This is a genomic window from Telluria aromaticivorans (assembly GCF_013003915.1).
GTDB lineage: Bacteria > Pseudomonadota > Gammaproteobacteria > Burkholderiales > Burkholderiaceae_D > Telluria > Telluria aromaticivorans.
This window is the reverse complement of the sequence record NZ_JABAIV010000005.1, coordinates 1-57,671: the sequence shown is the minus strand read 5'-3', so window position 1 is coordinate 57,671 and position 57,671 is coordinate 1. Positions and strand designations below refer to the sequence as shown.

Here is a 57,671-nt window from a genome sequence, read left to right as displayed (position 1 = left end):
ACGCTGTCGTGGAACAGGATGCCGAGCACGATGCCGGTGCCGCTCCACAGCATGGCGCCGGTCACCGCAAAGGCAAGGAAGGGGCGCGCGTGGGTGCCGATGGCTCCCGACAGCGGCGCCGCGATGGTATTGAAGCCGGGGACGAATTTCGACACCAGAAGTGATTTGACGCCGAAACGGCGGAAGCGGTCTTCAGTCTGGTTGACGCAGGAATCGGGGGACAGCGAGATTTTGCAGAGCAGCCGCAGGATGCGCTTGCCGTAGAAGCGCCCGGCGCGGAACCAGAACACGTCGCAGATCAGGCAGGCAAACATTGCCGCCAGCAGGCACAGCGGCCAGCTGACGTTGCCGTCGACCGACAGCGCGCCGGCCACCACCAGCACCGGAAAGGCAGGAATCGGCAGGCCGAACTGCTCGACAAGGACGATGCCGAACACGATCAGCACACCATAAGTCTGGAGCAGGTCGACTAGCTGGGGCATCGCATTAGTTTATCTGAATTCCCTTGCTGTCGCCCGGGCGCCTTTCGCCGTTGTAGGGTGGGCGGCTTGTAATCCGGGCCACTGGCCCGGATTACCCCGCGCGTTCAACATGCGGTTGAATGGACGCGACGCATAAATGCACATGTGATTTGAACGCGCGGGCGGGAAACCCGCCCGCCCTACGACAATCACCGGCGGCGATCGTGGTCATGCACCCCGCGGTATCGCCGCCAGCAAGGCCCGCGTGTATTCATGCTGCGGATTACGGTACAACTCGTCCGAATCCGCCATCTCCACCACGCTCCCGTGGTGCATCACCATCACCTGGTCGGCGATGTATTTCACCACCGACAAATCGTGCGAAATGAAGATATAGCTCATCTTGTATTCGTCCTGCAGGTCCTGCAGCAGATTCAGCACCTGGGCCTGCACCGACACGTCCAGCGCCGATACCGATTCGTCGCAGACCAGGATCTCGGGCTTCATGGTCAGGCAGCGCGCGATCGCGATGCGCTGGCGCTGGCCGCCGGAGAACTCGTGCGGATAGCGATGGAAAGCCTGCTCGGGCAGGCCGACGCGCTTCAATAATTCATAGGCCATCGCCACGCGCTCGCCATCGTTGGCGCCGATGCGGTGGATGCGCATCGGCTCCACCAGGATCTGCCCGACTGTGAAGCGCGGGTTCAGCGAGGCGTACGGGTTCTGGAAGATGATCTGGATGCGCCGCTTGTAGCTTTGATAGTCGCGGTCGGACATCGCCAGCAGGTCGCGGCCCTCGAACAGCGCGCTGCCGCCGGTGGCGCGGTGCAGGCGCAGCAGGGTCAATCCGACGGTGGTCTTGCCCGAGCCGGACTCCCCCACCACGCCCAGGGTCTTGCCGCGCGCCAGCGTGAACGACACGTCCTTCACCGCCCTGAACTCGCGCTTCTTGAACAACCCCTCGCGCAGGTAGAAACTCTTGGCGAGGTTCTGCACCACCAGCAGCGGCTCGTCGCCCGGCGCGCTGCCGCGCGTACGCTGCGGCAGGATCAGTCCAGCCTGGACGTGCTCGCCGAGATAATCGTCGATGACCGGCAGGCGCACAGGACGTTCATCCAGCTTCGGGCGGCAGTGCAGCAGCGCGCGGGTGTAGGCATCTTGCGGCGCGCCGAAGACCTGGGCGGCGGCGCCCTCCTCCCGCACTTCGCCATGGCGCATCACGATCACGCGGTCGGCGATCTCGCCCACCAGCCCGAGGTCGTGGGTAATGAAGAGCACCGACATCTGGTGCTTTTTTTGCAGGCCGGCGATCAGCTCCATGATCTGCTTCTGGATCGTCACGTCGAGCGCCGTGGTCGGCTCGTCGGCAATCAGCAGCTTGGGTTCGCAGGCGATCGCCATCGCGATCATCACCCGCTGCTGCTGGCCGCCGGACATCTGGCCGGGATAGGCGTCGATTTTTGCCAGAGGGTCAGGAATCCCGACCTCGGCCAGCAGCGCCAGCGTGCGCTCCCGCGCCTGCTTCGCGTTCATTCCCATGTGCCGGCGCAGCACCTCGCCTATCTGAAAACCCACGGTGAACACCGGGTTCAGCGAAGACATCGGCTCCTGGAAGATCATGGCGATCTCCTTGCCGCACAGCCTGCGCCGCTCGCTGCGCGGCAAGTCGAACAGTTCGCGGCCATCGAAGCGTACGCTCGATCCGGGATGGATGATGGTCGTTTCTTCCGGCAGCAGGCCCATCACGGCCAGCGAGCTGACCGACTTGCCGCTGCCCGATTCGCCCACCAGCGCCACGGTGCTATTCCTCGGCACGTCGAAGGAGATGCCCTTGACCGCTTCGACGCTGTTCTTCTTGTCGGTGCGGAAGGAGATGCGCAGCTCGCGTACCTGCAGCAACAGCTTGGGGTCGTGGGCGGTCATTTGAGTTTCGGATCGAGTGCGTCGCGCAAGGCATCCGCGAACAGCGAGAAGGCCGTCACCAGCAGCGCCATTGCGCTGGCCGCCGCCGCCAGTTGCCACCACTTGCCCAGGATGAGTTCATTCTGCGCCTCGTTCAGCATGCTGCCCCAGGACACGGTGCCGACCGGCACCCCGAAGCCGAGGAAAGACAGGATCACCTCGGCCTTGATGAAGCCCACCACCAGGATCGACATCTGCACCAGCGCCACGTGCGAGACGTTCGGCAGGATGTGGCTGAACATCCTGCGCAAGCTCGACGCCCCGATGGCGTCGGCCGCCATCACGTATTCGCGCGCCTTGTGCTTGATGTATTCGGCGCGCATCAGGCGGTAAGGCCCGGTCCAGCCGGTCAGGCCCAGGATCAGCACGATGGTCATGACCCCTTTCTGCTGCAGCACCGCGGCCACGGTCAGGATCATCAGGATCGACGGGATCGAGGTGAAGATGCTGTAGAACCAGTTGAACAGATCGTCCACGATCCCGCCGTAAAAGCCCGACAGCGCGCCGAACAGCGTGCCCAGTGTCACCGCCACCAGCGCCGCCACCAGGCCGACCACGATCGAGGTCTCGCCACCCTTGATGGTCTTCTTGATGACGTCATGGCCCCACTTGTCGGCCCCAAAAGGCAGCGTCAGGGCTTTTTCGCGCGGCGGGTGTGTCGCGCGGACCTGCGCCTTGAGTTCCGCCAGCTCGGCGGCCAGCGGATCGAAGGCATTCGGCGGCGTCTCGCGCGGCAGCTGGGCCGCGGCGAGGGCGCGGGTACCGGCATCGGCGCCGATAAAGGACGGCGGCGCGTAGTTGACCGCGACCTCGTCTTCCCAGTCGCCCGCGACCAGGCCCGCCGCGGACAGCAGCAGCATCAGCAGGAAGGCTGCCACCACTGCCAGCGCGGCCATGGCGATGCGGTCGGCGCGCAGGCGGCGCCAGGCCAGCGCCCACAGTCCGGGCGAACTGCGGGCCGCCACCCCGATCTTGCTGGTCATCGCAGTCATGTGAGGCGCACCCGTGGATCGACCGCCTGGTACAGCAGGTCGGCCAGCAGGTTGAACACCATGGTGGCCACGGCCACATAGACCGTGATCGCCTTGATCACCGGGAAGTCGCTGCGCTCGACGGCCAGGATGACTTCGCGCCCGATGCCGGGAATGCCGAAGAAGCGCTCGAGCAGGAAGGCGCCGATCAGCAGCGCCGGCAGGTTGGCCATGACGTGGGTGATGATCGGGATCGCCGCGTTGCGCAGCACGTGGACCCAGACGATGCGCCGCTCGCTCAATCCCTTGGCGCGCGCGGTGCGCACGTAGTCCTGCCCCACTTCGTCCAGCACGAAGCTGCGGTACAGGCGCAGGGTCGGGGCGATCGACACCGCCAGGCCGATGATGATCGGCAGCAGCGCATAGCGCAGCAGGTTCTCGCCCAGGCTACTCCCCCAGCCCTGCACCGGGAACATCCCCAGCTGGTAGGCGAAGACATACTGGAACACGATGATGTAGACCAGGATCGAGACCGACATGCCGATCGTGCACGCGACCATCACGGCGCGGTCGGTCAGCGAGCCGCGGACAAACGCGATGGCCAGCGCCAGCGCGATGCCGAACAGGGTTTCGAGGATGGTCAGCGGCACCAGCACCGTGAGCGACGGTCCAAGGCGGCTCGCAATGATCTGCGACACCGGTTCGCCGGTGCTCCAGGCATTGCCGAAATCAAAGGTCAGGATCTGCTGGATGAAGATCCACAGCTGCACGGTATAGGGCTGGTCGGTGCCGAGCTGGCGCCGGATATTCTCGATCGCGGCGGTATCGGCCATCTTCCCTGCCAGCAGGTAGGCCGGATCGCCGCCGACCCAGTTGAACAGCACGAACACCAGCACCACGACCCCGAGCATGGTCGGCAGCATCTGCCACAGCCGCCGCAGGATAAAACTCAGCATAGGTTTCCTGAAGGTCCAGAAAGATCGGCACCGGTTGCGCGCGTCTGGCGCCGCGTGAAGGCGGTCGAAGAGGCGGGCCGAAGAGGCGTAACGATAGCGCATATTCCGCCGGGTTGACAGGTGGCCAGGATGCCATCAGCCCATTCCTTTTTGTTTCCCGCGTATAAGGCCAAATCGATTTTTTGTAAATACTTTTCGACAATAGTTGTATTTATATCTTGTACAGACATTCCAATTGACAACGTATGCACACGAATGTTTTTATTGCCAGGTAGTAAAAGATGCCGTTTTTGTATTTTGTGCGGCAACGTGATCGATGCACCTCTGCGGACGTCGTCAAAAAAAGAGCCGCAGGGCTTACCTGGGAATTTTCGACATGATGGTTGAAACAGTAATATCTCGTTCGGTTCGATTGATGTTCGCAGGCGGCATGGCATTTGCCGCTACCGCCTATGCGCAGGAAGCGCAACAGGCTCCAGCTGGCGAAGGCCAGAACCTGCAACGCGTGGAAGTGACCGGTTCGCGTATCGCAACCGCCAACCTCGAAAGCGTGAGCCCGGTGACCGTGGTGGGCGCCAAGGACATCAAGCTGGAAGGCACGCGTTCGGTGGAAAACCTGCTGAACAACCTGCCCCAGGTCTTCGCCGACCAGGGTGGTTCGATCTCGAACGGCTCGTCCGGCACCGCAACCGTCAACCTGCGCAACTTCGGCGCCGACCGCACCCTGGTGCTGGTCAACGGCCGCCGCTTGCCGGCAGGTTCGCCGCGCAACACCGCAGCCGACTTGAACCAGATTCCGGCAGCGCTGATCAAGCGCGTCGAAGTGCTGACCGGCGGCGCCTCGGCCATCTACGGCTCGGACGCGGTCGCAGGTGTCGTCAACTTCATCATGAACGACAATTTCCAGGGCGTGCAACTGGAAACCAACTACGCGTTCTACAATCACCAGCAGAACGGTGGCATGGCTGCCGACGCCGCACGCCGCCGTAATTTCCCGGTCGCAGGCGACAAGGGCGCCGACGGCAAGATCAAGGACGCCAACCTGCTGCTGGGCGGTAACTTCGCCGATGGCCGCGGTAACGCCGTCGCTTTCTTCGGCTACAAGAAAGAAGACGCGCTGCTGCAGTCCGAGCGCGACTTCACCGCCTGCTCGCTGGATGGCTTCAGCTCGGGCAACACCTTCAATTGCGGCGGTTCGGGCACCAGCTTCCCAGGCCGCTTCTTCACCGACGCCGGCCAGCGCACCGTCGCCGATGCGGCCGGCAACACCCGTCCGTACGTGGCTGCCACCGACCAGTACAACTACGGCCCGCTGAACTATTTCCGCCGTCCGTCGGAGCGCTACACCTTTAGCAGCTTCACGCACTTCGACATCAACGAGCAGATGCGCCTGTACACGGAAGCCAGCTTCCACGATGACAGCACCGTCGCCCAGATCGCTCCATCGGGCCTGTTCGGCTTCGACGCCTCGGGCTCGAACGCGATCCGCTTCGAGAACCCGTTCCTGTCGCCGGCATGGCGCCGCGACCTGGGCCTGACCGGCCCTGGCGATACCGCCGACGCACTGATCTTCCGCCGCAACGTGGAAGGCGGCGGCCGCCGCGACGACCAGCGCCACACCTCCTACCGCGGCGTGATCGGCATGAAGGGCGACGTCGGCAACTGGACCTACGACGCCTTCCTGCAAGCCGGCAAGGTGCTGTACTCGGAAACCTATTTCAACGACTTCTCGAACCAGCGCATCGGCCGCGCACTGAACGTGGTCGCGGGCCCGAACGGCGTGCCGACCTGCCAGAGCGTGATCGACGGCACCGACACCAACTGCGTCCCGTACAACATCTGGTCGCTGGGCGGCGTCACGCCTGAAGCACTGAAATACCTGCAGACCCCTGGCTTCCAGAAGGGCAGCACCTCGCAGACCGTGCAGGGCATCAACCTGTCGAGCGACCTGGGCGAATACGGCATCAAGCTGCCGACCACCAACCGCGGCATCGGCGTTGCATTCGGCTGGGAACACCGCACCGAAAAGCTCGACCTGGCAACCGACACCGCCTTCGAAACCGGCGACCTCGCCGGCCAGGGCGGCCCGACCCTGGGCGTGGCCGGCCAGTTCAGCGTACGCGACTACTACGCCGAAGCCCGTATCCCGGTGCTGGAAAAAATGCCGTTCGCCGAGTCGCTGACCCTGAACGCGTCCTACCGCAAGTCGGACTACTCGACCGGCCAGAAGACCAGCTCCTACGGCGCCGGCGCCGAATGGTCGCCGATTGCAGCCGCCAAGCTGCGCTTCAGCTACCAGCGCGCTGCCCGCGCCGCCAACGTGGTCGAACTGTTCACGCCGCAAGGCCTGAGCCTGTTCGGCATGTCGTCCGACCCATGCGCCGGCGCCACCCCGTCGGCTACCCTGGCACAGTGCGCGCTGACCGGCGTCACCGCGGCCCAGTACGGCCGTATCGAAGACAGCCCGGCACAGCAGTACAACCAGATCACCGGCGGCAACACCGGCCTGGCGCCGGAGGAGTCGGATTCGTACACCCTGGGCCTGGTGCTGACCCCGATGCGCAACCTGAGCATGACAATCGATGCATTCGACATGCGTGTCGAAGGCGCGATCGGCGGCTTGCCAGCATCGACCACCCTGACCCAGTGCTTGCAGACCGGCGATGCGAAGTTCTGCGGCCTGATCCAGCGTGACCGCCTCGGTACCCTGTGGGCACTGAACGCCGGCCGTATCGTCGCGACCAACCAGAACCTGGGTTCGATTTCGACCAAGGGCATCGACCTGGGCGCGAACTACGGCTACAAGATGGGCGGCTACGGCAACCTGGACCTGTCGTACATCGGCACCTTCCTGAAGGAGTTCAAGCAGGAAGACTTCCCGGGTTCGGGCGAGTATGACTGCGCGGGACTGCACGGCACCACCTGCGGCACCCCGCTGCCGAAGTACCGCCACAAGATCCGCGCCGTGTGGGGCACCCCATGGCAGGGCCTGGAAGTGGGCGTGACCTGGCGCTACATCCGCGGCGTGAAGCTCGACGCTACCAGCGACAACCCGCTGATCAGCACCGAGTTTGAGCCGGCCGACGAACGCCTTGCCGCGCGCAGCTACCTGGACCTGGTGGGCTCGTGGGCCATCAACAAGAACCTGACCCTGCGCGTTGGCGTGAACAACTCGCTGGACAAGGATCCGCCAGTCACCGGTGTCGTCGCCGCAGTCCTGGGTAACGGTAACACCTACCCGCAGGTGTATGACGCCATGGGCCGTCATGTGTTCCTGAACCTGACCGCCAAGTTCTAATCCGGCGAGTCACATGAAAACGGCGCACCCAGGTTGAACTGGGTGCGCCGTTTTTTTATGCCGCCAAACCTGCTGTTCCCACGCCGGCCTTATTCGCGGCGCAGCCGGCGCTGTACAACCGCCGCCGCCAGCCCCTCCAGCACCCCGATGCTGGTGTCCCAGTCGATGCAGCCATCGGTCACCGATTGCCCGTAGACCAGTTCCTTGCCTGGCACCAGGTCCTGCCGCCCCGCTACCAGGTGCGATTCGATCATCACGCCCACGATGCGGTCGTCCCCGCCCGCGATCTGGGCCGCGATGTCGGCGCATACCGGTACCTGGTTCTGCGGGTTCTTGCTGCTGTTTGCATGCGAAGCGTCGATCATCAGGCGGCTTGCCAGCCCGTTGGCGGCCAGCTGTTTGCAGGCGTCCTCGACGCTGGCCGCATCGTAGTTCGGCGCCTTGCCGCCGCGCAGGATGATGTGGCAATCCTCGTTGCCCGCGGTCGACACGATCGCCGAATGCCCGCCCTTGGTCACCGACAGGAAATGGTGCGGCTGCGAAGCCGCCTTCATCGCGTCGGCCGCAATCTTGATGTTGCCGTCGGTGCCGTTCTTGAAGCCGACCGGACAGGACAGGCCCGAGGCCAGCTCGCGGTGCACCTGCGACTCGGTGGTCCGCGCCCCGATCGCGCCCCAGCTGATCAAATCGGCGATGTACTGCGGGCTGATCACGTCGAGGAATTCGGTGCCGGCCGGCAGGCCCAGCTCGTTAATGCTACGCAGCAGCTCGCGCGCCATGCGCAGGCCGTCATTGATGCGGAAGCTGTTGTCCATGTACGGATCGTTGATCATGCCCTTCCAGCCGACCGTGGTGCGCGGCTTCTCGAAATACACCCGCATCACGATCTCAAGCTCGCCGGCCAGGCGCTGGCGCAGCGGCGCCAGGCGGCGCGCGTACTCGAGCGCGGCCTGCGGGTCGTGGATCGAGCAGGGGCCGACCACGACCATCACGCGGTCGTCCTGGCCGTGCAGGATGCGGTGCAGCGCCACGCGCGCGCCGGCCGCGGTCTGCTCGGCCGCCGGGGTGACCGGGAACTCGCGGATCAGGTGCGAGGGCGGCGTCAGTTCCTTCATTTCGCGGATGCGTAGGTCGTCGGTGCGAGGCATGCTGTACTCCGTGGTGTGTGTGTCTGGGCTAAGAGCCGGGGGGCTGAAAACAAAAAACCGCCATCGCTGGCGGTTTGTCTGGATTGCGTCGGACTGTTCTGCTGTCGCGTGAACCTGCCGCTACTCCACCGCCAAGGGGCTGGAATGGCTAAAGTAAAAATAGCAGGTAAAGAAAACGTGCTGGCGCATGGGAGTCGATCTGGCCCGGTTGGCTATGTCTGGTTTGACTATAACAATATAGCATGAAGATTGGCAAGCTACTTCTCGGTCGCCTGCGGCCACCGGGTTTGGCAAGCGGTTGCGCGAATCCTACAGCATCTTGCGCGCCACAACCTGCTGTTCTCGCTGAGCCGCGGCGACTGGACGGTCAACCTGGCCAAGCGCTACATGTCGCACTACACCGACCAGAATTCGGCGGTGGAGCCCGAGTTCTTCAACACGGTCGGCCATCACTCGACCTGGTCGCTCTCCGGCACCTATACCGGCGACCAAGCGGGCGGAGTTCACTGCGGACATCAAGAACCTGTTCGACAAGGAGCCGCCCTTTACCAACTAGCTCACCAACTTCCAGCTTGACTACGATCCGCGCGACACGGACCCGCTCGGCCTGACGGTGTACATGCGGGAGACCTATAAATTCAGTTAGGCACCAAACCGTAGGGTGGGCGTAAAACAGTCCACTGGACTGTTTTACCTGCCCATGCGTTCAAGCAGCTGACGCGTAGCCGCGCGGCTATTCGTTAGCAACTAAACGCGTGCGCGAATCTTAGCTTTACTAGAGAGTGTGGACCTCGAGACCTTCCCATTCGATCAGTCCTGATCGCTCTTGGAAACAACAACGCCCGGAAAACCGGGCGTTGTGTTAAAGCTGGCCAGACAAGACCTCAGCCCGTCCCGCCCACGGTCACGCCATCGATGCGCAAGGTCGGCTGTCCAACGCCCACCGGCACGCTCTGGCCTTCCTTGCCGCATACGCCCACGCCAGAATCCAGGCGCATGTCGTTGCCGATCATCGAGATGTTGTTCATCACTTCCGGACCATTGCCGATCAGGGTCGCGCCCTTGACCGGGTAGCTGATCTTGCCGTTCTCGATCATGTAGGCTTCGCTGGCCGAGAACACGAACTTGCCGTTGGTGATGTCGACCTGGCCGCCACCGAAATTGACCGCATACAGGCCGTTCTTGACCGAGGCCAGGATTTCTTCCGGATCCTTGTCACCGGCCAGCATGTAGGTATTCGTCATACGCGGCATCGGCAGGTGGGCGAAGGATTCGCGGCGCGCGTTACCGGTGACCGGCATCTTCATCAGGCGCGCGTTCATCGTGTCCTGGATATAGCCTTTCAGGATGCCGTCTTCGATCAGCGTGGTGCACTGGGTCGGGTTGCCTTCGTCGTCCATGTTGAGCGAACCACGGCGGTCCTGCAGGGTGCCGTCATCGACCACAGTCACGCCCTTGGCCGCGACGCGTTCGCCGATACGGCCGGCGTAGGCCGACGAGCCCTTGCGGTTGAAGTCGCCTTCCAGGCCGTGGCCCACCGCCTCGTGCAGCAACACGCCGGGCCAGCCCGGGCCGAGCACGATGGTCATCGGGCCGGCCGGCGCCGGACGCGCCTCCAGGTTGACGCAAGCCGATTTCACCGCCTCGGTCGCATACTGGTCGAGCAGCTCGTCGCTGAAATAGCCGTAGTCGTAGCGCCCGCCGCCGCCGGACGAACCGACTTCGCGCCGGCCATTCTGCTCCGCGATAACGGTGACCGACACGCGCACCAGCGGACGGATATCGGCCGCCAGCACGCCATCGCTGCGCACCACCAGCACCACGTCGTATTCACCGGCCAGGCCGGCCATCACCTGCACCACGCGCGGATCCTTGGCACGGGCCATCTTCTCGACGCGCTCAAGCAGCTTCACTTTCGCGGTCGCATCGAGCGAAGCCAGCGGATCGTGCGGCAGGTAAAGCGAGCGGCCGCCGGTCGGGCGTGCCGCGGTAGCGATCTTGATCTTGCCGGAACCGGCGCGGGCGATCGTGCGGGTCGCCGCTGCCGCATCGAGCAGCGCCGCTTCCGAAATATCGTCTGAATACGAGAACGCCGTGCGGTCGCCGGAAATGGCGCGCACGCCGACGCCCTGGTCGATCGAGAAGCTGCCGGTCTTGACGATGCCCTCTTCCAGGCTCCAGCCCTCGCTCTTGGTGAACTGGAAATAGAGGTCGGCGTAATCGACCTTGTGCGTGAACATCGACCCCAGCGCGCTCAGCAGCTTGCCCTCGTCGAGGCCGAATGGTGTCAGCAGCACGTCGCGCGCAACCGCCAGGGAGGAAAGGTTCGGTTCGAATGGTTTCATTTTGCGTTCGGTCGTTCAGATAGAGAAAGCATTGTGCCATATCCCCGCGCTTCGTAGCGGTACGCAGCCCGCCCGCCGCACTTCCCAAACAATGAGGGTCAGAGTCAAATTGTTTGCCAAGATCTCAGGATCTATTGCAGCAAATTACGAAAAATGGTTTTAGACCACTTGATGTCCATCTCTTGGCAAATAATTCAACTCTGACCCTATTTATTTTTGGCCTCGGTTGACACATAACGGCGCCCAAGTACCAGCCAAAGCCGCTCGATGCCATGACTCGTTTCCAGGAAGACGCGTTTGAGACGATTTCGTCGCCATTGAGCGGCCATTCGAACTGAGAACGGGCGCCAATTAATTAGGGTCAGAGTCGAATTGTTGACCAAGATTTCAGGTTCCGTTGCACCTACTTACGAAAAATGGCGGAAAGCCAGTTGATATCAGGCTCTTGGCAAATAATTCTACTCTGACCCTAATTATTCACAGAGGCAGGAGGGACCGCACAGGACGGGATGTGCAAAGCGATATGGGCAGCTCCCCTACAGCTTGCGATGCTTCAGCGCCGGCAAACTCTCGCGCACGCCGGCCAGGAAGGCAGCATCCAGCGTGCCGGTGATGACGCCCTCGCCTTCGCGCAGCACCGCTTTCACTTCGCCCCAGGGATCGACCAGCATGCTGTGGCCGAAGGTGCGGCGGCCGTTGGCATGCAGGCCGCCCTGGGCCGAGGCCAGCACGTAGCACTGGTTCTCGATCGCGCGGGCGCGCAGCAGCACTTCCCAGTGCGCCAGGCCGGTGGTGTGGGTGAAGGCTGCCGGGACCACGATCAGGGCGCACTCGCCCATCGCGCGGTACAGCTCGGGAAAGCGCAGGTCGTAGCAGACCGACAGGCCGACGCGGCCGAAGGGCGCCTCGAACGCCCCAACGGCTTCCCCCGGCACGATGGTGCGCGCCTCGTCGTAGGACTCGTCGCCCTTGTTGAAGCCGAACAGGTGGATCTTGTCGTAGCGGCTGACCGCCTGCCCATGCGGGTCGTAGACCAGGGTGGTGTTGAGCACCTTGCCGGCGTCCGGCGACACCAGCGGCAGCGTGCCGCCGACCAGCCAGATGCCATGTTCGCGCGCCAGCCCTGCCATGCAGTCCTGGATCGGTCCCGCACCCTGCTGCTCGGCGTGCGCCACCTTGTCGCGGTCGCTCATGCCCATGATCGGCCAGTATTCCGGCAGCCCGACGAAGCCCGCGCCCTCGCCCGCTGCCTGCGCCACCAGGCGGCGCGCGGTGGCCAGGTTCTCGCCGACATCGGGGGTCGACACCATCTGCACTGCGGCTACCTTCGTCATGTCAATCCTTCCTTGCGTTGGCGCGCGCCGTCGGGGAAAGGGGCACCGGCGGCGGGTTGTCGAGCTTGGTGATGACCGGGGATTTCCACGGTCCCGAAATCTGCATCTGGTAGGTCAGCGCCTTCATCACCGGTGCGCGCAGGAACAGCTGCGCCAGGAAGCTGCCCAGGCCGATCACCGGGTTGACCGCCAGGCCGTAGACCAGCGGCCCGGTGCCGAGGTTGAATTCCGGGATCACGACCACGCGCAGGTTGGTGGTTTCGTTGGCGATGTCGGCGCTGCCGTCCATCAGGATGGTGGCCGCCACCCCGTGCATCTTGAGGTTGTCGGTGCGCAGCACGCCGCGCTGGATCATGGCGTTGGCGCTGATGCCATCAAACGCCAGGCCTTGCGAGAACACGTCGTGGAAGTCGAGCTTGAGCAGGCGCGGCAGCGCCTGCAGGCTCAGTACGCCCAGCAGCTTGGCCGCGCCCGGGTCCTGCTTCAGGAACTGGCCGGATTCGACATTCAGCTCGACCTGGCCCGACAGGCTCGGGATGTCCATCGCATACGGCAGCCCGCTCCACGAAATATCGCCGGACAGCTTGCCCTTGCCGCGGCGCAGGGTCTCGGGGAAGCCGAGGCGGTCGAGCAGCTTGCCCGCATCATCGATGTCGAGCATGAAATTCAGGCTGGTATTGCTCTTGCCATCCTTGGTCAGCCAGCGCCCGTTGGCCTTGAGCTGGCCCTCCGGACTGTCGAGGGCGAGACGGTTGATGCGCCATTCGCGCCCCGCCAGCGCCTGCACGTTGCTCGCTTGCAGTTCGAGGCGGCCGAGCCGTTTGTCGAACAGCTGGAAGTTCTCGGCCACGATGTCGAGCGAGGGGATGGTCGCGGAGACACCCTGGTTCGATTCCAGCAGGTTCTTCACCTCGGCCTCGTCCGATTCGGGAATCACGAGCGAAGCCAGGCGCGCGGTGACCTTGCCCAGGCCCTGGCCGCTGCCCGATTCGGCCCAGGTCACATAGCCGCTGACCTGGCGCGAATTCAGGTTGGCCTGCCAGGTGTCCTTCAGGTGGGTCGCGCCCAGCACTACGTCGGCCAGGCGCCGCTCTCCGACCGTCAGTTCGGACACGCGCCCCGCGATCACGTCCGGCACCACGTATTGCGCGAATTCGCCACCGGTCGCAGGAGTACCGGCACCTGCTCCGCCACTCGCTTCGCCACCCGTGCCCGCAATCGCCTTGCCCGCCGCAATCCATCCATCCACGTTCAGCGCGCGCATGTTCACATGGATCATGGTGCCGCTGTCCGGTTCCGGCGCCGGCACGTTCACGCCGATGCCGCCGCGCTGCACCAGCCACGGGCCGCGCCCCTGCTTCTCGCGCAGGTAGCGCGCCGCCAAATCATCTCCCAGCGCCACGCGGATTTCGTCGCGTGCCACGCCGTTGACGGTCGGCTCGCCGGCCAGCGTGAAACGCAGCGGCAGCGCATTCGCCTGCGGCTTGTTTAACGGCGCCGGCAGCTCCAGGCCCAGGCCCGCCAGGTTCGATTCGAGCGTCACGGTTCGCCGCCCTTCGCGCACTACCACTGCGCCGGTATAAGGCGTGCTGCCGGACAGGCGCGCGCCCAGGCGCTGCAGCGCCGGCACCGGCGCGGTGCGGCGCATGCCGTCGGCCGACAGGGTGCCGCCGAGGCGGATCGCGATGCTGCCGTCCTTCTGGGTGCCGCCCGACAGCGCCAGCGGCCCGCCGAGGAAACTGGCGCCTACGCCGTTCAGGTTGACGCCGCGCTCCCAGAAATCGATCCGGCCCAGTGCCGCCTGCAGCGGCGGCAGTTCCGGGAACAGGCTGATGTCGTTACCCAGCAGTTGCAGGCTGCCCAGCACCTTGGTGTCCCCTAGGTGTGCAAGCGGCATGCGCAGCTTCAGGCCAAGGCGCGCATTGCCGCCGGCATGGGTTTCATCGGTGAAGTGGCCGATCCATCCAGGCACCGGGCTGGCTGCCACGTAGTGCAGGAATTCCTGCAGCGGGCCGGCGGCGGTGCCGTCGATCTCCAGCATTTTGAGGTCGTGCGCACCGAGGTCGGGAATCACCGCCTTCACGTTCGATAGCGCCACTCCCATCGTGCGCAGGGTGTCGCCGCGGATTTCCATGCGGGCGCGGTCGAACTCGATGCGGCCGTTGATGTTTTCGGCCAGCGGCCACAGGGGAGTACCGTCGGGGTGGCGGTGGCCCGGTGCGTATTCAAGGCGCGCATCCTCGAGGCGGCCGGCGGCGCGGAACTCGCCGCGCGCGCGCTCCAGTACCTTATTTGTCAAACCCGTGGCACGGAAGGGGAAGTCGGCCAGGTCGCCGCGCAGGCGCAGCGTGGCGTCGCGAAGCAGGCCACCCTGCAGCGCACCGGTCAGCCAGCCGCGCAGGCCTTCGGGCGTGGCCAGCGGCAGGAAGCGCCCAACCTGGCCGATCGCGAAGCCGTCGATCTTGCCGGTAAAATCGGCGACGCCCGGGCCGCGCCCCGGCTGGAGCGGCAGCGTGTGGCGCCCGGAGAGCGAGCCATTCAGGGCGCCCTGCGCGAACTGCAGGTTCTCCACTTCGACCAGCAGCTGCTGGCCCGGGTCATAGGTCCATCGTGCTTTCAGCCCCAGCCGGTCGAGCGGCATCATCGGCTCGGCGAACCAGGCCGGCAGCAGCAGCACCGCGGCCTGGGAATCGACCGTCACGCTGCCGCTGCGTTCGCTGGCATCGATGCTGCCGCTCAGGTTCTGGAAACCGGGGGTGGCCGGGCGCGCCGGCAGCGCAGGCTGGCCGGCGCGGGCCGGCTGGGCGGGACGCTCCGCGCGCGCATTGACTGCCAGCCCGGCCACGTCGCCGCGCACCCGGAACGAGCGCAGCGACGGATAGCGTCCTTCCCAGTTGGCCGACAGGTCGAGCACGCGCCCGCGCGGCGCGTAGTCGGCCAGCATCTGGCGCTGCTGCGGCGGCAGCGGCAAATACCCGGCCAGCGCAGACAGCGCTCCGATATCGAGCTGGCGCGCTTTCAGCTCGCCGTGCTCGGGACGGCCGCCACGGGCCGGACGCCAGCTCTGTTCGAGCGTAGCCGGCGGCAGCGTGCGCCCGTCGCGGGTCGTCACCGAGAAGCCGGTCAGGCTGACCGTGTGGCCGTGGGCGCCAAAGGTCGGCTTGCCGTCCTCGGTCCCGGGCAGCATTTCTTCGCGCGCCGCCAGCCGTCCCCGCACTTGCGCCAGCTGGAGTGGCGCCAGCGCCGCGCCCAGGCGGGCGTTGACGTCGGCCAACGCCAGGTCGGCGGTGAAACCGGCTACCCGGGCGTGATCGAAGCTGAGCCAGGCGCGCACCGAACCGCGCCCGCTGGCCAGTTCGAAAGGCATGTCCACGTGGCGCTTCCACGCTGCCAGGTCGGCGCCGCGCAGGTCGGCGTACAGCTCGCCCTTCCAGCGCTTGACATCCGACGGACGCGCGCCGAAACGGTGGCGGAAGCGCGCGCGCAGGTCGAGCGGGCGGCCGAGCGCACGCGGCGGGGTGGCGCGCAGGGCGAACTGGTGGCCGCCGCCGAAGCGGTTCAGCAGCGCCATCGTGACCTCGGTCAGGGCCAGGGTCGGCCGGCCGCGCAGCTCGTCGGTCCAGTCGACCCGCCCGTCGCGGATCACGATCTCGCGCTGGCGCAGCAGCCAGTCGGCGCCGCGGCCGTCGTCTTTTTTATTCGGGTCGAGCCGCACGCCGGCCACCGTCAGCACGCCATCCAGGCCGCGCCGCACATCCAGCTGCGGACGGTGGACCTCGAGCGCATGCAGGCGCGGCTCGAAGGCGGCCAGGCTCCACCACGACAGCGTGGCCGACACCTGCGGCAGCGCCAGCACCTGGCGGCCCCTGGCATCGATCAGGCGCACGTCGGCCAGGCTCAGGGCCGGATGGATGCCCTGCCACGAGGCCGACAATTGCGAAATGGTGACCCGGTTGCCGAGCACACGGCCGGCGGCGGCTTCGATGTCGCCTTTATATAGACCGATGTTCGGGAGGATGGCGTAGCGCAGCACCAGGAACAGCACGGCCAGCGCAAAATAGATGAACAGCACCAGCTTGATGGTGAAGCCGAGGACGTGGTGCGAGGCCAGGTTCGCATAGCGATAGGCCGCGCGCATGCGCTGCCAGCGCACGGCCAGCGGCAGGTGTCCGCCCTGTGCGTGCGCCGCCTGCGGTTCCGGATTGTCCATCAAGGTGCTCAACAAAGGCCGCCGTAAATTAAAACTTTGATAACAGATCGCTTGCAAGGGTTGCGGCGTCTACCTTACCATCATGCTGACCGGGGCAGCACGGCGGGCAATTCTACCGCACGAACGCCTGCCGGACGGCAAAACCGGGCGGCGCGGGCGGACGGTGCTACCCGACGGTACAACAACTATTGGATCGCACACCATGACCCCAGCTGCACCCGCCCCCGGAACGCCGGCCGCCTCCGGAGCGCCGGACGGCTCGCGCTTCCTCCAGCGCTGGCTCGATGCCGATCCGGCCCGCCCCGCCCTGCTCGAGGACTTTGCCCGATTATCGCTGGCCGACGCCGACCTCGGCGCGGCATTGGCGCGCGAGCTCGACGCCGGCCTGCCGCTGCCGCGGGCGATGCGCCGCCTGCGCAACTTGCTGGTCTCCGCCATCATCCGGCGCGACCTCGACGGCCGGGCCACCCTGGACGAGGTGGTCACCGCCATGACGACCTTTGCCGACTTCGCCATCCGCACCCATGTCGCGGCCCTGACCGGGGAACTGGTCGCCATCCACGGCATGCCGACCGGGGACGATTCCGGCCGGCCCCAGCACCTGATAGTGTTGTCCATGGGCAAGGGCGGCGGCGGCGAACTGAATGTCTCGTCCGACATCGACCTGATCTTCGTCTATCCGGAAGATGGCGATACCGCCGCCGGCCCAGGGCAGCGCCAGCTGTCCAACCACGAATTCTTCGTGCGTCTGGGGCGCAAGCTGATTGCCGCCCTGTCGGAAGTCATCGAGGACGGCTTCACGTTCCGGGTCGACATGGCGCTGCGCCCCAACGGCAACTCCGGGCCGCTCGCCGCCAGCCTCAACATGGTCGAGGAATACCTCATTGTGCAGGGCCGGGAATGGGAGCGCTATGCCTGGGTCAAGGCGCGCGCAGTCACCGGCGAGCTTGACGACATCGCGGCGCTGGACGCGATCGTGCGCCCCTTCGTGTACCGCCGCTACCTCGATTTCGGCGTGATCGATGCGATCCGCAACATGCATGCCCAGATCCGCACCGAGGTCAAGCGCCAGGAACGCCTGCACCCCGAGCGCAGCCATAACGTCAAGCTCGGGCGCGGCGGGATCCGCGAGATCGAATTCCTGGCCCAGGTCTTCCAGCTGATCCGCGGCGGGCGCGACCCGGCGCTGCGCGAGCGCTCGACGCGGGCGACCCTGCGCCTGCTTGCCGAACGCGAGCTGCTGCCGCAGGACGCCGTCGAGCGCCTGCTGGAGGCCTATGCTTTCCTGCGCAACCTCGAACACCGCCTGCAATACCTGGAAGACGCCCAGACCCATACCTTGCCCGCCAGCGAGGAAGACCGCGCGATTGTCGCCCGCATGATGGGCCTGCCCGACGTCGCCACGCTCCTGGTGCGCCTCGACGAGCAGCGCAGCTATGTCGCCGCCCAGTTCGACGCGATCTTCGCCGACAAGGTAGAGACCGCTGCCCCGGACGTGCCGCTGCTGGCCGACGACCCCGAGAACCGCGACGCCATTGCCGCCCGCCTGCTCGAGCTCGGCTACGACGACCCGGTGGGGGCGGCCACCCGCCTGGTGGCCACCCTGCAGGGGCCACGCCTGGCCGCCCTGCCCGATGCCAGCCGCGCCCGCCTGCTGGCCCTGGGTGACGCCGCGCTCGGCCAAATCGCCACCGTGGTGCAGGAAGCCGGCATCGGCAGCCACGCCGCCACCCTCGGGCGCCTGCTCGACTTCTTCGAAGCCATCGCGCGCCGCTCGGCCTACCTCTCGCTGCTGACCGAATACCCGCATACGCTCGAGCGTGTGATCCGGATGATCAATGCCAGCGGCTGGGCCGCCACCTTCCTCACCGGCCACCCGATCCTGCTCGACGAACTGCTCGACGACCGCAACGAGGGCGCCGGCGACCCCGGCCAGCTGGCCCAGCTGGCCCTGGGGCTCGACGCCCAGCTGCTGGAGGCGGCCGGCGACACCGAGCGCCAGCTCGACATCCTGCGCGAGACCCACCACGCCCAGCTGTTCCGCCTGCTGGCGCTGGACCTTGCCGGCGAACTCTCGGTCGAGCGCCTGGCCGACCACTTGTCGGCGCTGGCCGACACCATGGTCGGCGCGACCGTCAAGCACGCCTGGCGCGCGGTCGCCACCCGCCACCGCGAAGAACCGCGCTTTGCCGTCATCGCCTATGGCAAGCTGGGGGGCAAGGAACTCGGCTACGTATCCGACCTGGACGTGATCTTCCTGTTCGACGACGACGACGACATGGCGCCGTCCAACTACGCGAAGCTGGCGCAGCGCTTCATCACCTGGAACACGGCGCACACGGCGGCCGGCATCCTGTTCGACATCGACACCGCCCTGCGCCCCGACGGCGCCAGCGGCATGCTGGTGTCATCAAGCGCCGCGTTCGAACGCTACCAGGCAAGCAGTGCCTGGATCTGGGAACACCAGGCGCTCACGCGGGCACGCTTCTGCGCCGGCGACGCCGCCATCGGCGCGCGCTTCGAAGCAATCCGCGAAGAAGTGCTGCGCAAGGACAGGAGCGCCGACGAGGACCGGCTCAAGGACGAGGTGCGGGCCATGCGCAAGCGCATGCGCGACGCAGGCAGCAGCCGCGGCGAGCTGTTCGACCTGAAGGGCGCCCCCGGCGGCATGATCGACATCGAGTTCATCGTCCAGTACCTGGTGCTGCGCCATGCGGCCAGCTACCCGCAGCTGACCGCCAACGTCGGCAATATCGCCCTGCTGCGCTTGTGCGGCGAGCTCGGTCTGATCGACCCGGACCTCGCCGCTGCGGTGGCGGGGGCCTATCGCGCGATGCGCAAGCTGCAGCACCAGGTGCGCCTGCAGGGCCAGGAACAAGCCCGGGTCGATCCCGCCCTGCTCGGTGGCCACCCGGACAGCGTACTGCTCCTGTGGCAGGCCTGCTTCGGCGACCCTTCCAGCGACTGACCCCAGCCTTCGGGGGCGCCAGGCGCCACCCGATCCCGTCCGCACCGCCGTGGTGCATACGCACCACGGCCACCCATCTCTCCTCCCGCACGCTCCCTGATCGCGCATGCATACCCTGCTGACTTTTCAGTCAGAAATTTCTTTTTATTAACTGTTGTTTTTCGGACAGATATTACTCTTGGGCATATTGACACATATCAATCCTGAATGATCTGATAGGGATGTGTATGTACCTCGGCAACACCGTTATCCGCGGTGTGCTGGTCGCACAGGTTGCCACTTTTTAAAACAAGCCCGCCGCCCCACCCCGGGTTGGCGCGAGATGGAGAACACATGCAACAACGTACCAAGATCGCACTGGCAGTCGCCTTTGCCGTTCACTCGATGGCCGCCGTCGCGCAAGAAGCAGCAGCACCGCTGCAGCGCGTGGAAGTCACCGGTTCGCGTATTCGCCAGGTCGATCTGGAAACGGCCCAGCCGGTCCAGGTGATGACCCAGGAACAGATCCAGAAAACTGGCCTGGTGACCGTCGGCGACATCATCAACAACCTGTCGTCGGCCGGTTCCCCGTCCTTCAGCAAGGGTGGCGCCCTGACCTCGAACCGTGAAAACGGCGGCCAGTACGTCAACCTGCGCAACCTGGGCAGCCAGCGCCTGCTGGTGCTGGTCAACGGCAAGCGCTGGACCCAGTCGGTCGCGGGCTTCACCGACATGTCGACCATCCCGTCGTCGATGATCGAGCGTATCGACATCCTGAAGGATGGCGCTTCGTCGATCTACGGTTCCGACGCGATCGCGGGCGTGGTCAACGTCATCCTGAAGAAGTCGATGGAAGGCGGCCAGCTGAGCCTGTACGCCGGCCGCAACGAGAAAGTCGCTGACGGCAAGAACCGCGATTTCTCGCTGAGCTACGGCGCCGGCAACGAAAAAGCCAACCTGATGTTCGGTCTGTCGCACACCGAATCGGGCGCAGTGTTCGCACGCGACCGCGAAAGCACCCGCTTTGCGCGCGGCCCGAACTTCCCGCTCGAAAACCTCGGTGGCGGTCCATGGGGCCGTATCCGCCAGGTCAGCGCCACCGGCGGCGCCACCGGCTTCGACAAGATCCTGAACCACACCGGCGACCAGAACGCTGCCGGCATCGGCCAGGATTCGCGCAATCCGGCCAACTACCACGACGTCGTGGCCCTGACCCCGATCCCGGCCGACAACTGGAACACCACCCGCGACATGGTGTTCGCGATGCCGTCCAAGCTCGACACCCTGTTCACCAAGGGCGAGATCGAGCTGCCGTACGACATGCGCTTCGTCACCACCGCCATGTACTCGCAGCGCAAGAGCGTATCGACCACCGCCGGCTACCCGCTGTCGTCGACCTCGCAGTCGAAGTTCCCGGTCTATATCGACAAGGACAACTACTTCAACCCGTACGGCAATCAAGTCGCCGGCGCTGGCTTGGGCCGCGACCTGTTCTTCTTCCGCCGCACCATCGAAGTGCCGCGCGTGACCGAGAACGACAACCGCACCCTGCACATCGACGCGACCCTGGAAGGCGACTTCGAGCTGCGTGGCCTGCCGTGGAACTGGAGCGCAGGCTACAACCACAGCAAGATTTCCGGCGGCACCATGGGTACCGGCAACCTGAACCTGCTGAACCTGAAGAAGGCCCTGGGCCCATCGTTCCGCAACGCTGCCGGCACGGTCCAGTGCGGCACCGCCGCGGCACCGATCGCCATGGCTGATTGCGTCCCGTTCGACATCCTGGGCGGTCCGTCGGCCGCGACCCCGCAGGCACTGAACTACGTCATGTCGGTCAGCGGCTATAACTTCGGCAGCAAGGTCGACAGCGCGACCGCCGACATCGGCGGCGAACTGTTCACCCTGCCAGCCGGCGCGGTCGGCGTTGCAGCCGGCATCGAACACCGTACCGTTACCGGTGAAGACCTGCCGGGCCAGTTCGAGCGCTCGGGCTTCTCGACCGACCTGGCCGGCAACCCGACCACCGGCCGCTACACCGTGCGCGAGGCGTATGCCGAGCTGAACGTCCCGGTCCTGAAGGGCCTGCCGTTCGTGGAATCGCTGAGCTTCAACGTGGCGACCCGCTACTCGGACTACAGCAACTTCGGTTCGACCAACAACAGCAAGTTCAGCTTCGTCTACCGCCCGATCAAGGACCTGCTGGCCCGTGGTACCTGGGCTGAAGGCTTCCGCGCACCGACCGTGGGCGACACCTTCGGCGGCGGCCAGCAAGCCTTCGACACCTACCTCGACCCGTGCGACACCGTGTATGGCGAAGCTGCCCGTACCCCGGCCGTGCTGGCACGCTGCAACAGCGGTTTCGGCGGCATCGGCGGCACCGCGGCGGGCTTCCGCCAGCGCGGCCAGACCGGCGCGACCATCACCTCGAGTGGCGGCACCCAGACCGCGGTCCCGTTCAATGCAGGCGCCGGCAACAGCTTCCTGCAGCCGGAAACCGCCACGACCCGTACCCTGGGCCTGGTGTTCAGCCCATCGTTCGTGCCAGGCTTCTCGGCAGCGCTGGACTGGTACAGCATCCAGATCGACAACCGCATCGTGGGCGTGTCGGCGAACTACATCCTGGGCGAGTGCTACACCCAGGCGCTGCCGGAATTCTGCTCGGGCATCCGCCGTGATGCAGCTACCGGCGGCATCATCGACCTGTCGCGTGGTAACGCCAACCTCGGCCAGATCAAGACCGAAGGCGTCGACCTCGAACTGCGCTACCGCCTGCCGCGCTACTCGTTCGGCCAGTTCGGCTTCAAGAGCGAAACCACCTACCTGGACGAGTACTCGACCAAGAGCTCGGCCACTGCCCAGTGGATCGATTTCTCGGGCGAATACGATTTCCACCGCTGGAAGTCGAACTTCAGCGTCGACTGGTCGCTGGGTAACTGGAGCGCCAACTGGGGCCTGCGCTACCTGTCGCCTGTGCTGGACCAGTGCCTGAACATCCCGCGCGGATGGGAATGCAACGAGCCTGGTACCTTCCGTGCCGGCGCAACTTCGGCCGGTGCAAACCGCCTGCCGTCGCTGACTTATCACGATATCAGCGTTGGTTACAAGTTCCCATGGAACGGCAATGTGCGTGTCGGCGCGAACAACGTGTTCAACAAGGCACCGCGCTTTACCGTACTGGGCGCTGCATCGGCAACCTTCGTCGATGCCGACCTGCCGATCGATCGTTTCTTCTACGTTCGTTACAACCAAGCGTTCTAACGCAATTTAATTGCTGCAAAAACCCGTTCGGCGCGAGCCGGACGGGTTTTTCTCGTTTGAACCGAACTATATGCATCCGTCAATAGTTAAAATGATTATTGCCCGTAAATACACAAATTAGCAACAGAAGCAACGGTTTTACTCCTGCACGGTTGACAGGGAAACGCTCCAGATGATTCTATTGCCCACTTGAAAATAAGTTTGACGGAAACATCAGGCTATTTTTGCGTAGTCGCTCAGCGACCCTTCCCAGTGCTGGACTGCAAGGCAGGCCAGCTAGTTTTAACCCCAAGGAGTTTGGCAACATGATGGAAACACTCTTGTCCCGTTCGATCCGCGCGATCTGTCTGGGCGGTATGACCCTCGGCATGACCACCGCGATCGCACAGGAAGCTTCGGCCCCGCTGCAGCGCGTCGAAGTGACCGGTTCGCGTATTCGCCAGGTCGACCTGGAAACCGCCCAGCCGGTCCAGATCATGAGCCAGGAACAGATCCAGCGCACCGGTCTCGTGACCGTCGGCGACATCCTGAACAACCTGTCGTCGGCCGGCGCGCCTGACTTCAGCCGCAGCGGCTCGCTGACCTCGAACGCCGAAGCCGGCGGCCAGTACGTCAGCCTGCGTAACCTGGGTTCGAACCGCCTGCTGGTGCTGGTGGACGGCAAGCGCTGGACCCAGACCGCAGCCGGTTACACCGACTTGTCGACCATCCCGTCGTCGATGATCGAGCGCATGGAAATCCTGAAGGATGGTGCCTCGTCGATCTACGGTTCGGACGCAATCGCCGGCGTGATCAACATCATCCTGAAAAAGAACATGGAAGGTGGCCAGCTGAGCATCTACAGGGGCCAGTACGACGAGAATGACGGTCGCAACAAGGACTTTTCGCTGAGCTATGGCGCCGGCAACGACAAGGCATCACTGATGTTCGGCCTGTCGCATACGGAACAAGGCAAGGTCGGCACGCAAAAGCGCGCCATTACCGCAACCAGCTTCGGTCCGGACCACCCGTTTGACGGCCTGGGCACCTCGCCTTGGGGTCGCATCACCCCGGTCAACGCTGCGGGCAATGCCAACACCAGCGTGGCTAACGGCGGCTTCAACCGCATCCTGAACCACACCGGCAGCTTCGACGGCAAGGGCACCGGCGCCAACTCGCGCGACCCGAACAGCTACCATCCATACACCAACGCGCCGGAAGACCGCTACAACTCGTCGCAGGACATGGACCTGCTGTCGCCTAACCGTCTGGACACCCTGTTCACCAAGGGCGAGATCGCCCTGCCTTACGACATGCGCCTGAAGACCACTGCGATGTACTCGCAGCGCAAGTCGGTCCGCACCATCGCCGGCTACCCGCTGCAGTCCGCTTCGCAGGCCAACTACAAGGTCTATGTCGACAAGGACAACTACTACAACCCGTACGGTAACCAGGTTGCCGGCGCCGGTCGTGGCCAGGACCTGTACTTCTTCCGCCGCACCATCGAAATGCCGCGCGTGACCGACAACGAGAACCGCACCCTGCACATCGATGCGGCTTTGGAAGGCGATTTCACCTTCCGTGACCTGGCGTGGAACTGGAGCGCGAGCTACAACCACAACAAGGTTTCCGGCATCGAAACCGGCAACGGCAACATCAACCTGCTGAACCTGAAGCGCGCCCTGGGCCCGTCCTTCATGAACTCGGCCGGCCGCGTGCAGTGCGGCACCCCGGGCGCACCGATCGGCTTCGCAGACTGCGTGCCGTTCGACATCCTGGGCGGCCCTTCGGCTTCGACCCCGGAAGCGCTGGCCTACGTCAACACCATGGGCGCCAAGACCTACGGTTCGACCATCAACAGCGCCAACGCCGACATCGCCGGCGAACTGTTCCAGCTGCCTGCTGGCGCGCTGGGCCTGGCCGTGGGTATCGAGCACCGCGAAGTCAAGGGTTACGACATTCCTGACCAGTTCTCGCAGTCGGGCTATTCGACCAACCTGTCGGGCCAGCCGACCATCGGCAAGTACAGCGTGCGCGAAGCCTACGCCGAGCTGAACATTCCTGTGCTGAAGAACAAGCCGTTCGCTGAACTGCTGAGCTTCAACCTGGCGACCCGCCACTCCGACTACAGCAACTTCGGCGTGACCAACAACAGCAAGGCCAGCTTCATGTACAAGCCGGTCAAGGACGTGCTGTTCCGCGGCACCTGGGCTGAAGGCTTCCGCGCACCGACCGTGGACGACGTCTCCGGCGGCGGCTCGCAGTCGTTCGACACCTTCCTGGATCCATGCGACACCCGCTTCGGCGAAGCAGCGCGCGATCCAGCCGTGCTGGCACGTTGCACCAGCGGTTTCGCCGGCACCGGCGCCACCACGGCCACCTACCGCCAGCTGAACCAGGCAAATGCCCCAATCACCAGCACCACCGGCACCCAGTCGCTGGTCGCCTTCAACTCGGGCGCCGGCAACCAGTTCCTGACCCCGGAAACCGCAGTCACCAAGACTGCCGGCTTCGTGTACAGCCCGTCGTTCGTCAGCGGCCTGAGCATCGGCCTGGACTGGTACAACATCGCGATTGCCAACCGCATCACCGCGATCAGCGCGACCTATGTCGCCAACCAGTGCTTCCAGGAAGGCAACGCGAACTTCTGCTCCGTGATCAAGCGTGACCCGATCACCGGACAGATCAACCAGCTGGCGCGCGGCAACGCCAACCTGGGCCAGATGGAAACCGAAGGCCTGGACCTGGCGATCAACTACCGCCTGCCACGCACCTCGTTCGGCCAGTTCGGTATCCGCAGCGAAACCTCGTACACCGACTCGTTCAAGACCCGCGCCGGTGCGGATTCGGATTGGCAAGAGTATGCAGGCGAATACTTCTACCACCGCGTGAAGTCGAACAACACCATCGACTGGTCGCAAGGCAACTGGTCGGCAAGCTGGGGCTTCCGCTACTTCAGCCCGGTCAAGGACCAGTGCTGGGACGTGGACGTCGAGTGCAACATGCCTGACTACGAAGCCAGCTTCGGCACCGGCGCCAACAAGCTCGGTTCGGTCACCATCCATGACCTGAGCGTCGGCTACAAGACCTCGTGGAACGGCAACATCCGCGTAGGCGTGAACAACGCCTTCGACAAGAAGCCGCGTATCGCCTACAGCACCCAGGCTTCGGCTTCGGCTGTTGATGCGGACATGCTGCTGGACCGCTTCTTCTACGTGCGCTACAACCAGTCGTTCTAATGGCACGGGGCCTCGCGGCCCTGTCCTGAGGATCTGACCCAATGCCCGCCCGGCTTTGCCTGGCGGGCATTTTTACGTCCGGCCCCTGCCCCGCCGTGGCCGACGCGGTATGATGGCGGTTTTGCCGGCAGCATCCGCCGTCCGGTGCCGCTTTCGCACTAGCCATATGACCATCAAACTCAAGAACGAAAAAGACATCGCCAAGATGCGCGTCGCCGGCCGCCTCGCCGCCGAGGTGCTGGACATGATCAGGGAACACGTCGTGCCCGGCGTCTCGACCGAGGAACTCGACCGCCGCTGCCACGAATACATCCGCAAGGTGCAGAAGGCCACCCCGGCCAATGTCGGCTACCACGGCTTTCCCAAGACCCTGTGCACTTCGGTCAATGGCGTGGTCTGCCACGGCATCCCGAGCGAGAAAGAGATCCTGAAGGACGGCGACATCGTCAACATCGACGTCACCGTGATCAAGGACGGCTGGCACGGCGACACCAGCCGCATGTATTTCGCCGGCACCCCGCGCCCCGAGGCGCAGAAGCTGGTCGACACCACCTATGAGGCCATGATGGCCGGCATCCGCGCGGTGCGCCCCGGCGCGCGCCTGGGCGACGTCGGCCACGCGATCCAGAAGCTGGCGGAAAGCGCCGGCTATTCGGTGGTGCGCGAATACTGCGGCCACGGCATCGGCCGCGTCTACCACGAGGAGCCGCAGGTGCTGCACTATGGCCGCCCGAACACCGGCCTGCTGCTCAAGGAAGGCATGACCTTCACCGTCGAGCCGATGATCAACCTGGGCGGCGCCGACGTCGACCAGTTGGAAGACGGCTGGACCGTCGTGACCGTCGACGGTTCGCTCTCGGCCCAGTGGGAGCACATGATCGCGGTGACGAAGGACGGCGCCGAAATCCTGACGCCCTGGCCGAAGGCCTGAGACCCTGCCCGGCAATGCCGGTCTCTCAAGCGTCATCGTTCACTTGTAGGGTGGGCGGATTCCGCCCACGCGGTGATAGTTGGCGTATGTGCGACCGCACGGGCTGCAGTACCGTGATTTGAACGCGCGGGCGGCGAAGCCGCCCACCCTACGATTCCGAAGTGCCGCGCGCTGCGGCAAATAAAAAACCCGGCCGAGGCCGTAATACCGTTCAGTCTTAACTGGACGGCATTACGGCCGGAGCCGGGTTTCTACTGGTCGAAAGACGCTTAGAACGAGTACTTCGCGTTGACCGTGAAGTAACGGCCATACGGGTTGTGCAGGCCTTCGTTGTAGCCGGCCAGTGGCTGGCCCGAGGTCGCGCCGTAGCGTGGATCGTACGGTGCGGCTTCGTCGAACAGGTTCTGGATGTTGAAGGTCAGGGCCAGGTTCTTGATGCCGGTGTAGGTGTAACCCACGCCGACACGGATCCATTCCTTGACCGAGCAATCCGGGAAGGCTGCCAGGTAACCCGGGATCTGCGCGCTGGCGCTCGGGAAGTTCACTGCGGTACCGGCATTCACGCCCGGTGCGTAGTGGCAGAACGACTGCGCGTAGGTCGTGTTGTTGTCGAACTTGCGGGCCAGCGACACCGGGCCGGTGTAGTTGATGTTACCGCTGAACGCGTGGGCGCCGCGGCTCAGCGAGGCCGAGATCGTGGTCTTCCAGCGTGGCAGGTCCATGCCGCTCGACAGGTTCCAGTCGACCAGGCCGGCGTTATAGCCTGCCAGGTTGTGCTCGGCGTCGCCCGGGTTCTGCTGCAGCGTGTACGAATGGATGTAGGCCGAGGTCAGCTTGGCGCTGAAATTGCCCATCGAGCCCAGGTTCTTGCGGTAAGCAACATCCAGGTCGATACCACGCACTTCGACGGCGCCCTGGTTGATCCATGGCTCGCGGACCATCAGCAGCGGACCGGTGCCCGGGATTGGACGGCCTTGTGCATCGGTCACGAAGTTGGCCGGGTTCTGGTCGCGCACGATCAGGCCCGGGTTGGTGTCTTCGTTACGCAGTGCGTCGAAGGCGCTGCCCAGTGCCACTTCGCCTTCCTTGCGGATCTTGTAGGCGTCGATGCCGAAGTCCCAGCTGGTGTTCGGCGAGAACAGGATGCCGAACGAATAGCTCTTCGAGGTTTCCGGCTTCAGGTCCGGGTTGGCGCCGCCGGTGCCCGATGCCGACTTGTTGCAGTCTGCTTCGGTGGCGTTCGGCTTCGGGGTTTCCTCGTCGGCTTCGCAACGCTTCGGATCGTACAGGCCCGACAGGAAGAACTGGGCGCCGCCCGGGGTCACCTGCGACAGGGCCGGTGCGCGGAAGCCTTCGGCATAGGTGCCGCGGAAAGCCAGGGTGTTGGTGGCGGTCCACTTGGCGCCGACCTTCGGCACGAAGTTGGTATCCATGCCTTCATACTTGTCCCAGCGGCCCGCGAAGTCCATCTCGAAGTTCTTCAGGAACGGGGTACGGATCTCGATGAAGCCCGATTTCACGTCACGCTCGCCGTCGATGACGGTATTGGCCAGGCCGTAGATGTTACCGGCAGCCAGTTCTGCGTCGGGACGCATGATCAGCTTCTCGCGGCGTGCTTCGGCGCCGACCGCCATGCCGACCGCGCCGCCAGGCAGGCTGCCGAAGGTGGTGTTGGCCTTGACGTCGAATTGCGCGATCGATGCCTTGTCGTTCGACTCGGTGCTGCGGAAGATGCTTGGGTCGGCGGCAACCTGGGCCAGCGTCGATCCGCTGTTCAGGCGGCGCAGGGTCGGCAGGTAGAGGCGGCCCTTGTAGCTGTCCTGGCGGCGCGCTTCGTTGTACAGGAAGGCCGTTTCCCAGTCCCAGTTGAAGTTGGTGCCTTGCAGGCCGGCCAGCAGGCGGCCGTTCTCATTGGTGGTCTCGGTGCCGCGCGGTGCGTTCTCGAAACGGTAGGCGACCGATGCGCGCGCGTTCGGGAACGGGTTGTTCGGGTGGCCGATCGGCAGCACGGTCTGGTAGCTCGGCGCAATACCGGTGGCGGTGAAGTTGGTCACCGGGGTGGTGTTGATGGTGATCGGGGTCGAGTCGTACGCACGCTCGGTGCGGGCGTAGGCGACTTCGGCGAAGGCACGGGTCGTGGCGCCCAGCTTGAACACGCCGCGGCTCATCAGGCTGCCTTCACGGCCGTCGCTGATACCTTCCAGGTGCTGGTTCAGGTCGTAGTTGCAGAACTGGCGGTTGATGAACACGCTGGTCGCTGCCAGTCCCATGGCGGTCGAGCCGGTCAGCACGCGCGATGGATCGCAGCCCAGGGTGACGCGCAGGCGGTCGGCGGCGTTGGCCTGGGTGGCGCTGAACACACCCGAGTTCGGCGCCGATTCGCGGTAGAGGATCGGCGAATTCGAGATGGTGCTGCCGTATGGGGTCGCATAGCGGTTCTGCAGCTTCTTGTACTCGTCGAACTTGATGTCCTTGACGTCGGCGCGCAGCACGCGGTCGCGTTCCGACACGTCGCCGGTAACAAAGACGTTGTAGCCGTCCGCTTCCAGGTCGCCCGTGCCGGCGAAGAAGTTCACGCCCTTGCGCTTGAACTTGCCGTTGTCGTTTGCGCTCATGCGTGCCGACACTTCACGGCCCTGGTAGTTCGACTTGGTGATGAAGTTGATCACGCCGCCGATGGCGTCGGAGCCGTACACGGCCGATGCGCCGTCCTTCAGGATCTCGACGCGCTCGAGGGCGGCGAGCGGGATCGAATTCAGGTCGTACAGGGTCGAGTTGCCGTTGTTCGGGTCGGCGTAGGCCGACGGGGTCATGCGGCGGCCGTTGAGCAGCACCAGGGTCGAGGTCGACGACAGGCCGCGCAGCGAGGCGGTCGAGACGCCGCGCGAGAAGCCGCCGTCATTGGTGTCGAGGTTCTGGTCGGTGCCCATCGACGGGACCAGGCGCATCAGCTCGGTCACGGTGGCGGCGCCCGACTCGCGGATTTCCTTGGCGGTGATGGTCTGGATCGGCTGGGTGCCTTCCTTGTCGGTGCGCTTCAGGTTCGAACCCGTCACGTACACGGTGGCCGGCGCTTCCGGGCTGGTGGTCTGCGCCTGGGCGAATGGTGCTGCCGCGATGGCCATGGCGACTGCGACTACGCTGTATTTCAATTGTGGTTTGTTCACGTTTTCCCGTCCCTACGATTTTTAGTTATCTCTCATGCGAACTGCATGTCTTGCATGCTGGATGCATGCATTTCATGTGCCTCGCATGGACTTCATGCGGCATGCATGTAACTTATGCATACGAGCTAGAGTCTCGCAGAGCCTTGCTTGAAAGAAAACGGGTAGCGTGCAGAAAAGCAGGAAAAGCTTCAGATCTGTTGTATTTCCTCAACGCCAAATATTGTTCTGCATAAAACGAATATCGACAAAAAAAAAACGCCCCTTTCGGGGCGTCTTGAAACTTCTGGAACTCCTGCTAAAACGGCTTATTTGGCGTTCATCAGGGCGACAGTGGTGTCGAGCATGCGGTTCGAGAAGCCCCACTCGTTGTCGTACCACGACGAGACTTTCACCAGGCGGCCCGATACCTTGGTCAGGGTCGAATCGAAATTCGAAGACGCCGGGTTGTGGTTGAAGTCGATCGAGACGAGCGGCTCGGTCTGGTAAGTCAGGATGCCTTTCAGGGCGCCTTCCGAGGCGGTCTTGAGGATGGCATTGACTTCGTCCACCGTGGTGTCGCGCTTGGCGATGAAGGACAGGTCGACCAGCGACACGTTGATGGTCGGCACGCGAATCGCGAAGCCGTCCAGCTTGCCGTTCAGTTCAGGCAGCACCAGGCCGACCGCGGCGGCGGCGCCGGTCTTGGTCGGGATCATGCTCATCGTGGCCGAACGCGCGCGGCGCAGGTCTTCGTGCATCACGTCCGACAGCACCTGGTCGTTGGTGTAGGCGTGCACGGTGGTCATCAGGCCGGTTTCCAGGCCGATCGCATCGTTCAGCGGCTTGACCAGCGGGGCCAGGCAGTTGGTGGTGCAGGAAGCGTTCGAAATCACGGTGTCGGTCGACTTGAGGACGTCCTGGTTCACGCCGAACACGATGGTGGCGTCGACATCCTTGCCGCCCGGGGCGGAGATGATGACTTTCTTGGCGCCGCCCTTCAGGTGGGCCGAGGCCTTTTCTTTGGTGGTGAAGAAGCCGGTGCACTCGAGCACCACGTCCACGCCCAGCTCGCCCCATGGGATCTCGGCCGGGTTACGGGTGGCGAACACGCGGATCTTGTCCCCGTTGACGATCATGTTGTCGCCTTCGACCGTGACGGTACCCGGGAACTTGCCGTGGGCGGTGTCGTAGCGGGTCAGGTGGGCGTTCGACTCGGCATTGCCGAGATCGTTGATCGCCACGATCTGGATGTCTTGCTGTTTGCCGCCTTCGTAGAAAGCGCGCAGGATGTTGCGGCCGATGCGGCCATAACCGTTGATTGCAACTTTGATCGTCATTGCTTGGCTCCTGATTAGAAAAAAACTTTTTTCGTAACGCGAATGCAAAACGGGCCGCCCGAAGGCAGCCCGCAGAAAACTCTTATGCCGCGATCACGGCCTTGGCTTTTGCCACCACGTTCTCGACGGTGAAGCCGAAGTGCTTGAACAGCACCGGCGCCGGCGCCGATTCGCCGAAGGTGTCGATGCCAACCACGGCGCCTTCCAGGCCTACATACTTGTACCAGAAGTCGGTCACGCCGGCTTCGATTGCCACACGCGGAATGCCGCGGGTCAAGACGCTGGCCTTGTAGGCCGCATCCTGGCGCTCGAACACGTCGGTCGACGGCATCGAGACCACGCGGGCGGCGACGCCCTCGCCTGCCAGTGCATCGGCCGCCTTCATCGCCAGTTCGACTTCCGAACCGGTGGCGATCAGGATGACTTGTGCGTTGGCCGCGTCGCGCAGCACGTAGCCGCCCTTGACCACGTTGGCCACAGTCGCGCTATCGCGTTCCATGAACGGCAGGTTCTGGCGCGAGAAGATCAGGGTCGACGGGCCATCCTTGCGCTGCACTGCCGCGCCCCATGCCACTTGCGATTCGACGGTGTCGCATGGACGCCAGTTGTCCAGGTTCGGGATCAGGCGCAGCGACGAGACGTGTTCGACCGACTGGTGGGTCGGGCCGTCTTCGCCCAGGCCGATCGAGTCGTGGGTGAACACGAAGATCGAGCGGATCTTCATCAGCGCAGCCATGCGCAGGGCATTGCGGCTGTAGTCCGAGAAGGTCAGGAAGGTCGCGCCGAACGGGATGAAGCCGCCGTGCAGGGCGACGCCGTTCTGGATCGCGGCCATGCCGAATTCGCGCACGCCGTAGTTGATGTGGTTACCCGGGATGCCCGAGCGCACCGCCACCGATTCTTTCCAGTTGGTCAGGTTCGAGCCGGTCAGGTCGGCCGAGCCGCCCAGGAATTCAGGCAGGACCGGCGCCAGCGCCTGGATCGCGTTCTGCGAGGCCTTGCGGGTGGCGATGGTTTCCTTCTTCTCGACGCAGGCGGCGATGGCGGCATCCAGCACTTCGCTGAAGTTGCCCGGCAGTTGGCCCAGCATGCGGCGCTCGAATTCGGCAGCCAGTTCCGGGTGCTTGCCGCGGTACTCGGCGAACATGGCGGTCCATTCGGCTTCCGCCTGCGCGCCGCGCGCTTTCGCGTCCCAGGCCTCGTACAGTTCGGCCGGGATGTCGAACGGGATCGGGTCCCAGACCAGGTGCTGGCGCACGGCCGCGATTTCCTTGTCGCCCAGCGGGGCGCCGTGGACCTTGTCGCCGCCTTCCAGGTTCGGGGCGCCCTTGCCGATGATGGTCTTGCAGCAGATCAGGGTCGGACGGTCCGAACCTTTGGCCGCTTCGATCGCTGCCGAGACGGCAGCCACATTGTGGCCATCGACCGCAGGGATCACGTTCCAGCCGTAGGCCTCGAAACGCTTCTGGGTGTCGTCGGTGAACCAGCCTTCGACGCGGCCGTCGATCGAGATGCCGTTGTCGTCGTACAGCCAGATCAGCTTGTTCAGGCGCAGGGTGCCGGCCAGCGAGGCCACTTCGTGCGAGATGCCTTCCATCAGGCAGCCGTCGCCCAGGAAGGCGTAGGTGTAGTGATCCACCACGTCATAGCCCGGACGGTTGAATTCATAGCCCATCAGCCACTCGGCCAGCGCCATGCCGACCGAATTGGCGATGCCCTGGCCCAGCGGGCCGGTGGTGGTTTCCACGCCCGGGGTGACGAACACTTCCGGGTGGCCGGCGGTCTTCGAGTGCAGCTGGCGGAAGTCGCGCAGGTCGTCCATGCTCAGGTCGTAGCCCGACAGGTGCAGCATCGCGTAGTGCAGCATCGAGCCGTGGCCGTTCGACAGCAGGAAGCGGTCGCGGTTCATCCAGCCTGGATTGGCCGGGTTGTGGCGGTAATGCTTGTCCCACAGCGCGACGCCGATCTCGGCCATGCCCATAGGCATGCCCGGGTGGCCGGAGTTGGCTTTCTGGACAGCGTCCATCGCCAGCGCGCGGATCGCGTTGGCCATCAGGGTGGTGGTTTGCGTAGATTTCATGAAAGTACGTAGGGTCTGGATTGGGAAGCGGTGGCGCAACAGCTGGCCGTAACCCGGTATTTTACCAGAGCACCTAGCTGCCGAATTAAAATGCAGGTTTGCCTCGCTCTCCCCCAGGAACCGCATGCCCCGTTTTTACTCGCCACAGCCGCTCACCAGCGGCGCCACCATCGACCTGCCCGAATCCATTGCCCATCACCTGCATGTGGTAAGGATGCAACCGGGCGCGGCCCTGACCCTGTTCGACGGCCGCGGCGGCCAGTACGCGGCGCAGCTGGCCGATATCGGCAAGAAGCGCGCGAGCGCCACCGTGGGCGCCTTCGATGCGGTCGAGCTCGAACTGCCCTATGCCGTGACCCTGGCCCAGGGCCTGCCCGAGGGTTCGAAGATGGACTGGATCATCGAGAAGGCGGTGGAACTCGGCGCAGCAAAGGTCCAGCCGCTGGCGGCCCAGCGCAGCGTGGTGCGGCTGTCCGCCGAGCGCGCCGAGAAGCGCCATGCCCACTGGCTGGGCGTGATCGAGGCCGCGTCCGAGCAGTGCGGGCGCAACCGGCTTGCCGGCCTCGCGCCGGTGGCTGATTTCGGGCGCTGGCTGGCCGCGCCATTCATGCCCGCGCAGCCACGCATCCTGCTCAGTCCACGTGCGACGCAATCGCTGGCCGGCTGGGCGCAGGCGAACGACCCGCAGGCGCTGACCCTGATGGTGGGGCCGGAGGGCGGATTCACGCGGGAAGAGGAAGATGCGGCGCTGGCAAGCGGCGCGCTGGCGCTGTCGATCGGGCCGCGCGTGCTGCGCACGGAGACGGCGGCGCTGGCGGCGCTGGCGATGCTGGGTGGAATTTGGGGTGGTATGTAAAGTATCGCGAACGCTGATCTGCCGCGAATGCTGCGCACGGAAACGGCGGCGCTGGCGATACCGGGTGGGATCTGGGGTGATACGTAAACAATGCCGCTGACGCGGAACTGCCGCGAATGTTGCGTACGGAAACGGCGCCGCTGGCGATGCTGGGTGGCATCTGGGGTGATATGTAAACAATGCCGCTGAAGCGGAACTGCCATGGACTCGTAGGGTGGGCAGATTCTGCCCACGCGTTCAACCAGCAGAAGAACAGCCGCGCGTGATTTTCATACGTGATTTGAACGCGCGGGCGGGAGACCCGCCCACCCTACAAGAACAAAAAAGCCCCCGCAGCAGGTGTTCCTGCTGCGGGGGCTTTGTGCTTTCCAGGCAGCGGCATCGCTGCCGCCACCTGGTCAGGCGTGCTTAGAACGCGTAGGCCAGGCCGAGGCTGAAGAAGCGGCCGACGGCGCCAGGCTGGTGCAGCGAAGCGTTGTACGAAGTACCTGCACCCGAGTTGCCGTAGGTTGCGACGTCGTACGGTGCTTCCTTGTCGAACAGGTTCAGGATCGCGCCGCGAATGGTGAGGTTCGGGGTGATCTTGTACGCGATGTTCAGGTTGGTCGAGGTGAACGAGGACACGTTGCAGTAGTTCGCAGGCTGGATCAGGCCCGAGAAGTAGGTACGGCCGCCGACGTGTTCCGCCGTGGTCGCGCAGTCGGTCTCGCCCAGTGCCGGGTCGATGGTCGAGAAGCCGCTCGTGTAGTTCACGGTGGCGGTCACGTCCAGCGGGCCACGGTTGTAGCCGAGGGTGAACTGTGCACGGTCTTTCGGGTTGCCGGTTGCGCCGCCGACCGACGACGGGCCTTGCGTACCTGCCAGCTGGTAGGACGTGTCGCCGATGGCGGTAACGTAGCCGAAGGTGTGCGCCGCGCTCAGGTTGGCCGTGACGGTGCCCATGTCGTTGGCCAGGCGCCAGCGGTAACGCACGTCTGCTTCCACGCCGTGGGTCTCGGTGCTACCCGCGTTGATGTATGGCGACAGGCCATACAGGATCGGGCCGACCGACGGGGTGCCGACCGCGGTACCCGTGCCGACGCCGGTCGCGATGTCGATCGGTGCCGCCGGGCCGCGGACCCAGGTCGGGACGAAGCTCGGATCGTTACCAGCCTGGGTGACGACCAGGTTGTTGATCTTGATCTTGTAGTAGTCCAGCGACATGTTCAGGCCGCGCATCGGTTCGACGATGATACCCAGGGTGTACGACTTCGACTTCTCTGGCTGCAGGTCTGGATTGGTGGTCTGGACATACGGCGGCGCGAAGCCGCAGGCGGTCGGGACGTTGCCGGCGGTGGTGCGGCTGCCGTTGGCGCACAGGATCGGGTCGTTGATCGCGTTAAAGGTGAAGAACGAACCTGCATTGCCCACTTCGGCCGGGTTCGGCGCGCGGAAGCCACGTGCGAAGGTACCGCGCAGGGCGAACTGCTGGATCGGCGCCCACTTGAAGTTGGCAGCCGGGGTGAACGAGTTGCCGTAGGTGTCGTAGTGGTCGTAACGGCCCGATATGCCGAGTTCCAGGTTCTTGATCGGGGTCGCCTGGAGTTCGGCGAAGACGGCGGTATTGGTCTCGTCACCAATGGTGAAGGCCGAAGTGTTGGCCACGGCGCCGATGGCGGTCAGCGACGATGCTGGCGCGTTTTGCTCACGCTTGTGCCAGTGGGCGCCGACTGCCAGTGCCAGTGGACCTGCGCCCAGCTGCATCAATTCGCGCGAACCGACCAGGTCGGCGTAGTTCAGCGTCGATTCCAGCTTGTTGTCGAAGCGCGGAGCGACGGCGCTGACCAAGGCTGGCGAATTATTGCCCAGCACGTTCCAGCTGCCGTTGCGCAGTGCGTTATACAGGTTGACGCGATTGGTGTAGCCGCTGTACTCGAGGTCGTTTTTGACCTTGGTGGCGCCAACGCCGCCGCGCACGTCCCAACCCATGGCTTCACCGACGATGTCGGCCGTGAAGCGGGTGCTGGTGGCCTTGTTGTTGGTGGTCAGGGTCGGGCCGATGTCGGCGATGTAGCCGTACAGGCGGGCAGGCTGGGCGAACGGATTGACGAGGTTCGTGCCGACCTGTGCGCCCGGGGCGAACAGGGTGCTCGGGATCGCGCCCACGCGGCTGGTCAGCACGCCGTTGTTCAGGGTGGTGAAGCCGGCGAAGTTCAGCGGGTTGTAGGCAGCTGGCGCCGCGTTGCGGTTGTTGGTGCTTTCGCGCTGGAAGATCGAACCCTTCAGGTTCAGTTCCCAGTTGTCGCTCAGCTTCTTCGTCATGCCGATCATCAGGTTGACGTTTTCAGTTTCCGGCTGGATGAACGACTCGGTGTCGTTCACCTGGCAGCCGCCTGCGCGGTACAGGGCGAAGTTACACTTGCTCGGGTCTGCGAACACGTAGTTGGCCGGGTTGTTGACGTTGGTCACGCCAGCCGGGTTGTTCGGGTTCGCCGGGTTGTACAGGAACGGGGTGTTGGTCGGGGTGAGGAAGTTGTTCAGCGTCGTCGGCACACCCAGGTTGATGTTGTTGCCGCCGCGGGCACGCCAGTCGCGGTTCGCATAGCCGAACTGCTCGCGCTCGGCGACGCGGATCGAGCCCTGCTTGCGTGCTTCCAGGGTCACGAACGCGTTGTAGCCGTCTTCGTCCAGGTTGCCGATGCCGGTGCTGATCGACATGCGCTTGGTCTTGCCGCCGCCGTGCTGGGTATCGCCGATTTCAGCAGCCAGGCGGGTGCCGTTCAGGTTTTTCTTCAGCTTGATGTTGATCACGCCTGCGATCGCGTCCGAGCCGTACAGCGCCGATGCGCCGGACTTCAGGACTTCGATGCTTTCGATGGCGTCGAACGGGATGGCCGACACGTCGACGAACGAGCGCTGGGCATCGTCCGACAGTGGGTACGGGGCCATGCGGTGGCCGTCGATCAGGACCAGGGTCGCGCCCACGGTCAGGCCGCGCAGCGAGATGCCCGATGCGCCATTGGCGAACGCGCCGGCGAAGCCGGTGCCCAGGGTACCCGCGCCGTTGGCGGCCAGGTCGGTCAGCAGTTCGGCGACCGAGGTCTTGCCGCTCTTCTGGATGTCCGCTGCGGTCAGCACCTGGACCGGGGCCGGCGTTTCGGTGTTGGCGCGGCTGATCAGCGAGCCGGTGACGACCACGCGCTGTGCAGGTGCTGCGGTTTCGGCGGTCTGCGCGAAGGCCGGGGCGCCGACCAGGGCGCCGCTGGCGACCACGGCTGCAACTGCGAGCGGCAGCGACTTCAATTTGAACGTCATGAGTACTTCTCCTTCTGGGCTTTTCTTAGGGTGGTTTTTCTTCTTACCGGCCCCCGGATGGCATGCCATCCGGGGACCGGCTGTCTCATCGAACCCGGGCGCCGACCGCACGCCCTGCCCCGGATCGCTCCCGGGCCGGATTGGAGGATGTCTGTTGGTACAGCCAAGTCACTACATGTGTATATCCACCGCTTTTCGACGGTGCCGTTCTTTCGTACTCCGACCACTAGTACGACTAGCCTCAAATAACTGTAAATTGAACGTAAACGTTATTTGAATTGATACATAAAACCATATCGCTGGCGAAAGTGTCAATTGAGCGCCTGTGGCCATCAGTGCCGAAAACAACACATTTGCTTCAATCTTCAAGGACACTTAACGAACTCGTGCATTGCAGGCCTGTCGCCGCCGCTGCAGGACAGGAACGGTAAATACACGCAGCACCCGGCACGATGCAGTGGACTTGCACGCAGATAGCGTCGTTATGCGTTAAATATCTGTATATGAGCCGAACTGGTCAAAGGGGCAACAATAATTCGGTGTGCATGACCTGGAGGCTCTAAATATTTGCATTCCGAGCGTTGTAGGCAAACAACGTTATCATTTCATACATATGGTTTTGCCCTACCGAAAGAGGGAGAAAACACGGCAATGCCGCCGCCCCGCGGCCTGCGGCGCCGGGCTGCCCCGAACCCAGGCGGATGCCTGGACGACGCCGGGCCCGGTGCCCGGTTCCGGCAAGGAGCACCGGGCCTGCCTCCAGGTACCGTAGAGCGGGGCAGTTCGGTAAAATAGCGATTTGGCCCGTCCTCCTATTGTTGCCTCACTAGCAACCAAGCACCTACCCTACCTATGCTCCGAATCAGCGACCTCAAACTTCCCCTGAACCATCCCGATCCTGCCCTGCGCGAGGCCATCCTGGCCCGCCTCGGCATCGACAGCGACGCGCTGGTCGACTTCACGGTCTTCAAGCGCAGCTACGATGCGCGCAAGAAGTCGGCGATCGTGCTGATCTATTCGATCGACGCCGAGGTGCGCAACGAAGCGGCCGTGCTGGCGCGCTTCGGCAAGGACCAGTACGTCGGCCCATCGCCCGATACCGGCTACAAGTTCGTCGACGCCGGCAGGCCGGCCGCCGGCACGCCGCGCCCGGTCGTGGTCGGAACCGGCCCCTGCGGCCTGTTCGTGGCGCTGATCCTGGCGCAGATGGGCCTGAACCCGCTGGTGCTCGAGCGCGGCAAGGTGGTGCGCGAGCGCACCGTGGACACCTTCGGCTTCTGGCGCAAGCGTAAACTCAACACCGAGTCGAACGTGCAGTTCGGCGAAGGCGGCGCCGGCACCTTCTCGGACGGCAAGCTGTACAGCCAGATCAAGGACCCGAAGCATTACGGCCGCAAGGTGCTGACCGAGTTCGTCAAGTCCGGCGCGCCGGAAGAGATCATGTATGTCAGCAAGCCGCACATCGGCACCTTCCGCCTGGTGAAGATGGTCGAGCAGATGCGCGCCGAGATTACCTCGCTGGGCGGCGAAATCCGCTTCGAGACCCGATTGGACGACATCCTGGTGGCCGAGGAAAACGGCGTGCGCCAGGTCCAGGGCGTGCGCTTGGCCAATGGCGAGGAAATCCCGACCCGCCACGTGGTGATGGCGATCGGCCACAGCGCGCGCGACACCTTCGAGATGCTCTACGAGCGCGGCGTGTACATCGAGGCCAAGCCGTTCTCGATCGGCTTCCGGGTCGAGCACCCGCAGTCGCTGATCGACGTCTGCCGCTTCGGCCCGAACGCCGGCAACAAGATCCTGGGTGCGGCCGACTACAAGATCGTGCACCACGCCTCGAACGGCCGTTCGGTATACAGCTTCTGCATGTGCCCGGGCGGCACGGTAGTGGCGGCATCGTCAGAAGAAGGCCGCGTCGTCACCAACGGCATGAGCCAGTATTCGCGCAATGAGCGCAATGCCAACAGCGCCATCGTGGTCGGCATCACGCCGCAAGACTATCCGGGCCACCCGCTGGCCGGCATCGCCTTCCAGCGTGAACTCGAGTCGCGCGCCTTCCTGCTGGGCGGCAGCACCTATGACGCACCGGGCCAGCTGATGGGCGACTTCGTGCGCGGCGTGCCTTCGAAGGAATTCGGTTCGGTGATCCCGTCCTTCCGCCCGGCCGTGCACCTGACCGACCTGGCCCCTTCGCTGCCGGAATATGCGATCGTCGCCATGCGCGAAGCCTTCGTCGCTTTCGACAAGCAGATCAAGGGCTATTACAAGGAAGACGCGGTGCTGACCGGGGTCGAGACGCGCACCTCCTCGCCGATCCGCATCAAACGCAACGACGGCGACCTGCAAAGCCTGAACACGCGCGGCCTGTTCCCGGCCGGCGAAGGCGCGGGCTATGCCGGCGGCATCATGTCGGCGGCGGTGGACGGCATCCGCGTGGCCGAAGCCGTGGCGCTGGCGATGGCTGCGTGACGGCCGCGGGAAGCACGCCCCGGACGTTCGGCCCCGGCCTGGCGATCCTGGCCTCGATGGTGTCGGTGAATGCCGGCGCCGCCTGGGCCAAGGGCCTGTTCCCGCTGGTCGGCAGCGAAGGCGTCACCGCCGTGCGCGTTGGCCTGGCTGCGGTGCTGATGCTGGCCATCGTACGGCCCTGGCGCACCCTCCCCGCGCGCCGCGACGCATTCAACCTGCTGGTCTATGGCCTGATGCTGGGCTGCATGAACCTGCTGATCTACGGCGCCTTTGCGCGCATCCCGATCGGCGTGGCGGTGGCCATCGAAGTAGTCGGCCCGCTGGCGGTCGTGGTGCTGTCCTCGCGCCGTGCGCGCGACTTCGCCTGGGTGGCCCTGGCTGCGTTCGGCCTGTGGCTGCTGGCGCCTTTCCACGACGGTGTGCCGCCGCTCGACCCGCTTGGGGTGCTGTATGCGCTGGGCGCGGCCTTTTGCTGGGCGATGTATATCGTGTTCGGTAAACGCGTGTCGGGAATGAACGGCAGCCAGGCGGTGGCCTGGGGACTGCTGGCGGCAGCGCTGTTCACAGTGCCGGTCGGCGTGTTTCATGCCGGCGCCGGGCTGCTGGCGCCCGCGGTTCTGATGGGCGGGCTGGCGGTGGCGGTGCTGTCGAGCGCCCTTCCCTATTCGCTGGAGATGGCGGCGCTCGCACGTCTGCCGCAGCGGGTGTTCGGGATACTGGTGAGTGCGGGGCCGGCGTTTGCGGCGCTGGCAGGGTATCTCGTGCTGGGGGAGCGGCTGACCGGCATGCAGTGGCTGGCGATCGTGCTGGTGGTGGTGGCCTGTGGCGGGGCAGCAGCCACGGCCCGTAGGGTGGGCGGCTCCACGCGAAAATCCGATCTGCCAACGTAAACAACGCCGCACACGGCGCGGATGAATCCCAATGCCAGGTGGAGCCGCCCACCCTGCTAAATCCACCCCGCCTTCTTGAACCGCCGGTACATGTAACCGCACACGCAGGCCATCGTCGCCAGCGCCACCGGATACCCATACTTCCATTTCAGCTCGGGCATGAACTCGAAGTTCATCCCCCAGATCCCCGCAAAGGCCGTGAACACGGCGAAGATCGCCGCATAGGCCGCGAGCTTCTTGCTGATGTCGTTCTCTTCGATCGCCACCATCGACAGCGTCACCTGGATCGCCGTGTTGATGGTGTCGCGAATTGCGTCGAGCCGCGCGGCGATACGGAAAAGGTGGTCATGCACGTCGCGCAAGTACTCCTGCGTCTCGACGACCACGCCCGGCACACGCCCACCGTACAAGCGCCCGACGGCATCCATTAGCGGGATCACGGCGTGGCGCAGCACTTGGGCCTTGCGCTTGAGCGCATACAGACGCTCGACGTTGGCGCGCTGCTCGCCAACCTGGCCGAAGATGTGGTCCTCGATCGATTCCAGCTCCGAGTCGAGCATGTCGACCACGGGGAAGTAGCGGTCCACTACCGCGTCGATCAGTGCGTACAGCACGAAGCCCGCTCCCTTGCGCAGCTGGTGCGGCTCGCGCTCGGCGCGCGCGCGCACGCCGAGAAACCCCTGGTTGGCGTCGCGCCTTACCGACAGCACGTAGTTGGGCCCCGCAAAAACCGACAACTCTCCCACACTGAGCTCGTCGTCGGCAAGTTCGACCACCTGCACGACGACGAACACGCAGTCGCCGTATTCTTCCATCTTGGGACGCTGGTGGCCCCGCTCCGCATCCTCCACGGCCAGCTCGTGCAGGCTGAACTCCTCCTGCATGGTGCTGATTTCTGCCTTGTCTGGGTCGCGCAGGGCGACCCAGACGAAGGTATCGGGCTGTTTCAGGTATTCGCTGATGTCCTCGACCGGAATGTCGGACAGCTTCTTGCCTTCCTGGTAGGCGACACAATTAATCAGCATGGATCTTGGGCAAATGTACGCGGATGGTTGACGCGGAGGATGGCGCAACAGCGCCGGTGCGCCAGCTTACACCATTCGCCCTACTCTTCCCGTGCTCCGTCGATCCCGAGCTCCACGATCTTGCGCGTGATCGTGTTGCGGCCGATCCCGAGCCGCATCGCGGCATCGTTCTTGCGCCCGTGCGTGTGCTTCAGCGCGGTCTTGATCAGGGCCGATTCGAACTGGCGCCCGAGCGTGTCCATCACATCGGTCTGGCCGGCGCTGAGCATGCCGGCGGCCTGCTGTTCGAGCAGGCCGATCCACCCATCCGGCAGCGCCGCCGTGGCGGCAGGGGCCGCAGTTGCCACCCCCGGGGCCGCCGGCAGCGCCGCACCGGCATCGCCCTGCACGCCAGCGTCCAGCAGGATTCCGGGCGCAGCCTGGCTCTGGGTCAGGTCGCGTGGCAGGTCCTTGACTTCGACAGTCTGGCCGGGGGCCATCACGGTGATCCAGTTGCACAGGTTTTCCAGCTGGCGCACGTTGCCCGGCAGTTCGAGCCCGGCCAGGTAGCGCATCGCCGGCTCGCTCATGCGCTTCGGTTCGACGCCCAATTGGTGTGCGCTCTGCACCAGGAAGTGGCGTACCAGCACCGGGATGTCCTCGCTGCGTTCGCGCAAGCTTGGCAGGCGCAGGCGGATCACGTTCAGGCGGTGATACAAGTCTTCGCGGAACAGGCCGTCGCGCACGCGCTGTTCCAGGTTCTGGTGGGTGGCCGCAATCACGCGCACATTGGCTCGGACGGGCTGGTGTCCGCCGACCCGGTAGAAGTGGCCGTCCGACAGCACCCGCAGCAGGCGGGTCTGCAAATCGAAGGGCATGTCGCCGATCTCGTCGAGGAACAGGGTGCCGTTCTCGGCCTGCTCGAAGCGCCCGCGCCGCATTGCCTGCGCCCCCGTAAACGCCCCGCGCTCGTGGCCGAACAGTTCGGATTCGAGCAGGTCTTTCGGGATCGCCGCCGTGTTCAGTGCGATGAAGGGCTGCTGGGCGCGCGGGCTGTGCTTGTGCAGGGCGCGCGCGACCAGCTCCTTGCCGGTACCCGATTCGCCGGTAATCAGGACCGTCACGTTCGATTGCGACAGGCGCCCGATGGCGCGGAACACCTCCTGCATCGCCGGCGCGTGGCCGAGGATCTCGGGCGTCTCGGCGGGCGCGGCTTCCACGCTGGCTTCGCGCAGGCTTTCCTCGAGCGCGCGCCGGATCAGGCTCACGGCCTTGTCGATGTCGAAGGGCTTGGCCAGGTAATCGAAGGCGCCGCCCTGGAACGAGGCGACCGCCGAATCGAGGTCGGAAAACGCAGTGATGATGATGACCGGCAGGCCCGGATGGCGCGCCTTGACGGCCCCCAGCAGGTCGATGCCGGATTCGCCCGGCATGCGGATGTCGGACACCAGCACCTGTGGCGTATCCGTCTCGAAGGCGGCCATGGCCTCGCGCGCGTTGGCGAAGCTGCGCGTCTCCAGGCTCTCGCGCGCCAGGGCTTTTTCCAGCACCCAGCGGATCGATGCGTCGTCGTCGACAATCCAGATTGGTTTCATGTAGTCGTGTTTCCCGCAATATGGATTCAATGGGGACTCACGGCAGATGCTGGGCGCCCGCTTATGGCAGGGGCAGCAGTATCCGGAAATCCGTCAGTCCAGGCCGGCTTTCGCACTCGATCACACCCAGGTGCTGCTGCACGAAGGTCTGCGCCAGCGTCAGCCCGAGGCCGCTGCCGCCATCCCTGCCCGACACGAGCGGGTAGAAAATGCGGTCGCGGATCTCGGGTGCGATGCCCGGTCCATTGTCGATGATATGCAAGTCTAATGCCAGCCCATAACGGACCTTGGCCAGGGTGACCTGGCGCGCCACGCGGGTGCGCAACACGATCTCGGCATCGCCCGCCGCGATGCGCCCTCTCAATGCCTGGGCGGCGTTATGGGCGATGTTCAGCACCACCTGGATCAGTTGCTCCATGTCGCCCCTGAATTCGGGAATCGAGGCGTCGTAGTCGCGCCGGATGCTCAAGCCCACCGGGAATTCGGCCAGGATCAGGCTGCGCACGCGCTCGCACACTTCGTGGATGTTGACGTCGCCGACGATATGCGGCTTGCGGTGCGGCGCCAGCAGGCGGTCGACCAGGGTCTGGAGGCGGTCGGCCTCCTTGATGATCACCTGCGTGTATTCGGAGAGTTCCGACAGGTGCAGGGGTGGGAGCTCGAGTTCCAGGAGCTGGGCCGCGCCGCGGATGCCCCCGAGGGGATTCTTGATCTCGTGCGCCAGGTTGCGGATCAGTTCCTTGTTGGCCTGGCTCTGGTCGAGGATGCGCTCCTCGCGGTCGAGTTTCAGCTGCTGCACGTTCTCGCGCAGCTCGATCAGGAGCTCGCCCTCACCCAGTGCACTGACGATGCTGTTCACGTGCAGCGGCTCGCGCCCGGTGCGGTGCAGGGTCAGGTCCTGGCGCAGGTCGGCATACTGGTGCGCCAGCGCCTGGGCGCACAGGGCGGCCAGCTCCGGGCCATTCGCGAACAGCTCGGGTAACGGGCCGCGCTGCAGCGACTTCAGCGAGAGTTCGAGCAGGTTCTCGGCCGCCGGGTTCGCGTATAGCACCTCGACCTCGGGCCCGACCAGCAGCACGCTGGAGGCCAGCAGGTCGAGGCCTGCAAACCGGGCGCAGGGGCGCGCCGGGACGCCGGGGTCGCTCGCTGCACTCGTCGGACTCATCGGGCTCATCTTATGTTGGCGATCTCGCGCCGCAGGGAGGCGATATTTGTTTCCGTGCGGCCGATCTCTTCGCGCATGCTCGCCACGCGCTCCTGGTACTTGGCGTAGTTGCGCTCGTTGCCCTGGCGTTCCGGCTCGCCGCCATTGAAGTCGCGGCGCAGGTCGGCCAGCTTCTTTTCTTCCAGGCGCAGCTCGTCGTTGAGGATCTCGCGGCGGTCGTCGTCGCGCGCGCGCTGCTGGGCCGTGTCGACGCGCGGGAAGCTGGTCGGGGTCGTCGCTGCGGCAGGCCCGGTGCTACCGGGGTTGGGTGGTCGCACCGCCGGAATCGGCGCGGAGGCACGCACCGGCGGCGGCGAAGAGATCGAAGGAGTAAAACTCTCGAGCTGCTTGCAGCCGCGGCGGTTCTGGTCGGTGAACTCGACGCGGCCCTGGTCGTCCACGCACTTGTAGACCTGGGCCTGCACCGTGGGCGCCAGCGCAAGGCCGAGCCCGAGCATTGCCAGGAGGCTGGCGAAACGGCGGAATGAAGTAATTGTCGTTCCCATCAGAAATTAGTTTGCACAATAAACGTGCAGCTATTGTAGTCCGGCCCGACTATACATCAAGCATGAAAAAACGCGGGGAAAGCCCTCGCTTTCCCCGCGTTTGTTACCTCCGCTTACACCCATTGATGCCGGGGCGCGACAGGCTTGCTTTCTTGCTTATGCCGAGTAGTACATGTCGAACTCGGCCGGGTGCGGGGTCATGCGCATGCGCTGGACTTCCTGCATCTTCAGCTCGATGTAGGCGTCGATCATGGCATCGGAGAACACGCCGCCGCGGGTCAGGAACTCGCGGTCCTTGTCCAGGGCGTCCAGGGCTTCTTCCAGCGACGAGCAGACGGTCGGGATCAGCTTGTCTTCTTCCGGCGGCAGGTGGTACAGGTCTTTGGTTGCCGCTTCGCCCGGGTGGATCTTGTTCTGGATACCGTCCAGGCCGGCCATCAGCAGCGCGGCGAAGCACAGGTAGACGTTGGCCAGCGGATCCGGGAAACGGGTCTCGATGCGGCGGCCCTTCGGGTTCGCCACGTGCGGGATGCGGATCGAGGCCGAACGGTTGCGGGCCGAATAGGCCAGCTTGACCGGGGCTTCGTAGCCAGGCACCAGGCGCTTGTACGAGTTGGTGCCCGGGTTGGTGATCGCGTTCAGCGCGCGTGCATGCTTGATGATGCCGCCGATGTAGAACAGCGCGGTTTCCGACAGGCCGGCATAGCCGTCGCCTGCGAACAGGTTCTTGCCGTCTTTCCAGACCGACTGGTGCACGTGCATGCCCGAGCCATTGTCGCCATTGATCGGCTTGGGCATGAAGGTAGCGGTCTTGCCGTAGCTGTGGGCCACGTTCCAGATCACGTACTTCATGTTCTGGGTCCAGTCGGCGCGTTCGACCAGGGTCGAGAACTTGGTGCCGATTTCGTTCTGGCCCGGGCCGGCAACTTCATGGTGGTGCACTTCGACCGGGATGCCCATCGATTCGAGGATCAGCGACATTTCCGAACGCATGTCCTGGAAGCTGTCGACCGGCGGGACCGGGAAATAGCCGCCCTTGACGGTTGGGCGGTGGCCGCTGTTGCCGCCTTCGATTTCCTTGTCGGTCGACCACGAAGCTTCGTCCGAGTCGATCTTGACGAAGCAGCCCGACATGTCGATCTTCCAGCGGATCGAATCGAAGATGAAGAATTCCGGTTCGGGACCGAAGTAGGCGGTGTCGCCGATGCCCGAGGACTTCAGGTAGGCCTCGGCGCGCTTGGCGATCGAGCGCGGGTCGCGGTCATAGCCCTTGCCGTCCGACGGCTCGATCACGTCGCACTGCATGAACAGGGTGGTCTCTTCCATGAACGGGTCGATGTTGGCGGTCAGCGGGTCCGGGATCAAGAGCATGTCCGAGGCTTCGATGCCCTTCCAGCCGGCGATCGACGAACCGTCGAAGGCGTGGCCCGACTCGAATTTGTCTTCGTCGAAGTGCGAGACAGGAACGGTCACGTGATGCTCTTTGCCGCGGGTATCGGCGAAGCGGAAATCAACGAACTTGACTTCGTTGTCTTTGATCATTTGCACTACGTCTGCAGCCGTCTTTGCCATTCGTATCTCCTGATTGAAAAGGGGGTGCCGCGCTTCACATCTGCGGTAGCGCGGCAACGTGATCTACTTCAAAGCATGAACTGTGCCAAGTTGCCGTTATGAGTAAATGCCATAAGCTTCGTTGGAAGCATGCAGGTTTGGCCATACAATCGTTCCGAGCCACTGCCTGAGCCCGGGCGCAATCATGCACCAACATGGTGCATATAATGGCGGCTTGCACCATCGCAGCGCAGGATACACCGAACCAAGTTGGTGCAACGCTTTTTCTCGTTTAAAACGGATTAACCAATCATGAGCACACCTGACGCCATCCTTGCCGCCGCCCGCGCCCGCGCTGCCGGCCAGCCCTACGCCGGCGCGGTCACACCCGAAGAAGCATTTACCTTGCTGCAGCAGGACCCGCGCGCCAAGCTGGTCGACGTGCGCACCAATGCCGAGCGCGACTGGGTCGGCCGCCCCGCGGTGCCCGAGTCCCAACACGTGGCGGTGCAATGGGCCACCTACCCTGGCGGCGTGCCGAATCCCGAATTCGGTGCGCAGCTCGAGCAGGTCGCGCGCAAGGACGAGGTGCTGCTGTTCCTGTGCCGCTCGGGCGTGCGCTCGCGCCACGGCGCGCGGGTCGCCACCGAGCACGGGTTTGCCGAGTCCTATGACATCCTGGAGGGCTTCGAGGGCGACCGCGATGCCGAGGGCCACCGCAAGACAGTCGGCGGCTGGTGCAAGGCCGGACTTCCGTGGATAGGGGCCTGAGGATGGATGCACGGGAACGCCTCGACGCCGCCAGCGAACTGGCAGGCGACGGCCAGTATGAAGAAGCACTGCGCGAGTTCCAGTGGTTCCATGACCATGCGCTGGAAGAAGACCTTTCCCTGTACGGCGTGCGCCTGTCGTACGCGCTGTACGCCTGGGTCGAACTGGGCGCCGAGTATCCACCGGCATTGGCCGCGCTGGAAGCCGTGCGCGAGCGCGATGCGGCGCTGCTGCTGGCGGGCACAGGCAAGCGCCAGCTGTTCCATGACGTGGTTGCCATCGACGAGGAACTGGGCAAGACCGAAGACACGCATGCGCTGTGTGTCGCCCTGGAGCGAGCCGATCCGGGCTTGATGTCCGCCTGCGCCGACATCGCCCTGCCCGCCATCATCGCCGCCGGCGACTACGCGCTGGCCGAACGCCTGCTGCCGGAACCCGAGGACACCATCCGCCAGCGCAGCCGCTTCCTGATGAAGGCGTTTTCGCGCTGGCGCCGCCAGCATGGGCGCACCATGTATATTTCGTCGCAGATCGATATCTATGCGAGCGACGTGCGCCAGGTGCTCGGGGTACTCGAGCAGCGCGGGCGCCACGCTGAAGTGGCGCGCCTGCGCAAGCTGGCGGTGGACCTGATTCCAGCGACCACGGTGCGGCGGGCGGTGCGCGCTGCGCTCTTTCCACGCAAGTAGCGTAGCCGCGCATCGTAGCGTGGGCAAGTTCCTTGCCCACGCGTTCAAATCACGGTGATGCTGCCCGTGCGGCTGCTCAAAACCTAACTATCACCGCGTGGGCGGGAAACCCGCCCACGCTACGGCATCACCAGCACCTGCACGCCCGACGCCGCCCCCACGCCCCGATACACCCGCTGCGTCGCCTTTTTAAAATCCTCCGGCTTCGCTTTCGGAATGTGCGTAAACGTCTGCGGATTCAAATCCACCAGCGGGAACCACGAGCTCTGCACCTGCACCATGATCCGGTGCCCGCGCCGGAAGGTATGGTTCACCTGCCCCAGCTCGAAGGACAGCGCTTCCTGCTTGCCTGGCGTGAACGGCTCCGGCTTCTCGTAGCTGTTGCGGAACTTGCCGCGCAGCGGATTGCCACGCACCAGCTGCTGGAAGCCGCCCATGTTGATCGACGGCGGCCCCACGTCATTGCCCTTGCGCTCCGCCGAAGGGGTTGGATACGCCGCCGGATACACGTCGACCAGCTTGACCACCCAGTCCGCATCGGTGCCGGTGGTCGACACGAACAGCTTCGGCACCACCGGCCCGGTGATCGTCACGTCCTCTTCCAGCACCTCGCTCTGGTACACCAGCACATCCGGACGGGTCGCGGCGAAGCGCTGGTCCGACACCATGTATTCGCGCGGCACTCCAGTGGCCGCGTAACCGATATACGGCACCGGCTTGCGCGGGTCGGCGACATATTCGTCATAGCCCGCGCCGCCCGCCGCCGGCTGCTGCCAGCCCAGCGTGCCGTTCGGGCCGAAGTACAAGGTGCGTGCCTTCGCGGGCGCCGGCGGCCAGGCCGCATAGGTGCGCCACACATTGGTGCCGGTCTCGAACGCAGTCACCGCAGGCAGGCTGCGCGCCGGCTTCACGCCCTTCAGGTGCTGCTCGAAGAAGGGGAACTGGATTTCGCGCCGGTAGTAATCGCCCGTTTTCGCATCGAAGGACACGTTCCCGAGGCGGGCGCCGTCGCTGCGCGACCAGCCGCCATGCACCCACGGCCCCATCACCAGGGCGTTGGGCGTGCCCGGGTTGTATTTTCCCACCGCCTTATGAATGGCGAAGGGGCCGGCCGGGTCTTCGGCATCGAACCAGCCGCCGACCGTCAGCACTGCCGCCTTGACGTTCTTCATGTGCGGCGTGATGTCGCGCGAGCGCCAGAATTCATCATAGGTATCGTGCTCGATGGTCGGCACCAGCAGTTCGCGCTGCTCCGCGCTCATGGTGGCGAGGATGTTCGGCAGGGTCAGGTGCTTGAGGAAGAAGTCGTAGCCATCCGCTTCGCCGTAGTCGAAGCCGGAGCGGTTCTTCAGCGGCAGCGCCGGGTTCTTCATCGGCAGGAAGGACGCGTAGAAATCGAAGTTCGCGGCCAGCATGAAGGCGCCGCCGTGGTAGGAGTCGTCGCCCATGTAGAGGTCGGCGATCGGCGCCTGAGGCGAGGCCGCCTTGATCGCCGGGTGCGAATCGATGATGCTGGCCGCGGTGTAGAAGCCCGGGTAGCTGATGCCCCAGATGCCGACCCGGCCGTTATTGTTCGGCACGTGCTTGAGCAGCCATTCGACGGTGTCGTGCATGTCGGCGCTCTCCTGCCCTTCTCCCGGCGCGCGCCTGGCCTTGAGGTGCGGGGTCATCTCCTGCCAGGCGCCTTCGGACATGAAACGCCCGCGCACGTCCTGGGTCACGAAGATATAGCCGGAATCTTCCAGCTCGGGCGTGGGACTGAGGGCCGCGGGAAACCAGTCCACGCCATAACGCTGCTCGCCCTGCGCCTGCACGCCGGCGCTGTAGGGAGTGCGCTGGACCAGGAAGGGGTAGGCTTTGGAAGCGTCCTTCGGCACGTAGACCGTGGTGAACAGCTTCACGCCGTCGCGCATCGGGATGCGGTATTCGTATTTGGTGTAGGCCTCGCGCGGGGTGCGCTTTTGCGCTGGCGCCTCAAGGGCAGCCGCAGTGCCGCTGGATTGGTTGGTGGCTTGCGCGCCTGCGGCGCAGGCCAGCAACACGCCCAGCGCAAGTGCGGGCAAGGGACGACGGATCATGGCTTCCTCAGCAATTCGAAACAAAGGCCGCCAGTGTATAGGACAGTAGGGTGGGCGGCTACGCCGCCCACGCGGTGATAGTTCGCAGCGAGATCATCCGGCGCGAAAGCGGAGCCGGTAACGATCACCGCGTGGGCGTTCGTAATTCCGGGCATTGCCCGAAATTACCCCGCCCACCCTACCGACTTCCCATGCTGGTCGATGGTGCCGCGCACCCGCTCGCGCACGAAGTTGATGTGGCTGCGCAGCCGGTACAGCTCTTCGGCATAGGCCAGCGGGATCGAGATATGGTTGACGCTTTCTTCGATCTCGTCGAGGCGCTGCATGAGGCCTTCGCGTGCAGCGTCGCGCCCCTCCGGCGCGGTCGCCTCGAGCTCCTGCTCCACCTTGCGCAGGTCGCCATACCAGCGATAGACGCGCGAGCGCACGCGCCAGACGTAAATCGGCGGCACGATCTTAGAGAGCGGAATGAGCAGCGCCGCCAGCGCCACCGCGACCACCCACAGCCGTTCGAACAAATTCGCCAGCCAGAAGCGCATGTAGCGCTGCATGAAGGGCGGCCCGTCGCGGTAGTAGCGCGCCGCCTCAACCGCCACCGGGATCTCGGTGTATTTCGGCGACGGGAACTGGCCCTGCTGCTGGAACCAGCCTGCCTTGCCATGGATCTCGCCGGCCGATTTCACCAGCAGGCCCACCAGCGCCGGGTGCAGGTCTTCGCGCGCGACCAGGGTCGCGGTCGGCGCGATCAGGTGGTAGTCCTGGGCCGGGATGTCGCGCCCGAGGTCGACGATCCCGCGCGGCAGCACCACGTGGGTCAGGAAAGGCAGGCGCCGGGTATAGGCATCGGCCTGGGTGAAGTTGAACAGCTTGATGCCCGGTGTCTGCAGCAGCATCTGGATCAACGGCGCTTCCGGCGCCGAGCTGAAGACCAGGCCATCGATGCGCCCTGCCAGCAGCTCCATCGTGGCCGGCGTGTTTTCCAGCGCGCCGATCCGCAGGTCGCCCGGCTCGATGCCATTTGCGTCGAGCACCTGGCGGAACAGGCGCGGCACGCCGGTGCCTTCCGGCCCCAGGTTGATGCGCTTGCCTTTCAGGTCGACCAACTGGGTGACGCGCGCGCCTTCGCGCAGGAACAGCCACACCGGCTCGGTGAACAGGCTGCCGAGCGAGACCAGGCCGGTGGTGTCGCGCGGTGGCGCGCCCTGCCCGACTTCGGTCGAACCGCTCTGCACGAAGGCGATGTCGGCCTTGCCGTCGATCAGGCGCTGCAGGTTGTCGTGGGAGCCGAGCGAAGGTGCCAGCGTCAGGGCTATCTCGTCGCGCCCCAGCGCCGCCACGTACTGGCGGCCGAATCCCTCGTAGGCGCTGTTGAACTGGCCGGTGGCCATGGTGAGGCGGCGCGGCGGGGCCGGGTCGACCCAGAGATAGGCCAGCACCGCCACCGTGATGACTGCCAGCAGCGTCGGTCCCGACGCCACCAGCAGGTCGCGCAGCGACACGATGCTGAACTGGCGCATGCGCGTCACCGCACGCTTGACGGCAGTGCCCCCGTCTTTTAACGGACGCACTGTCGCTGGGCGGCGATGCTGCCCGGAGGCGGTTCGATCATCGGCATCAGGCTCGGGGCGAGTGTGACCAGCAGCTGCACCGGCAGCGCGCTGGTGAAGTCGTAGTTGCCGGACTGCGGGCCGTGAACATAGGCGGTCATGCTGCCGAAGAAGCGCTCGCCGATGTTGAAGACAAAGGTGGCCGAACGGTTCACGTAGCGCGATTCGAGCACGCGGCCGCCACGGGCATACACCTCGAAGCGCTGGTCGCCGGTACCGGTCTTGCCGCCCAGGGCAATGACGCTGCCGTCGGACTGCACGAAGGCGGTCTTGACGCGCTTGGCGGTACCGTCGGTGACCACGCCCTGGATCGCATCGGCGACCGCACGTGCCACCTCAGGCGCCAGCACCTGCTCCTTGCCGCCGCCCTTGGCGCGCTTCACCAGGGTTTCGTAAGGGGTGTCCTTGGCGAAGTGCAGCGAGTTGATGCGCTCGACCGGTTTGCGCACGCCGCCGTTGACGATGATGCCCATCAGCTCGGCCAGCGAGGCCGGACGGTCGGCCGAGGCGCCCAGCGTGGTCGCATAGGACGGCACCAGCGAGTCGAACGGATAGCCCATCTTCTTCCACTGCGCGTGGATCTTGAGGAAGGCTTCGACTTCGAGCAGGCCGGCGATGCGGTTGTCCTGGGCATGCTTGCGGTGGGTCTTGAACAGCCAGGAATAGACTTCCTGGCGCTCCTTGACGCTGGCATTGGTGACTTCGGTCCAGCCGGCCTTCGGGTGGGTACGCAGGTAGCTCACCAGCCACAGTTCGAGCGGGTGCACCGAAGCCACGTAGCCGCGGTCGGCCAGCGACATGTTGCGCGGGTCGTACATCTCGTACATCTTCGGGATGCGGTCCGGGTCCATGTCTTTCGCGGTCGGCAGCGACTTGTCGATGAACTCGGCGAACTGCGCCAGCGTGGCGTTCGGGGCGATGGTGCGGTGAGCCGCGGCCAGCTTCGACGCCATCGGGCGCACGGTCTGGAACAGCAGGGTCTCGACCTCGGCCGGGGTCTTGCCCTTGTACTTGTTCCAGAACTTGGCCATGAACACCTTGCCTTCGGCATCGGCGAAGCGTGCCAGGTATTCGGCGCGGCGCGGATCGTCGGCGTCGGCCAGCAGCTGGGCCGAGGAGCCCGGCAGCTGGAACATGTAGTAGCGCACCACGTCGCGCATCATGCGCACGAAGACCAGGTTGGTCGACTGGCGCAGCGCCTCGGTCACCGTCATGATCTTGCTGTTATCGAGCTTGCTGAAGTTGCCGAAGGTATGCAGGCCGCCGCCGGTGAAGAAGGCTTCGCCCGGGTTGGCCGAATACTTGCGCTCCATGGCGGCAGCGAGCATGGCCGGCAGGCCGCGGTCGGCGCCTTCCGGCAGCGTACGGAAATACTCCAGCGCCCACTGCGACATGCGGTCCTTGGCGTCGACTTCCACGCCCATCAGGCCGATCTTGTCCATCGGGCCGAAGCGCTTGTGCAGCTGGTCGACGATGTCGAGATAGGTCACCAGGGTGCGCAGCTTGGCGGTCGAACCGAGGTCGAGCTTGGCGCCTTCGTTGATGTCGAGCGGCTGGTCGTAGTTATCGGTCTGCACGCGCAGGTAGTTCACGTGCTCGCCGCGCTCCATCAGCGTGAAGCTGTAGACCACCTGGGCCGGATCGCCGTTGCCGAGCAGGCCCTTGCCGGTCAGGCCGGCCGCTTTCGCATGCTCGGCATCGGTCAGCTGGCGCAGCGCCGCGGTGACGGCCGCCTGCACCTGGGCGTCGAGGGTGGAGATGACCGACAAATCGAGGCGGTCGAGGTTGTACAGGCGCGAGTCGCCCACCAGGTAGCCGAGGTGGTTGCGCACTGCATTGGCGGCCTTGCGCGACACGAAGGCGTCGGCGCCCGGTGCCGCCACGCCCGAGGCCTGGGACGGGTGCAGTTGCACGTTCAGGGCGGCGTCGCGCAGCTGCGGCGAAATCACGCCGGCCTGGGCCAGCACGCGCAGGTGGCTGTTGGTCAGGGTCTCCAGGTCGTTCTCGCCGGCGCCCAGGTAATAGGCCGGGCGGCGCTGGGCGATCATCAGCGACAGCGCTTCCTTGTAGGCGGTCACGGCGTCAGCAGTGTTCATCGGGCCCTTGAGCATGCGGCTGACCTGGTCGAAGTCGCGGCCGTACCAGACCCACATGCCGTCGCCGATGCCGTTGACTTCGCCGTAGCCGGGCTTGGCCGACAGCGGCACGGTGTTCAGGTAGTCGAGCACGATCTGGCGCCGTGCCTTGGTGGTGTCTTCGCCGTCCTGGTAGGCGCGCAGCGTGGCCGAGGACATCTGGATGATCTTGTCGTGCAGCGAACCGGTTCGGCCTTCCGCAGAGTGCCGGTATTTCTCGATCTGGGTGGCCAGCGTGCTGCCGCCGGCCACGCGGCCGGCGCCGCCCAGGCCGACGCTGCTCAGGGTCTTGTCGAACACCGCCTTCGAGAAGCGGTCCCATTCGACGGCCGGATTGCGGTGCGGGTAGGCCGGGTCGAGCAGTTCGCGGTTCTCGATGAACAGCAGGCTTTGCACCAGCAGCGCCGGCGCCTCGTCGAACTTGTGATAGAAGCGCTCGGGGAAGCGCGAGGCGAACAGCGGCTGTGCGCGGCAATCGAGGATCTCGAGGCCGACCTTGGTTTTCTCGTGGTAGGTGGCGTACAGGCCGCGGTCGGCCATCTCGACCATCTTGGGCGAGATGCGCGCCTGCGAATCGACCAGGTAGCCGCGCGACTCCAGCTTTTGCAGGTAGGCCGGCATGCTGGCGTAACCCAGGCGCGTGTCGTAGGGGCTCGCCTCGGGGAAGCGGATCGACGGGCTTGCGCCCTTCTCCATGCGGTAGTTCAGGTCGGCGGCGATGCCGGCGAAGATCTTGGCCTGGATACGGGAGGTACGCACTTCGAGCACGGTCCAGGCGGCGATCAGCGCCAGCAGGACCAGCAGGATGCCGTAGGCCCAGAGCTTGAAGCGGCGCTTGCGCGGCGCCGGCTCGGGCGTACCTTCAGGCGAGCCCGGGCCGTCCGGCGGCTCCGGAGGAGGCAGGGGTTCGCCGCCCGGCGCGCCGTCGGCGACGGCCAGGTGAGGGAATGCTTCGTACAAGGGGACACCGCTGCCGCCCGCGGATGCGAGCACAGGTGCGCCGCCAACTGGGGCGGAACGTCCGCGCCACTTGCCGACCGCGCGGAATACATTACTAGGCCGTCCTAAACGGCGGATACTTTCCATGATGGCTCAACCGGTTTGATTCAATATGCTGCCGTCAATCCCCGCCAACCTGCTCGCCATCGTTGCTGCTGGTTTGTTCGAGTGATTGCGTCGTCGTCAGTTCGCAAAAACGGGCGGTGCAAACTCACTCCAGATTGCATCACCACAGGTATCATTCCACCACATCAATACGTCACGCGCGAGACGCGGTTTAACAATTTTGATCCTCGGGATCTATTTTCGCAAAAAAACAACGGTAGGGTTAGCAGGGCGGCATGCTGTCCTACAAAGCACTCCGCCACCTCCCGACAAGCTCTACGGAACCACCGCTCAGGCCTGCACGACAGGCGCCGGCGCGGTGCTGCGCAGTTCTTCCAGCGCGCCCAGGCAGTAGTACTGGAACCACAGCCCGGCGAACAGGAAGATCATGATGTACAGCCACAGCGACAGCATCGCCAGGAAGGGGAACAGCACTACCGACAGCAGCGCCCCACCCATCCAGGCGATGCCGGGCAGCGCGCCTGCCAGGCCCGAGGCGAAGCCGATCGCCAGCAGCGCACCGCGGTGGCGGCGCATCAGCTCGCGGCGTTCGTCCAGGCTCGCATGTGCCGCCAGGGCGTCATAGCTCATCACGCGCGAGGTCACCCAGGCCCACAGGCAGGCCTGCACCAGCCAGGCCACCGGCGGCACCGCATACAGCGGCAAGGTGAACAGCCACAGCACTGCGAATACCGCCGTGCTGCCGACGTTGATGGCGACGCTGCCGATGAAGGAGCCGCCCTGCTTCTTCTCCAGTTTCGGATATTGGGTGTTGCCGACGTGGCGTTCAATGACCGGCATCGCGATCACGCCCATGAACAGCAGCGCCGAGCCGATGATCAGGGGCAGCAGCAGTGCGATGGCCAGCAGCGGCACCACCATTACCTTCAGCACGCCCAGGCCGAGCATGGCCAGCACGCTGCCGGTCTGCTGGAAGATCTCGTATTCGGCGAAGGCGCCGTGCAGCCAGTCCAGCAGCGGCTGCAGGCCGGTCCAGAGCAGCGTGCCCCACAGCACCAGCGACAGCGCCAGCGGCGCGCTCGAGAGTAGCAGCATGCGGCGCGAGAACTGGGCGCGCAGGGCACGCCGGTAGGCGAAGCCGACGCCCTTCATCCGGACACCCGGCAGGATGGGCACAGGACCGGCTTGGAACGGGGCGGCTGGGAACATGGCGGCATCGCGGCTCCTTGTCTGGTTGGCATGATTCCCATTCTACGCACATCGCCGCCAGTGCGGCCATTGGCGTGCCTTGGGGCGATGCACTACAATCGTCGTTCTACTTGAACAACAGGAACAACCATGTCCACCACTACCACTGATTCCGGCCTGCAATACGAAGACACCGTCGTTGGCGAAGGCGCCGAAGCGAAAGCCGGCCAGCACGTCACCGTCCACTACACCGGCTGGCTGCGCAACGACGACGGCACCGCCGGCGCCAAGTTCGATTCGAGCAAGGACCGCAACGACCCGTTCCAGTTCTCGCTGGGCGCCGGCCATGTGATTCGCGGCTGGGACGAAGGCGTGCAGGGCATGAAGGTCGGCGGCCAGCGCCGCCTCACCATCCCGGCCAGCCTCGGCTACGGCGCACGCGGCGCCGGCGGCGCGATCCCACCGAACGCGACCCTGATCTTCGACGTCGAACTGCTGGCTGTTTAAAAGCTCGCCGCAACGCGTGTTTCGTAGGGTGGTCGGCTACGCCGACCGCGCGTTCAACCGGGGCGTGATGAGACGCTTCGTTTCTGCTCAAGCGTTCGCTGGACGCGCGGCCGGCCGAGCCGGCCACCCTACCTCCCCCGAGCATCCCCTCTAAAGTTCGCCCCGTTTGGCGGTGGACGCGCCCCTCCTGCGCTAAGATGCCCCGGCATACCAATTTGCCAACGCAACCACCACAGGAGTATTCATGAGCTTGCAAGAACAGTTCGCCCAGGCCCAGGCCGAATCCAAGAACCTGCCGGAACGCCCGGACAACATGACCTTGCTGAAGATGTACGCGCTGTTCAAGCAAGGTTCGAGCGGCGACGCCACCGGCGAGCGTCCAGGCATGACCGATTTCGTCAACCGCGCCAAGTTCGACGCCTGGACTGCCCTGAACGGCACCTCGCAGGACGAGGCGATGCAGCAGTACATCGACCTGGTCGAAGAACTGAAGGGCTGATTTTTCCGGGCCTAATGCTAGTTAATTAACAAGAATTTGTAGGGTGTGTAAGGGCAAAGTAGAAATGTCCGGTTTGGGCAAAGTAGAAATGTCTGCTTTTGCGATGTAGTTCATGCTGTCGACTCCGAAAAGTTTGGGGTCCAGCGTGAGCGAAACCGGGA

At 64.8% G+C, this 57,671-nt stretch carries 34 protein-coding genes (1 of these 34 running past the window's edge); 13 read left to right on the top strand and 21 right to left on the bottom strand.

Translation table 11 applies throughout. The features are described from left to right. From HGB41_RS14935 to HGB41_RS14920, 4 genes are all read right to left on the bottom strand, one after another. Positions 1 to 482 carry the 5' portion of a rhodanese-like domain-containing protein gene (locus HGB41_RS14935; protein WP_171085789.1) on the bottom strand. The gene continues 472 nt to the left of window position 1, outside the view, so 482 of the gene's 954 nt are visible here — the first part of the coding sequence; the start codon lies at positions 480 to 482; its stop codon lies beyond the left edge, outside the window. 207 nt (positions 483 to 689) lie between these two features. Then, positions 690 to 2,384 (bottom strand): ABC transporter ATP-binding protein, encoded by a 1,695-nt coding sequence (locus tag HGB41_RS14930; RefSeq protein ID WP_171085787.1) that lies wholly within the window; start codon positions 2,382 to 2,384, stop codon positions 690 to 692. Then, entirely contained in the window at positions 2,381 to 3,415 is a 1,035-nt protein-coding gene (locus tag HGB41_RS14925; protein WP_229423045.1) for an ABC transporter permease, read from the bottom strand. Before HGB41_RS14925 ends, HGB41_RS14930 begins: the two co-directional genes overlap by 4 nt. After that, positions 3,412 to 4,350 (bottom strand): ABC transporter permease, encoded by a 939-nt coding sequence (locus tag HGB41_RS14920; protein ID WP_171085785.1) that lies wholly within the window; start codon positions 4,348 to 4,350, stop codon positions 3,412 to 3,414. Before HGB41_RS14920 ends, HGB41_RS14925 begins: the two co-directional genes overlap by 4 nt. Positions 4,351 to 4,780: 430 nt before the next feature. On the opposite strand from HGB41_RS14920, the gene HGB41_RS14915 reads away from it, so the two are divergent. Continuing rightward, positions 4,781 to 7,648, top strand: a complete 2,868-nt coding sequence (locus HGB41_RS14915) for a TonB-dependent receptor domain-containing protein (RefSeq protein ID WP_229423044.1) — start codon at positions 4,781 to 4,783, stop codon at positions 7,646 to 7,648. Positions 7,649 to 7,737: 89 nt separating this feature from the next. Here the strand turns inward: HGB41_RS14915 and aroG are convergent, their stop codons facing one another. After that, positions 7,738 to 8,796 (bottom strand): 3-deoxy-7-phosphoheptulonate synthase AroG, encoded by a 1,059-nt coding sequence (aroG, locus tag HGB41_RS14910; protein WP_171085780.1) that lies wholly within the window; start codon positions 8,794 to 8,796, stop codon positions 7,738 to 7,740. Positions 8,797 to 9,045: 249 nt separating this feature from the next. Between aroG and HGB41_RS14905 the strand changes: the two genes are divergently transcribed. Then, a complete protein-coding gene (locus HGB41_RS14905) occupies positions 9,046 to 9,372 on the top strand; it encodes a hypothetical protein (RefSeq protein ID WP_171085778.1) in 327 nt (108 codons plus the stop codon). A gap of 308 nt (positions 9,373 to 9,680) precedes the next feature. On the opposite strand, the gene tldD is transcribed toward HGB41_RS14905, so the two are convergent. From tldD to HGB41_RS14890, 3 genes are all read right to left on the bottom strand, one after another. Further along, positions 9,681 to 11,141, bottom strand: coding sequence for a metalloprotease TldD (gene tldD, locus HGB41_RS14900; protein WP_171085776.1), 1,461 nt, complete (start codon positions 11,139 to 11,141; stop codon positions 9,681 to 9,683). A gap of 536 nt (positions 11,142 to 11,677) precedes the next feature. Further along, on the bottom strand, positions 11,678 to 12,475 hold the full coding sequence (locus HGB41_RS14895) for a carbon-nitrogen hydrolase family protein (RefSeq protein ID WP_171085774.1): 798 nt from the start codon (positions 12,473 to 12,475) through the stop codon (positions 11,678 to 11,680). Between the two features lies 1 nt (position 12,476). Beyond that, entirely contained in the window at positions 12,477 to 16,685 is a 4,209-nt protein-coding gene (locus HGB41_RS14890) for a YhdP family protein (protein WP_171085773.1), read from the bottom strand. Positions 16,686 to 16,887: 202 nt separating this feature from the next. Here HGB41_RS14890 and glnE point away from each other — a divergent pair, with 202 nt between their 5' ends. The 4 genes from glnE (at position 16,888) to map (ending at position 27,039) form a co-directional block, all read left to right on the top strand. Further along, the gene (glnE, locus tag HGB41_RS14885; RefSeq protein ID WP_171085771.1) at positions 16,888 to 19,653 is read left to right on the top strand and encodes a bifunctional [glutamate--ammonia ligase]-adenylyl-L-tyrosine phosphorylase/[glutamate--ammonia-ligase] adenylyltransferase; all 2,766 of its coding nucleotides are present in this window, start codon (positions 16,888 to 16,890) and stop codon (positions 19,651 to 19,653) included. 333 nt (positions 19,654 to 19,986) lie between these two features. Further along, positions 19,987 to 22,890, top strand: coding sequence for a TonB-dependent receptor domain-containing protein (locus HGB41_RS14880; RefSeq protein ID WP_171085768.1), 2,904 nt, complete (start codon positions 19,987 to 19,989; stop codon positions 22,888 to 22,890). Positions 22,891 to 23,195: 305 nt separating this feature from the next. After that, on the top strand, positions 23,196 to 26,108 hold the full coding sequence (locus HGB41_RS14875) for a TonB-dependent receptor domain-containing protein (RefSeq protein WP_171085766.1): 2,913 nt from the start codon (positions 23,196 to 23,198) through the stop codon (positions 26,106 to 26,108). A gap of 166 nt (positions 26,109 to 26,274) precedes the next feature. Continuing rightward, the gene (gene map / locus HGB41_RS14870) at positions 26,275 to 27,039 is read left to right on the top strand and encodes a type I methionyl aminopeptidase (RefSeq protein ID WP_171085764.1); all 765 of its coding nucleotides are present in this window, start codon (positions 26,275 to 26,277) and stop codon (positions 27,037 to 27,039) included. A 269-nt stretch (positions 27,040 to 27,308) separates the two neighbouring features. Here map and HGB41_RS14865 read toward each other — a convergent pair whose 3' ends face one another. From HGB41_RS14865 to tkt, 3 genes are all read right to left on the bottom strand, one after another. Beyond that, entirely contained in the window at positions 27,309 to 30,206 is a 2,898-nt protein-coding gene (locus HGB41_RS14865) for a TonB-dependent receptor domain-containing protein (protein ID WP_171085762.1), read from the bottom strand. A 305-nt stretch (positions 30,207 to 30,511) separates the two neighbouring features. Further along, complete coding sequence (gene gap, locus HGB41_RS14860; protein ID WP_091871564.1) at positions 30,512 to 31,522, bottom strand: type I glyceraldehyde-3-phosphate dehydrogenase; 1,011 nt, start codon at positions 31,520 to 31,522, stop codon at positions 30,512 to 30,514. Between the two features lie 82 nt (positions 31,523 to 31,604). Then, positions 31,605 to 33,602, bottom strand: coding sequence for a transketolase (tkt, locus tag HGB41_RS14855; protein ID WP_171085760.1), 1,998 nt, complete (start codon positions 33,600 to 33,602; stop codon positions 31,605 to 31,607). Between the two features lie 124 nt (positions 33,603 to 33,726). Here tkt and HGB41_RS14850 point away from each other — a divergent pair, with 124 nt between their 5' ends. Beyond that, positions 33,727 to 34,458, top strand: a complete 732-nt coding sequence (locus HGB41_RS14850) for a 16S rRNA (uracil(1498)-N(3))-methyltransferase (protein WP_171085758.1) — start codon at positions 33,727 to 33,729, stop codon at positions 34,456 to 34,458. Between the two features lie 408 nt (positions 34,459 to 34,866). Here HGB41_RS14850 and HGB41_RS14845 read toward each other — a convergent pair whose 3' ends face one another. Next, complete coding sequence (locus HGB41_RS14845) at positions 34,867 to 37,752, bottom strand: TonB-dependent receptor (protein WP_171085756.1); 2,886 nt, start codon at positions 37,750 to 37,752, stop codon at positions 34,867 to 34,869. An 852-nt stretch (positions 37,753 to 38,604) separates the two neighbouring features. On the opposite strand from HGB41_RS14845, the gene HGB41_RS14840 reads away from it, so the two are divergent. Both HGB41_RS14840 and HGB41_RS14835 read left to right on the top strand, forming a co-directional pair. After that, positions 38,605 to 40,221 (top strand): NAD(P)/FAD-dependent oxidoreductase, encoded by a 1,617-nt coding sequence (locus HGB41_RS14840; protein WP_171085754.1) that lies wholly within the window; start codon positions 38,605 to 38,607, stop codon positions 40,219 to 40,221. Then, entirely contained in the window at positions 40,218 to 41,111 is an 894-nt protein-coding gene (locus HGB41_RS14835; RefSeq protein WP_371868527.1) for an EamA family transporter, read from the top strand. Before HGB41_RS14840 ends, HGB41_RS14835 begins: the two co-directional genes overlap by 4 nt. 56 nt (positions 41,112 to 41,167) lie before the next feature. Here the strand turns inward: HGB41_RS14835 and corA are convergent, their stop codons facing one another. From corA to glnA, 5 genes are all read right to left on the bottom strand, one after another. Next, positions 41,168 to 42,136 carry a magnesium/cobalt transporter CorA gene (gene corA, locus HGB41_RS14830; protein WP_171085753.1) on the bottom strand — a complete coding sequence of 323 codons (969 nt, stop codon included), beginning with the start codon at positions 42,134 to 42,136 and terminating at the stop codon, positions 41,168 to 41,170. 80 nt (positions 42,137 to 42,216) lie between these two features. After that, positions 42,217 to 43,710, bottom strand: a complete 1,494-nt coding sequence (gene ntrC / locus HGB41_RS14825; RefSeq protein WP_171085751.1) for a nitrogen regulation protein NR(I) — start codon at positions 43,708 to 43,710, stop codon at positions 42,217 to 42,219. Between the two features lie 61 nt (positions 43,711 to 43,771). After that, positions 43,772 to 44,875: a nitrogen regulation protein NR(II) gene (gene glnL, locus HGB41_RS14820; protein ID WP_171085748.1), complete on the bottom strand. Its 1,104-nt coding sequence runs from the start codon at positions 44,873 to 44,875 to the stop codon at positions 43,772 to 43,774. Positions 44,876 to 44,880: 5 nt separating this feature from the next. Then, positions 44,881 to 45,420, bottom strand: coding sequence for a DUF4124 domain-containing protein (locus HGB41_RS14815; protein ID WP_229423043.1), 540 nt, complete (start codon positions 45,418 to 45,420; stop codon positions 44,881 to 44,883). Between the two features lie 156 nt (positions 45,421 to 45,576). Then, a complete protein-coding gene (gene glnA / locus HGB41_RS14810; RefSeq protein ID WP_171085746.1) occupies positions 45,577 to 46,992 on the bottom strand; it encodes a type I glutamate--ammonia ligase in 1,416 nt (471 codons plus the stop codon). A gap of 291 nt (positions 46,993 to 47,283) precedes the next feature. On the opposite strand from glnA, the gene HGB41_RS14800 reads away from it, so the two are divergent. Together HGB41_RS14800 and HGB41_RS14795 are read left to right on the top strand one after the other, a co-directional pair. Next, on the top strand, positions 47,284 to 47,742 hold the full coding sequence (locus tag HGB41_RS14800) for a rhodanese-like domain-containing protein (RefSeq protein ID WP_171085745.1): 459 nt from the start codon (positions 47,284 to 47,286) through the stop codon (positions 47,740 to 47,742). A gap of 2 nt (positions 47,743 to 47,744) precedes the next feature. Beyond that, entirely contained in the window at positions 47,745 to 48,431 is a 687-nt protein-coding gene (locus HGB41_RS14795) for a hypothetical protein (protein WP_171085743.1), read from the top strand. A 119-nt stretch (positions 48,432 to 48,550) separates the two neighbouring features. Here the strand turns inward: HGB41_RS14795 and HGB41_RS14790 are convergent, their stop codons facing one another. The 4 genes from HGB41_RS14790 to HGB41_RS14775 form a co-directional block, all read right to left on the bottom strand. Continuing rightward, a complete protein-coding gene (locus HGB41_RS14790; protein WP_171085741.1) occupies positions 48,551 to 50,509 on the bottom strand; it encodes a CocE/NonD family hydrolase in 1,959 nt (652 codons plus the stop codon). A 164-nt stretch (positions 50,510 to 50,673) separates the two neighbouring features. Continuing rightward, the gene (locus HGB41_RS14785; protein ID WP_171085739.1) at positions 50,674 to 52,026 is read right to left on the bottom strand and encodes a TAXI family TRAP transporter solute-binding subunit; all 1,353 of its coding nucleotides are present in this window, start codon (positions 52,024 to 52,026) and stop codon (positions 50,674 to 50,676) included. A gap of 38 nt (positions 52,027 to 52,064) precedes the next feature. Beyond that, positions 52,065 to 55,211, bottom strand: a complete 3,147-nt coding sequence (locus HGB41_RS14780) for a transglycosylase domain-containing protein (protein ID WP_371868526.1) — start codon at positions 55,209 to 55,211, stop codon at positions 52,065 to 52,067. A 435-nt stretch (positions 55,212 to 55,646) separates the two neighbouring features. Next, positions 55,647 to 56,525, bottom strand: coding sequence for an EI24 domain-containing protein (locus HGB41_RS14775; protein ID WP_371868525.1), 879 nt, complete (start codon positions 56,523 to 56,525; stop codon positions 55,647 to 55,649). Positions 56,526 to 56,654: 129 nt separating this feature from the next. Here HGB41_RS14775 and HGB41_RS14770 point away from each other — a divergent pair, with 129 nt between their 5' ends. Both HGB41_RS14770 and HGB41_RS14765 read left to right on the top strand, forming a co-directional pair. Next, positions 56,655 to 57,011, top strand: coding sequence for an FKBP-type peptidyl-prolyl cis-trans isomerase (locus HGB41_RS14770; RefSeq protein WP_171085737.1), 357 nt, complete (start codon positions 56,655 to 56,657; stop codon positions 57,009 to 57,011). A 244-nt stretch (positions 57,012 to 57,255) separates the two neighbouring features. Beyond that, entirely contained in the window at positions 57,256 to 57,510 is a 255-nt protein-coding gene (locus tag HGB41_RS14765) for an acyl-CoA-binding protein (protein WP_171085735.1), read from the top strand. Positions 57,511 to 57,671: the final 161 nt, after the last annotated feature.

Coding starts and splice junctions, on each gene's coding strand:
- HGB41_RS14930 (WP_171085787.1), bottom strand. CDS start 2,384: ATGACCGCCCACGACCCCAAGCTGTTGCTGCAGGTACGCGAGCTGCGC.
- HGB41_RS14925 (WP_229423045.1), bottom strand. CDS start 3,415: ATGACTGCGATGACCAGCAAGATCGGGGTGGCGGCCCGCAGTTCGCCC.
- HGB41_RS14920 (WP_171085785.1), bottom strand. CDS start 4,350: ATGCTGAGTTTTATCCTGCGGCGGCTGTGGCAGATGCTGCCGACCATG.
- HGB41_RS14915 (WP_229423044.1), top strand. CDS start 4,781: ATGGCATTTGCCGCTACCGCCTATGCGCAGGAAGCGCAACAGGCTCCA.
- aroG (WP_171085780.1), bottom strand. CDS start 8,796: ATGCCTCGCACCGACGACCTACGCATCCGCGAAATGAAGGAACTGACG.
- tldD (WP_171085776.1), bottom strand. CDS start 11,141: ATGAAACCATTCGAACCGAACCTTTCCTCCCTGGCGGTTGCGCGCGAC.
- HGB41_RS14895 (WP_171085774.1), bottom strand. CDS start 12,475: ATGACGAAGGTAGCCGCAGTGCAGATGGTGTCGACCCCCGATGTCGGC.
- HGB41_RS14890 (WP_171085773.1), bottom strand. CDS start 16,685: ATGGACAATCCGGAACCGCAGGCGGCGCACGCACAGGGCGGACACCTG.
- glnE (WP_171085771.1), top strand. CDS start 16,888: ATGACCCCAGCTGCACCCGCCCCCGGAACGCCGGCCGCCTCCGGAGCG.
- HGB41_RS14880 (WP_171085768.1), top strand. CDS start 19,987: ATGCAACAACGTACCAAGATCGCACTGGCAGTCGCCTTTGCCGTTCAC.
- HGB41_RS14875 (WP_171085766.1), top strand. CDS start 23,196: ATGATGGAAACACTCTTGTCCCGTTCGATCCGCGCGATCTGTCTGGGC.
- map (WP_171085764.1), top strand. CDS start 26,275: ATGACCATCAAACTCAAGAACGAAAAAGACATCGCCAAGATGCGCGTC.
- gap (WP_091871564.1), bottom strand. CDS start 31,522: ATGACGATCAAAGTTGCAATCAACGGTTATGGCCGCATCGGCCGCAAC.
- tkt (WP_171085760.1), bottom strand. CDS start 33,602: ATGAAATCTACGCAAACCACCACCCTGATGGCCAACGCGATCCGCGCG.
- HGB41_RS14850 (WP_171085758.1), top strand. CDS start 33,727: ATGCCCCGTTTTTACTCGCCACAGCCGCTCACCAGCGGCGCCACCATC.
- HGB41_RS14845 (WP_171085756.1), bottom strand. CDS start 37,752: ATGACGTTCAAATTGAAGTCGCTGCCGCTCGCAGTTGCAGCCGTGGTC.
- HGB41_RS14840 (WP_171085754.1), top strand. CDS start 38,605: ATGCTCCGAATCAGCGACCTCAAACTTCCCCTGAACCATCCCGATCCT.
- corA (WP_171085753.1), bottom strand. CDS start 42,136: ATGCTGATTAATTGTGTCGCCTACCAGGAAGGCAAGAAGCTGTCCGAC.
- ntrC (WP_171085751.1), bottom strand. CDS start 43,710: ATGAAACCAATCTGGATTGTCGACGACGACGCATCGATCCGCTGGGTG.
- glnL (WP_171085748.1), bottom strand. CDS start 44,875: ATGAGTCCGACGAGTGCAGCGAGCGACCCCGGCGTCCCGGCGCGCCCC.
- HGB41_RS14815 (WP_229423043.1), bottom strand. CDS start 45,420: ATGGGAACGACAATTACTTCATTCCGCCGTTTCGCCAGCCTCCTGGCA.
- glnA (WP_171085746.1), bottom strand. CDS start 46,992: ATGGCAAAGACGGCTGCAGACGTAGTGCAAATGATCAAAGACAACGAA.
- HGB41_RS14800 (WP_171085745.1), top strand. CDS start 47,284: ATGAGCACACCTGACGCCATCCTTGCCGCCGCCCGCGCCCGCGCTGCC.
- HGB41_RS14795 (WP_171085743.1), top strand. CDS start 47,745: ATGGATGCACGGGAACGCCTCGACGCCGCCAGCGAACTGGCAGGCGAC.
- HGB41_RS14790 (WP_171085741.1), bottom strand. CDS start 50,509: ATGATCCGTCGTCCCTTGCCCGCACTTGCGCTGGGCGTGTTGCTGGCC.
- HGB41_RS14785 (WP_171085739.1), bottom strand. CDS start 52,026: ATGCGCCAGTTCAGCATCGTGTCGCTGCGCGACCTGCTGGTGGCGTCG.
- HGB41_RS14775 (WP_371868525.1), bottom strand. CDS start 56,525: ATGTTCCCAGCCGCCCCGTTCCAAGCCGGTCCTGTGCCCATCCTGCCG.
- HGB41_RS14770 (WP_171085737.1), top strand. CDS start 56,655: ATGTCCACCACTACCACTGATTCCGGCCTGCAATACGAAGACACCGTC.
- HGB41_RS14765 (WP_171085735.1), top strand. CDS start 57,256: ATGAGCTTGCAAGAACAGTTCGCCCAGGCCCAGGCCGAATCCAAGAAC.